Annotated in this window: 56 protein-coding genes and 1 pseudogene (2 of these 57 running past the window's edge); 19 read left to right on the forward strand and 38 right to left on the reverse strand. The window is 51.6% G+C overall.

The window, feature by feature from the left end; genetic code table 11:
- Window positions 1-136 carry the start of a ribonuclease PH gene (gene rph / locus ACL2XO_RS00515; protein WP_132924245.1) on the reverse strand. 581 nt of this gene lie to the left of the window's left edge, so 136 of the gene's 717 nt are visible here — the first part of the coding sequence; the start codon lies at window positions 134-136; its stop codon lies beyond the left edge, outside the window.
- Between the two features lie 127 nt (window positions 137-263).
- On the opposite strand from rph, the gene ACL2XO_RS00520 reads away from it, so the two are divergent.
- Both ACL2XO_RS00520 and ACL2XO_RS00525 read left to right on the forward strand, forming a co-directional pair.
- Window positions 264-1,127, forward strand: a complete 864-nt coding sequence (locus tag ACL2XO_RS00520; protein WP_132924243.1) for a YicC/YloC family endoribonuclease — start codon at window positions 264-266, stop codon at window positions 1,125-1,127.
- A 169-nt stretch (window positions 1,128-1,296) separates the two neighbouring features.
- A pseudogene (locus ACL2XO_RS00525) lies at window positions 1,297-1,518 on the forward strand (type II toxin-antitoxin system Phd/YefM family antitoxin).
- 56 nt (window positions 1,519-1,574) lie between these two features.
- Here ACL2XO_RS00525 and ACL2XO_RS00530 read toward each other — a convergent pair.
- The 3 genes from ACL2XO_RS00530 to ACL2XO_RS00540 form a co-directional block, all read right to left on the reverse strand.
- Window positions 1,575-1,877: a helix-turn-helix domain-containing protein gene (locus ACL2XO_RS00530; RefSeq protein ID WP_132924238.1), complete on the reverse strand. Its 303-nt coding sequence runs from the start codon at window positions 1,875-1,877 to the stop codon at window positions 1,575-1,577.
- Entirely contained in the window at window positions 1,867-2,202 is a 336-nt protein-coding gene (locus ACL2XO_RS00535) for a type II toxin-antitoxin system RelE/ParE family toxin (RefSeq protein ID WP_413741977.1), read from the reverse strand. Before ACL2XO_RS00535 ends, ACL2XO_RS00530 begins: the two co-directional genes overlap by 11 nt.
- A gap of 488 nt (window positions 2,203-2,690) precedes the next feature.
- Window positions 2,691-3,026 (reverse strand): DUF5375 family protein, encoded by a 336-nt coding sequence (locus tag ACL2XO_RS00540; protein WP_413741978.1) that lies wholly within the window; start codon window positions 3,024-3,026, stop codon window positions 2,691-2,693.
- A 645-nt stretch (window positions 3,027-3,671) separates the two neighbouring features.
- Between ACL2XO_RS00540 and ACL2XO_RS00545 the strand changes: the two genes are divergently transcribed.
- From ACL2XO_RS00545 to ACL2XO_RS00565, 5 genes are all read left to right on the forward strand, one after another.
- The gene (locus tag ACL2XO_RS00545) at window positions 3,672-3,950 is read left to right on the forward strand and encodes a hypothetical protein (protein ID WP_413741979.1); all 279 of its coding nucleotides are present in this window, start codon (window positions 3,672-3,674) and stop codon (window positions 3,948-3,950) included.
- Window positions 3,951-4,046: 96 nt separating this feature from the next.
- Window positions 4,047-4,262 (forward strand): DUF1127 domain-containing protein, encoded by a 216-nt coding sequence (locus ACL2XO_RS00550; RefSeq protein ID WP_413726084.1) that lies wholly within the window; start codon window positions 4,047-4,049, stop codon window positions 4,260-4,262.
- A 303-nt stretch (window positions 4,263-4,565) separates the two neighbouring features.
- Window positions 4,566-4,856: a hypothetical protein gene (locus tag ACL2XO_RS00555; RefSeq protein WP_413741980.1), complete on the forward strand. Its 291-nt coding sequence runs from the start codon at window positions 4,566-4,568 to the stop codon at window positions 4,854-4,856.
- Between the two features lie 345 nt (window positions 4,857-5,201).
- Window positions 5,202-5,342: a hypothetical protein gene (locus tag ACL2XO_RS00560; protein WP_413726086.1), complete on the forward strand. Its 141-nt coding sequence runs from the start codon at window positions 5,202-5,204 to the stop codon at window positions 5,340-5,342.
- Window positions 5,343-5,408: 66 nt separating this feature from the next.
- On the forward strand, window positions 5,409-6,617 hold the full coding sequence (locus ACL2XO_RS00565) for a winged helix-turn-helix domain-containing protein (protein ID WP_413743013.1): 1,209 nt from the start codon (window positions 5,409-5,411) through the stop codon (window positions 6,615-6,617).
- A gap of 344 nt (window positions 6,618-6,961) precedes the next feature.
- Here ACL2XO_RS00565 and ACL2XO_RS00570 read toward each other — a convergent pair whose 3' ends face one another.
- On the reverse strand, window positions 6,962-8,335 hold the full coding sequence (locus tag ACL2XO_RS00570) for an MFS transporter (protein ID WP_413741981.1): 1,374 nt from the start codon (window positions 8,333-8,335) through the stop codon (window positions 6,962-6,964).
- A 108-nt stretch (window positions 8,336-8,443) separates the two neighbouring features.
- Here ACL2XO_RS00570 and ACL2XO_RS00575 point away from each other — a divergent pair, with 108 nt between their 5' ends.
- Window positions 8,444-9,313: a LysR family transcriptional regulator gene (locus ACL2XO_RS00575; RefSeq protein WP_203524303.1), complete on the forward strand. Its 870-nt coding sequence runs from the start codon at window positions 8,444-8,446 to the stop codon at window positions 9,311-9,313.
- A gap of 353 nt (window positions 9,314-9,666) precedes the next feature.
- On the opposite strand, the gene ACL2XO_RS00580 is transcribed toward ACL2XO_RS00575, so the two are convergent.
- The gene (locus ACL2XO_RS00580) at window positions 9,667-9,825 is read right to left on the reverse strand and encodes a hypothetical protein (RefSeq protein WP_165934199.1); all 159 of its coding nucleotides are present in this window, start codon (window positions 9,823-9,825) and stop codon (window positions 9,667-9,669) included.
- 516 nt (window positions 9,826-10,341) lie between these two features.
- Here ACL2XO_RS00580 and ACL2XO_RS00585 point away from each other — a divergent pair.
- Window positions 10,342-11,997: a UbiD family decarboxylase gene (locus ACL2XO_RS00585; RefSeq protein ID WP_413741982.1), complete on the forward strand. Its 1,656-nt coding sequence runs from the start codon at window positions 10,342-10,344 to the stop codon at window positions 11,995-11,997.
- 120 nt (window positions 11,998-12,117) lie between these two features.
- Here the strand turns inward: ACL2XO_RS00585 and ACL2XO_RS00590 are convergent, their stop codons facing one another.
- From ACL2XO_RS00590 to nanA, 12 genes are all read right to left on the reverse strand, one after another.
- Entirely contained in the window at window positions 12,118-12,663 is a 546-nt protein-coding gene (locus ACL2XO_RS00590; RefSeq protein ID WP_413741983.1) for a hypothetical protein, read from the reverse strand.
- A gap of 16 nt (window positions 12,664-12,679) precedes the next feature.
- Window positions 12,680-14,488, reverse strand: coding sequence for a hypothetical protein (locus ACL2XO_RS00595; protein WP_413741984.1), 1,809 nt, complete (start codon window positions 14,486-14,488; stop codon window positions 12,680-12,682).
- A 437-nt stretch (window positions 14,489-14,925) separates the two neighbouring features.
- Entirely contained in the window at window positions 14,926-15,795 is an 870-nt protein-coding gene (locus ACL2XO_RS00600) for a MurR/RpiR family transcriptional regulator (RefSeq protein ID WP_413726092.1), read from the reverse strand.
- Between the two features lie 216 nt (window positions 15,796-16,011).
- A complete protein-coding gene (locus ACL2XO_RS00605) occupies window positions 16,012-17,496 on the reverse strand; it encodes a gluconokinase (protein ID WP_413741985.1) in 1,485 nt (494 codons plus the stop codon).
- A 9-nt stretch (window positions 17,497-17,505) separates the two neighbouring features.
- Window positions 17,506-18,816: an MFS transporter gene (locus ACL2XO_RS00610; RefSeq protein ID WP_413741986.1), complete on the reverse strand. Its 1,311-nt coding sequence runs from the start codon at window positions 18,814-18,816 to the stop codon at window positions 17,506-17,508.
- Window positions 18,817-18,899: 83 nt separating this feature from the next.
- The gene (locus tag ACL2XO_RS00615; protein WP_413741987.1) at window positions 18,900-19,442 is read right to left on the reverse strand and encodes an SIS domain-containing protein; all 543 of its coding nucleotides are present in this window, start codon (window positions 19,440-19,442) and stop codon (window positions 18,900-18,902) included.
- On the reverse strand, window positions 19,442-20,347 hold the full coding sequence (gnd, locus tag ACL2XO_RS00620; RefSeq protein WP_413741988.1) for a phosphogluconate dehydrogenase (NAD(+)-dependent, decarboxylating): 906 nt from the start codon (window positions 20,345-20,347) through the stop codon (window positions 19,442-19,444). Before gnd ends, ACL2XO_RS00615 begins: the two co-directional genes overlap by 1 nt.
- 288 nt (window positions 20,348-20,635) lie before the next feature.
- Entirely contained in the window at window positions 20,636-21,583 is a 948-nt protein-coding gene (locus tag ACL2XO_RS00625) for a Gfo/Idh/MocA family protein (RefSeq protein WP_413726097.1), read from the reverse strand.
- A gap of 357 nt (window positions 21,584-21,940) precedes the next feature.
- Window positions 21,941-23,095, reverse strand: a complete 1,155-nt coding sequence (locus tag ACL2XO_RS00630) for a Fic family protein (protein WP_413741989.1) — start codon at window positions 23,093-23,095, stop codon at window positions 21,941-21,943.
- Window positions 23,096-23,295: 200 nt separating this feature from the next.
- Window positions 23,296-24,054, reverse strand: a complete 759-nt coding sequence (locus ACL2XO_RS00635; protein ID WP_413741990.1) for a transcriptional regulator NanR — start codon at window positions 24,052-24,054, stop codon at window positions 23,296-23,298.
- A 110-nt stretch (window positions 24,055-24,164) separates the two neighbouring features.
- A complete protein-coding gene (locus ACL2XO_RS00640; RefSeq protein WP_413741991.1) occupies window positions 24,165-25,727 on the reverse strand; it encodes an MFS transporter in 1,563 nt (520 codons plus the stop codon).
- A 114-nt stretch (window positions 25,728-25,841) separates the two neighbouring features.
- Window positions 25,842-26,747 carry an N-acetylneuraminate lyase gene (gene nanA / locus ACL2XO_RS00645; RefSeq protein ID WP_413743014.1) on the reverse strand — a complete coding sequence of 302 codons (906 nt, stop codon included), beginning with the start codon at window positions 26,745-26,747 and terminating at the stop codon, window positions 25,842-25,844.
- A gap of 517 nt (window positions 26,748-27,264) precedes the next feature.
- Between nanA and ACL2XO_RS00650 the strand changes: the two genes are divergently transcribed.
- A complete protein-coding gene (locus ACL2XO_RS00650) occupies window positions 27,265-27,678 on the forward strand; it encodes a hypothetical protein (RefSeq protein ID WP_413741992.1) in 414 nt (137 codons plus the stop codon).
- 6 nt (window positions 27,679-27,684) lie between these two features.
- Here ACL2XO_RS00650 and ACL2XO_RS00655 read toward each other — a convergent pair whose 3' ends face one another.
- Window positions 27,685-30,159, reverse strand: coding sequence for a glycoside hydrolase family 19 protein (locus tag ACL2XO_RS00655; RefSeq protein WP_413741993.1), 2,475 nt, complete (start codon window positions 30,157-30,159; stop codon window positions 27,685-27,687).
- A 666-nt stretch (window positions 30,160-30,825) separates the two neighbouring features.
- On the opposite strand from ACL2XO_RS00655, the gene ACL2XO_RS00660 reads away from it, so the two are divergent.
- A complete protein-coding gene (locus ACL2XO_RS00660) occupies window positions 30,826-32,121 on the forward strand; it encodes an MFS transporter (RefSeq protein ID WP_413726102.1) in 1,296 nt (431 codons plus the stop codon).
- Between the two features lie 75 nt (window positions 32,122-32,196).
- Here ACL2XO_RS00660 and ACL2XO_RS00665 read toward each other — a convergent pair whose 3' ends face one another.
- The 4 genes from ACL2XO_RS00665 to ACL2XO_RS00680 all read right to left on the reverse strand — a co-directional run bounded on the left by ACL2XO_RS00665 (window position 32,197) and on the right by ACL2XO_RS00680 (window position 35,126).
- The gene (locus ACL2XO_RS00665; RefSeq protein ID WP_413741994.1) at window positions 32,197-33,792 is read right to left on the reverse strand and encodes a methyl-accepting chemotaxis protein; all 1,596 of its coding nucleotides are present in this window, start codon (window positions 33,790-33,792) and stop codon (window positions 32,197-32,199) included.
- Window positions 33,793-33,904: 112 nt separating this feature from the next.
- Window positions 33,905-34,432 (reverse strand): DUF4865 family protein, encoded by a 528-nt coding sequence (locus tag ACL2XO_RS00670; RefSeq protein ID WP_413726104.1) that lies wholly within the window; start codon window positions 34,430-34,432, stop codon window positions 33,905-33,907.
- Window positions 34,429-34,818, reverse strand: a complete 390-nt coding sequence (locus tag ACL2XO_RS00675) for a tautomerase family protein (RefSeq protein ID WP_132924214.1) — start codon at window positions 34,816-34,818, stop codon at window positions 34,429-34,431. Before ACL2XO_RS00675 ends, ACL2XO_RS00670 begins: the two co-directional genes overlap by 4 nt.
- Window positions 34,818-35,126, reverse strand: coding sequence for a carboxymuconolactone decarboxylase family protein (locus tag ACL2XO_RS00680; protein ID WP_132924213.1), 309 nt, complete (start codon window positions 35,124-35,126; stop codon window positions 34,818-34,820). The genes ACL2XO_RS00675 and ACL2XO_RS00680 overlap by 1 nt, the downstream gene beginning before the upstream one ends.
- Before the next feature lie 146 nt (window positions 35,127-35,272).
- Here ACL2XO_RS00680 and ACL2XO_RS00685 point away from each other — a divergent pair, with 146 nt between their 5' ends.
- Entirely contained in the window at window positions 35,273-36,124 is an 852-nt protein-coding gene (locus ACL2XO_RS00685; protein ID WP_413741995.1) for a LysR substrate-binding domain-containing protein, read from the forward strand.
- Between the two features lie 112 nt (window positions 36,125-36,236).
- On the opposite strand, the gene ACL2XO_RS00690 is transcribed toward ACL2XO_RS00685, so the two are convergent.
- The 4 genes from ACL2XO_RS00690 to ACL2XO_RS00705 all read right to left on the reverse strand — a co-directional run bounded on the left by ACL2XO_RS00690 (window position 36,237) and on the right by ACL2XO_RS00705 (window position 40,253).
- A complete protein-coding gene (locus ACL2XO_RS00690) occupies window positions 36,237-37,424 on the reverse strand; it encodes an alpha/beta hydrolase (protein ID WP_413726108.1) in 1,188 nt (395 codons plus the stop codon).
- Between the two features lie 289 nt (window positions 37,425-37,713).
- The gene (locus ACL2XO_RS00695) at window positions 37,714-38,625 is read right to left on the reverse strand and encodes a LysR family transcriptional regulator (RefSeq protein ID WP_132924210.1); all 912 of its coding nucleotides are present in this window, start codon (window positions 38,623-38,625) and stop codon (window positions 37,714-37,716) included.
- Between the two features lie 117 nt (window positions 38,626-38,742).
- On the reverse strand, window positions 38,743-39,471 hold the full coding sequence (locus ACL2XO_RS00700) for an ABC transporter ATP-binding protein (protein WP_413741996.1): 729 nt from the start codon (window positions 39,469-39,471) through the stop codon (window positions 38,743-38,745).
- A 2-nt stretch (window positions 39,472-39,473) separates the two neighbouring features.
- Entirely contained in the window at window positions 39,474-40,253 is a 780-nt protein-coding gene (locus ACL2XO_RS00705; protein ID WP_413726110.1) for an ABC transporter permease, read from the reverse strand.
- A 527-nt stretch (window positions 40,254-40,780) separates the two neighbouring features.
- Here ACL2XO_RS00705 and ACL2XO_RS00710 point away from each other — a divergent pair.
- Genes ACL2XO_RS00710 through ACL2XO_RS00720 form a run of 3 tightly spaced genes read left to right on the forward strand, consistent with a single transcriptional unit; the run spans window position 40,781 to window position 43,693 of the window.
- Window positions 40,781-41,677 (forward strand): glycosyltransferase family 2 protein, encoded by an 897-nt coding sequence (locus ACL2XO_RS00710; RefSeq protein ID WP_413741997.1) that lies wholly within the window; start codon window positions 40,781-40,783, stop codon window positions 41,675-41,677.
- 4 nt (window positions 41,678-41,681) lie between these two features.
- Window positions 41,682-42,758 (forward strand): dTDP-glucose 4,6-dehydratase, encoded by a 1,077-nt coding sequence (rfbB, locus tag ACL2XO_RS00715; RefSeq protein WP_413726112.1) that lies wholly within the window; start codon window positions 41,682-41,684, stop codon window positions 42,756-42,758.
- Entirely contained in the window at window positions 42,755-43,693 is a 939-nt protein-coding gene (locus ACL2XO_RS00720) for a rhamnosyltransferase (protein WP_413726113.1), read from the forward strand. The genes rfbB and ACL2XO_RS00720 overlap by 4 nt, the downstream gene beginning before the upstream one ends.
- 93 nt (window positions 43,694-43,786) lie before the next feature.
- Here the strand turns inward: ACL2XO_RS00720 and ACL2XO_RS00725 are convergent, their stop codons facing one another.
- From ACL2XO_RS00725 to ACL2XO_RS00760, 8 genes are all read right to left on the reverse strand, one after another.
- Window positions 43,787-45,103: a glycosyltransferase family 4 protein gene (locus ACL2XO_RS00725; RefSeq protein ID WP_413726114.1), complete on the reverse strand. Its 1,317-nt coding sequence runs from the start codon at window positions 45,101-45,103 to the stop codon at window positions 43,787-43,789.
- A gap of 10 nt (window positions 45,104-45,113) precedes the next feature.
- On the reverse strand, window positions 45,114-45,983 hold the full coding sequence (locus ACL2XO_RS00730; RefSeq protein ID WP_413726115.1) for an SDR family oxidoreductase: 870 nt from the start codon (window positions 45,981-45,983) through the stop codon (window positions 45,114-45,116).
- A gap of 2 nt (window positions 45,984-45,985) precedes the next feature.
- The gene (gene rfbC / locus ACL2XO_RS00735; RefSeq protein WP_132924202.1) at window positions 45,986-46,540 is read right to left on the reverse strand and encodes a dTDP-4-dehydrorhamnose 3,5-epimerase; all 555 of its coding nucleotides are present in this window, start codon (window positions 46,538-46,540) and stop codon (window positions 45,986-45,988) included.
- Window positions 46,537-47,418, reverse strand: coding sequence for a glucose-1-phosphate thymidylyltransferase RfbA (gene rfbA, locus ACL2XO_RS00740; protein ID WP_132924201.1), 882 nt, complete (start codon window positions 47,416-47,418; stop codon window positions 46,537-46,539). Before rfbA ends, rfbC begins: the two co-directional genes overlap by 4 nt.
- A 498-nt stretch (window positions 47,419-47,916) precedes the next feature.
- Window positions 47,917-48,576, reverse strand: a complete 660-nt coding sequence (locus ACL2XO_RS00745) for a GntR family transcriptional regulator (protein WP_413741998.1) — start codon at window positions 48,574-48,576, stop codon at window positions 47,917-47,919.
- A 518-nt stretch (window positions 48,577-49,094) separates the two neighbouring features.
- Window positions 49,095-50,063, reverse strand: a complete 969-nt coding sequence (locus tag ACL2XO_RS00750; protein WP_413726118.1) for a homocysteine S-methyltransferase family protein — start codon at window positions 50,061-50,063, stop codon at window positions 49,095-49,097.
- Window positions 50,064-50,078: 15 nt separating this feature from the next.
- Complete coding sequence (locus ACL2XO_RS00755; protein ID WP_413741999.1) at window positions 50,079-50,957, reverse strand: amino acid ABC transporter permease; 879 nt, start codon at window positions 50,955-50,957, stop codon at window positions 50,079-50,081.
- Window positions 50,957-51,781, reverse strand: a complete 825-nt coding sequence (locus ACL2XO_RS00760) for a transporter substrate-binding domain-containing protein (protein ID WP_413726120.1) — start codon at window positions 51,779-51,781, stop codon at window positions 50,957-50,959. The genes ACL2XO_RS00755 and ACL2XO_RS00760 overlap by 1 nt, the downstream gene beginning before the upstream one ends.
- Before the next feature lie 191 nt (window positions 51,782-51,972).
- Here ACL2XO_RS00760 and ACL2XO_RS00765 point away from each other — a divergent pair, with 191 nt between their 5' ends.
- Window positions 51,973-52,653, forward strand: coding sequence for a hypothetical protein (locus ACL2XO_RS00765; RefSeq protein WP_413726121.1), 681 nt, complete (start codon window positions 51,973-51,975; stop codon window positions 52,651-52,653).
- An 82-nt stretch (window positions 52,654-52,735) separates the two neighbouring features.
- Here ACL2XO_RS00765 and ACL2XO_RS00770 read toward each other — a convergent pair whose 3' ends face one another.
- Window positions 52,736-53,329 carry an RES domain-containing protein gene (locus tag ACL2XO_RS00770; RefSeq protein ID WP_165934197.1) on the reverse strand — a complete coding sequence of 198 codons (594 nt, stop codon included), beginning with the start codon at window positions 53,327-53,329 and terminating at the stop codon, window positions 52,736-52,738.
- A 368-nt stretch (window positions 53,330-53,697) separates the two neighbouring features.
- Between ACL2XO_RS00770 and ACL2XO_RS00775 the strand changes: the two genes are divergently transcribed.
- Entirely contained in the window at window positions 53,698-53,847 is a 150-nt protein-coding gene (locus ACL2XO_RS00775) for a hypothetical protein (RefSeq protein ID WP_413742000.1), read from the forward strand.
- Window positions 53,848-53,862: 15 nt separating this feature from the next.
- Complete coding sequence (locus ACL2XO_RS00780) at window positions 53,863-54,741, forward strand: uroporphyrinogen decarboxylase family protein (protein ID WP_413742001.1); 879 nt, start codon at window positions 53,863-53,865, stop codon at window positions 54,739-54,741.
- On the opposite strand, the gene ACL2XO_RS00785 is transcribed toward ACL2XO_RS00780, so the two are convergent.
- Together ACL2XO_RS00785 and ACL2XO_RS00790 are read right to left on the reverse strand one after the other, a co-directional pair.
- Window positions 54,742-55,182, reverse strand: coding sequence for a DUF2000 domain-containing protein (locus ACL2XO_RS00785; protein ID WP_413742002.1), 441 nt, complete (start codon window positions 55,180-55,182; stop codon window positions 54,742-54,744).
- Window positions 55,183-55,228: 46 nt separating this feature from the next.
- A complete protein-coding gene (locus ACL2XO_RS00790; protein WP_413742003.1) occupies window positions 55,229-56,068 on the reverse strand; it encodes an AraC family ligand binding domain-containing protein in 840 nt (279 codons plus the stop codon).
- 696 nt (window positions 56,069-56,764) lie between these two features.
- On the opposite strand from ACL2XO_RS00790, the gene ACL2XO_RS00795 reads away from it, so the two are divergent.
- On the forward strand, window positions 56,765-57,256 hold the beginning of the coding sequence (locus tag ACL2XO_RS00795; RefSeq protein WP_413726125.1) for a type III polyketide synthase. It continues 579 nt past the right edge of the window; only the first 492 of its 1,071 coding nucleotides appear in the window; it begins with the start codon at window positions 56,765-56,767; its stop codon lies off the right edge, out of view.

Below are 57,256 nucleotides of genomic sequence, written 5' to 3' on the forward strand. Positions count from 1 at the left end.
CTTCTTCCACCGTGGCAGTGCAAAGCACCCGGGTATCACCGAATTCTATCAGCACCGAACCCTCGGCATGTTTGGTGAAATGGCGGGTAATGGTGACGGGGCGCACTTGCTGTACTTCTCTGCCTGCTGGACGCATTGTGTCTCTCCGGACGGGTTAATCATGTATTGGCTGCGCATTATACGGTCTTCGTCGCCTTATGCCTATCATGCTCGTCCATGCGACGCTATAATCCCCCCATCTTTTTTAATGGACGGGTATGTTTATGATCCGCAGTATGACCGCTTTCGCCCGACGTGAGATCAAGGGTAACTGGGGCAATGCCACCTGGGAGCTACGCTCTGTCAATCAACGCTATCTGGAAACCTATATCCGGTTGCCGGAGCAATTTCGCGGGCTGGAGCCGGCCATTCGTGAACGCACCCGCAATCGCCTGACCCGCGGCAAGATTGAATGCAATTTGCGCTTTGAGGCCAATCCCCATATGCAAAGCGCGTTGATCTTAAACGAGGCATTGGCGAAACAGCTGGTGGAAGCCGCTCAATGGGTCAAGATGCAAAGCGACGAGGGTGAAATCGACCCGGTGGAAATCTTGCGCTGGCCCGGCGTGATGGCGGCGGAAGAGCAGGATCTGGACGCCATCAGCGCGGAACTGCTGGCGGCCCTGGACCAGACCCTGGATGATTTTATCCTGGTACGGGAAACCGAAGGCGCGGCAATGAAGCTGATGATCGAGCAGCGCCTGGCGAACGTCAGCGCCGAAGTCGCCAAGGTGCGCCAGCAAATGCCGGATATCCTGGTGTGGCAGCGGGAACGCCTGCTGGCCAAAATGGAAGACGCCAAGGTCCAGTTGGAGAACAACCGCCTTGAGCAGGAACTGGTGCTGCTGGCCCAGCGCATCGATGTCGCCGAGGAGCTGGATCGCCTGGAGGCCCACGTAAAAGAAACCTACAACATCCTCAATAAGAAAGAAGCCGTCGGCCGCCGCCTGGATTTCATGATGCAGGAGTTCAACCGGGAATCGAACACGCTGGGGTCGAAGTCCATCAATGCCAGCGTAACGACCTCGGCCATTGAGCTGAAGGTGCTGATTGAGCAGATGCGGGAGCAGATACAGAATATCGAATAAGGCCAAGCCGTTGCTGCGACAACTTCGCTTTCAGTCTGGCTTCCTTTAAACGAAATGGCAGAATGATAAGCCCGGCGCAGTGGATAGCTCTGCTGTGTTTTTCATGCCGATGAATGAAAAGAGAACAAACGATGTGTACACTTAATATGTACAACTTAGGAGAAACGATATGCTGACCTATACCTCGACTCAAGCCAGAGCTAATATCTCCGTAGTGCTGGATGTCGCTGTCAACGGCGAACCGGTTGAAATCACTCGTCGGGATGGCAGCGTTGCCGTGGTGATCAGCAAAGCGGAATTCGAGGCTTATCAGAATGCCTAACGGGATGCTGAGTTTGATATCATCATGCAACGGCACGGCCACACAATAGCGGCACTGACCGATCGATGAACTGGGTAGCTAACAAGATTGTGATCTTAGCTTAAACCAATCCCTGCAACGCAGATTCATGTTAAATGATTTAATTGAAAAACAAAAGAACCACCCAAGGCCGCTGCGTACTTATTCAGCGTTGAGAAATTCGGCGATACCAAACCATTTTCAATTCGGCTGATATTCTGCTTTTTTATCCCGGTCTTTAAGGCGATATCTTGCTGTGTAAGGTGCATAGCTTTGCGGGCTGTCTTGAGCTGAGCGGCGAGCGCTTTTCTGACTTGGATGTCGTTATAAGCTTCCTGTACATCCGGGTTTTTCAAGGCAATGGCTTTAACTTCAGCAAATGGGACGAGATCGAAGTCTTCATTTGTCATTTTTAAGCATCCTCTTCAACATATTCATGCGTTCTTTTGCCAGTTCCAATGCCGCTTTTGGTGTTTTTTGACTCTTCTTTTGTAGGATATGCACGACATAAATTTGCCGGTCAGCCTCAAAAAAGAAAAAGCCCCTGGCGATACCCTCTTGCGCGTTCGCACGCAGTTCTTTCAAGCCGTTGCCTATATCTCTAACTTTTGGTTCTTTTAAAGAGACTCCTGCCTCACCTAATTCTTCCATCAAATCAAGCATCGCCGCATACAGGCCGGCAGGCAGCTTGACTAACTCTTTTTGCGCCGCCCGGATAAGGCTAATGGTGAACATGAGTACATCCTTGTAATCAATTATGATTACTTTAGCATTCTCCTCTAAAGTAATCAAATATGAATTTTAAGTTACAATTCACTGATAATAAAGTAATTATTAACAGTTGTAGTTGCTTGTAATTTTGTAATAAAGAGTGGTTTCACGTATAGGGTATGGTTAGTGTTTCTCCGTTTTCAACGTTCCTCAAAACCTCCCAAGATATTTAACATCCATTTGTACGTAGTGCCGACTAATTTGATAAGGAATCAATTTACCGAATTTACGACGATTTGGCCTATTCTAGGCAAATCAAAGTGTGAAAGCGCGACTACAATGCCGAGAATATCCGGGATATCCGGCTATTAAAACAATGATTGTCCCACTCGGAGACCTAATCAAGGAGCTCGAACAGAATCCATCCTTGAGCTCCTCGGTATTTTACCGACTGCAAAGCATCAACATTGAAAATGATTAATACGCATATGCTCGGCCAGCAAGGCCCTGGCTTAATGCAGCACCTTGCTTTCAGGAATATCATCAATCCTGCTATTCACAATCAATTCCATGGCTTCGATGCCCCATTCCGTCAGCTGTGGCGGTTCGGTAAGGAAATCAGGGTCAACCAAATCACGTAAAAATTCACAGGCGTATTCCGGGCCATGTTCCAAACCATATTTAATTATATGATCGGCTTCAACTTGCCAAGCGATCTTGATTTCAAGCGCATCCAACGCCAATGGCTGGCCCATCCCTTTGGATAAGCAGAAATTTTGGTAAGCCAGTGCGGCAACGCGACGATACAGGGCAATACGAAGTTCGGTGGTGAGAATGGCGGTATTCATAATACAATCTCCATGGAGTAACATTAAGATTGCGCTGGCGCGCGTTCGCCATGGAGCTCATCGGGCTGCAAATCCCGGCTGCCGGCTCTTCGGCAGCAAGAGAATCATATTAAATTACGAATAATAAGAGAAGCGTTCTCAGTATAAAAATGGTTTTGTTGAACAAATATTTATTGTATAAACAAATTACTCGTTAAATTAACACTTCATGAATCTTATAAATAATTTTTATTATTGTTAGGGCCGATATCTAGTACTGAATTCATACTGAAGTAACTGGAATCCCGTCGGCAGGTTCTCTACAGCTCATACAGCAGCTGTACTTTCTCATCTGTTCACACCTTCTTTTTGTTCATGAGTCATGAACGTGTTAATTCAATGAACAAACGAACCTTTATAAAAAAGCCCAAAAAAATCTTTTACATTTGGCTTCCTTGCCTTTTGAATGAGCAAGCAAATAGGAAAAAGAGACGAGACAATTGACATAGTTCGCTACCGAACTATGCGCCTCGATGGAACCGATAGCCACGCCTCTTTCCCATCCCTGGTCGGGGGTGTTGAACGGAACCCTGGCGCGAAGCCTGGGCTTCCGGCCCGAAGTGCCAACGACATGGCAAGGTGAACCACCATAGAGAGGATCGATAAATGGCTGTTAACCAGGAAAACGTTTCAAAACCTTATACTGTAGAACGAGTGCAATCCGGTTTTCGTATTGAAAAACGTCTTCTAAAAGTACTTAAGGGTCTGGCTGAATATCACGATATAAGCTTGGGAAATCTTGTCGAAGGTATCGTACTACATGCCTTTGAAGGTAAGTGCGCATTCGGTGACCAAAGCCTTGCTCGTATAGGCGAGCTAAAGAAAATCTATGGCCTTGATTTGACTGCTGATGTATCCCACCAATTGGTGGAAATTGAAAAATAATCTGGCTGAAACGTCAAATTATAGTGCCATTCTTATATTGTGGACCAATGGCGATACACAAGTATCGCCTGGTTTAATATTAAAAGAATATGTAAAATGCATAATAAAAAAAGACGTCAGAATAAAAATTTTATTTTTTCTAGATTAAATATTTCTACTTCTAGGCCCAGGCTAATATTTGTTTTATATTCGAAATTTTGTATTTTCTTATACAAAAAGAAACTGCGTCGCAAAGCACGTATCGAACTGCTCAGAATGAATGATCGACAATTGCGTGACATTGGTTTAACTCGGGATGATCTACCCCGATAGCAATCCCGATTACCATCCCGCAATTTGTCCCCGCCATAGAATCTACCAAGCAACGGACGCTCGTCGCGTCGCAACCAAGGCGTGTGGCGGCAACTCGATTTTTTGCCGGGAAGATACGTGGCGGGGGTGAGGCCAATGCCATGCCATGAGCCACGCCGATTTGGCAATGGTTGGACCCGGACTTGTAAAAACCGGCAATACCGTGCTCATATTGACTTTTCACGGATTTAAGCTATTCCTTAAGAGGTGAGTAAAATAATTTTAACCCCCCCGCAAATTTTCTATAAAAAATAAGGTCAGGCAATGAAATACATTATCTCCATACTGGCTGTAACCGTTCTGTTTTCTGCCTCTACATTTGCGGCAAAGCAGACTACCCGTGAAGAGTCCGCTAATTACACCAAAATAGGCGATGTGTCTCTTACGCAGACGGGCACCCCTTCCATCGGTCATAAAAAACTGGCAAAAGAAGCAAATAAAAAATGTTGGGCATCGGGCAACGTAAAAGCACGTGATTGCTTCTATCTTATTGTCGATAGATCAGGTCACGAGTCGGATCATAAAACCGTTAATGCCGAAGTCTTCAAAAAATAAAGTATTAAAGCCTCGTATTTAATATTTTAAATCGTAAGCATGTGTATCTGATTAAATCTGATCTTAACGTTATATGTTTTTACAGGTGTCTGTCTGGTTAAATCTGGCTTAAATTTTCTAGGCCAGATGCGCCTGCAGTTTAGTAATGTTTCATCTACGACCGGGCACGGCATAATTTTAGCAGATGCTTCCGTTCATTCACTTTCAGTACCTTCGACAGTCAGTAAATTTGCCCAATCGTACTGCTGCTATCAAAACAATCGACTGCCGGTGCTTGCCGGTTCCAAACGACCCACACCTTGATAAAAATTCCTCTTGTACATGATGCAAGCTAATGTATTAAATATGAAACGCTACGGTGCCTTTGCCGCAACCGCCGCTCCGCTCAATGTTGAAGCGTTTTACAAACGACGATCCCGCATTGATACCAAGACAGCGCTTTTCGGAGAAAAAAATGGCTTTAGCTTATCCAATCTACCTATGTGATAACCGATCCGCCAACCTGCGCGCACTTATCTCCATTGTTACGGGAGAGCCATTCTGAAGGCGGAAATCTCCGTTGCGGAAGCACGTCGCGTCGCGCTTACGGCCCAGGGCTTTAACGGGCTGCATCGCCTGGAGGCTGTCGGCGCGGCTCAGCTGCGCAAGGGCGTTGAAAAGCTCGGTCTGCTTCAGATCGACAGCGTGAATATTCTAGTGCGCGCGCACTATATGCCGCTCTACTCACGCCTGGGCTCTTACGAACCGGCGCTCCTCGACGCGCTGTCGGCAGCCAGACCCAAGCGCTTCTTCGAATATTGGGGACATGAGGCGTCCATGCTGCCCATTGACTGTCAACCACTGCTGCGCTGGCGTATGAACCGCGCGCTTCGCGGCCAGGGCGTGTGGCGGCAACTCGAGCCCTTTGCCGGGGAGAAGCGGGGCGAGGCCGATGCCCTGCTTGCCCGCATTGAGGCAGAGGGTCCGCTGGCCGCATCCGATATAGCGGGCAGCCGAGCCGCAAAGGGCATGTGGGTATGGAGCGCCGCCAAGCATGCGCTGGAATGGCTGTTCTGGGCCGGGCTGGTTGCCTCAACCCACCGCAGGGGCAGCTTTGAGCGGGTCTACGATCTGCCCGAGCGGGTGTTGCCACGGGCTATCCTGCAACTCCCCACGCCAAGCGGCGTTGATGCCCGGCGGGCGCTTATCGAACGCTCCGGGCGCGCCTTGGGCATCGCGACGGTGGATGACCTGCGTGACTACTATCGCATCCCCGCGCCGGACGCAAGGTTGCCCATCGAACAGTTGGTGGAAGAGGGAACCCTCATCCCGGTGCGGGTGCGTGGCTGGCAGCAGCAGGCCTATTTACACAAAGAGGCCCGCGCCGGTCGCAAGCTTGAGGGCGCGGCACTTCTGTCGCCCTTCGACCCGCTTATATGGCACCGTCCGCGCACCGAGAGGGTATTCGGATTCCGCTATCGTCTTGAAATCTACACGCCCGCCCATAAGCGCGAGCACGGTTATTACGTACTGCCTTTCCTGCTGGATGGCGCGCTCGTCGCCCGCGTGGACCTGAAGGCGGAACGCAAAACCGGCACACTGCTTGTCCTGCGGGCACATCTCGAGCCCGGTGCGCCGCAGTGTACGGTGGAACGACTTATGGGAGAACTTCGCCTGATGGCGTCCTGGCTAGGACTGTCGAACCTGACCATTTTGCCGGCAGCGGCTGTCCATCCTCTATGTTGCGAGCAAGTCTGTTTTGGCAATATTAGAAACAGTTAAGGAACCATTTAGTCTCAGGATGGCACTCTACAGCCTCATTCTTTTGCTGTGTGCCATGGATGGGCAAGTGAGATCGGTCGGGCTGTCAGGTCCGACCTTTTTTTCAACCCGCCGGGTCTGTTTGCGATGTCATGCCCTTTCGAGTGACGAGCAGAAGTTGCGCGTGTAGATAACGCCATAAACCGACTGCATAGCCAACATTTCAAGGGATATCAGTTAATGGCCGTCAATACCAAATACGAAACATAGTGATGTTCGTTATGTTCCATTAGCTGTAACAATCTCGGATGGACAAAAAGCTGTTCTTTCCCAACCGCCATCTTGTTCGTTCATGTACGGATTTTTCATTTTTCAGGTAGCCATCGCCAGACCACCAGCGCCAGCAGGAGATGAACCAGCGCTGAAACCAGCATCAGCATCGCCAAAGGCGAGACGAGAAGCGAAAATACCAGGCCGGTCAGGGCGATACCCATCAGCGACCCCAGCTGACGCAGCGTGGTGTGTACCGCAGAGGCGGAAGCCACCATCGCTAAAGGCGCTCGGTGCAAGACGGTGGATGTCATCGGCGGCACGACAAAGGCGGCGCCTCCGGCCAAGAGTGCCATAGCGATAATCACCAAGGGGGTGATGTGATCTGCTAAAAACAGCATGCCAAGATAGCCGCAGGCGCTTAGCGCTAATCCAGTGATCATCTGGTTTTTGCCCCCCCAATGCGCCATCAACCGACCGGAGAGTATATTGCCGGCCATCAGGCAAAGCGCCAACGGCAGCAGCGCCATACCCGTACGCAAAGGGGACAGGTGCAAATGGTGCTGCAATTCCAGGCTCATGGCATAGATGCCGCCGAAGTAACATACGTTAATCATCATGCCGGTGAGATTGGCGATGGTAAACCCGGCATCCTGAAACAGGGACTGCGGGACCAGCGGCGAAACGGCGCGTCGTTCCACCATGATAAAGCCTGCCGCGCCCGCCAGGGAAATCCCTGCGGCAAGTTGGATCAAGCTGCTGGCCCATCCCAGCGCAGGCAGTTCTATCAGCAGATAACTCAACGCGGTCAGCGTCGTTATACCGAGCACTTGTCCCGCCATATCAAAATCCCGCTCGCGGCCGCCGTGAACTCGGGGCAACAGACGAAACGCCGCCAGCAGGCCGCACAGACCGATGGGAATATTGATCAAAAAAACGCTGCGCCAGCCGAAAAAATTGACCAGAAAACCCCCCAATATTGGTCCCGCCGCGGCGGCAAGGGAAACGACGGCGCCAAACAGGCCAATATTCCGTTGCCGGAGCGCATTGTCTGGCCAGATAAGAGGCATAAGCGCAAAGGATGCGGGAATAAATAACGCCGCGCCCATGCCCTGGATCAGCCTCAGCATAATCAATTGGCCGATTGAATGGGCCAGACCACACCCCAATGACGCGCCGATAAACAGCAGCAGGCCAAGCATCCATATACGACGGGCGCCGTGGCGATCGGCCAGCGCACCGGCGGACAGCATCAGGCCGGTCAGCGTCAGGTTGTAAGCGTCCACTGCCCAGGTAATGCCCGCTACCGTCGTTCGCAGCTCAGACTGTATGCTGGCGATAGCGATATTAATCACATTAACATCCAGAATCGCCATAAACATGCCGGCGCAGAGCACCAGCAAAACGGCAAATTGCCTCCTTTGGGCGGGAGTTTCGCCGCCGTTAGCTATAACTCTCGCTTCGGTCATGGTTTATTCCTTCTGTTTCCTTGTCTGCCATGAGTGTAAAGAGGAATCAGCGGGCTTAAAATGCAGCAAGAATAAGGTCAGGTGCGGCAAAAATGCAGCGGAGGAGAAATGAACTGGGATAATACGCGTTATTTATTGGCTATCGCCCGCACAGGCAGCCTGCGTGCGGCGGCGGCCAGCCTCGGCGTCGATCAGGCCACCGTTGCCCGTCGCCTGCGCACGCTGGAGCAGGAATTAAACATCGGCCTGTTTACCCGCCATCCCGAGGGTTATAGCCTGACGGCCGCCGGTAGGTTATTGGTGCCGGAAGCGGAAAAGATGGAAGCCGCCGCGGCGGCAATGGGGCGCAAAACCATCGGTTTGGACACAACCTTAGCCGGCACGGTGCATATTGCCTCAACGGAAACGCTGGCGCGCTGTTTTTTACTGCCGGCACTGCGGGAATTGCGCCAGTCGTCTCCCGGTATTACCGTAACGCTCTCCACCGCACCCGCGCTGTTGGATATTAAACGCGGCGAAGCCGACCTGGCGGTGCGCAGCGCGCGTCCGACGGACGGCAGCTTGATTATCCGCCGGCTGGCCACCGTACGGATGGGGTTGTACGCCTCGGCGGAGTATGTTTCCAGGCACGGCCTGCCGGTAGCCGGTAGCGCCTTTGCGGGACATGAGCTGGTCATGTTTCCCCGTGACGTGCTGCCCCAGTATTGGCAGGAATTGTGTGGCGAACCCTTGACCAACGGCAATATCGTTATGGAAACCGCCTCGCAATTGCTGATGATTGAAGCGGTCAGGCAAGGAATGGGGATCAGTATGATGGCGCAAGAAATAGTGGAAAGATGCTGCCCCGAACTGGTCAACGTGATGCCGTCCCGCAGCGACTCCGCCGATATCTGGCTGGTGGTCAATCCTGATGTCTGGTCTGCGGGGCGCGTCCGTGTGGTAATAGAGGCGATTAAGGACGCTTTTGGCTCGCGGTAAGTGAACGTGAATGAGATTGTATAATGGCAAGGCAAGTATAAAGGGTTCCCTAGCGGCTCCCGACGTTGTCGAATCCGCCATGCCCGCGTCAGAATTTGCCGCGTCTCGTTTGACATCGGTTCCCGGCTTGGATTTGAATTATTCCACCATGATCACCATACCTTTACCCGCCCATATTAAAAGGTAGGCTTGGAATTAGGTTTAAGACTGATGGCGGGTATGGAACACCAAGATACTAATACAGGAAAAGGCTAAGCGTATAAGGGGTAAAACGGCCGGCCATAAAAAACGGGCTGATTAAGATAAATCTAATCAGCCGCTGGAATGCCGTACCAGGCTTGGTCTATAAGTCATTATTTCTTGGTGCTGCCTTTTCCTTTTGACTTATCGCCCTTTTTATCATCACTTTTGTCCTTACCGGATGCCTTTGCTTTTTCCGCCGGCTTCTCTTTTGCAGGCGCCTTTTCCTTTGTTGGAGCAAACGTTCTCTTACCTTCTTGATATATAGTCATTTTAACTCCAATATAATACGTAAAAGTTAGGGTAAGGTATAAATTAAAATGCTTTTAGCATATAATCAACACTATGCATTTTATTCGCACTTACTTAAATAAGTTTAGTCATAGAGTGAGCTTATACAAATTTATTTTGCGATCTATTTAACACTATGCAGCATTGACGGATTTATTTTCTCGATTAACGTCACAGGTTTCCGTGCCTGACATTTTCTGGGCGAGTTTGCCGTCAATGACTTCGTCAATATAGGAAATAGGTAATGGTTCATTGCTAACCCGTGGGGAAACGGGTTTGGCAAAGGCCTGAACTTAGGTACCAGGTGCTGAAAGATTTTCCGACAAAGGCCATTGCCACGCTAAATCGCGATAATGACATCGGCTTACAAATCAGCGGGAACGGTATATTGCGTTCAGGAAAATTCCATTGCAGCATGGAGACTCGGCATTACGCTGGCGACGCTATTGCCACCGGGTCTTAGAGCCGTGCCCTTTCCCCTAAAAGAGCATTTCGATATGAATGGCGCAGAATCAGTAAGCAAGACGGTGAGCCTTGATTTCCAGAGTCACCTTGCGGAGCTTGAGGCACAGGGCCTGCTTGTTCGCATCGATCGTCCCATCAATAAAGATACCGAACTGCATCCTTTGGTCCGTTGCCAGTTTATCGGCGGGATCGCCGAGGACGATCGCCGGGCTTTTCTTTTTACCAATGTCGTCGATTCCGCCGGCCGCCGCTACGATATGCCTGTGGCGGTAGGCGCCTTTGCCGCGTCGCCGCGTATTTATGGACTGGGCATTGGCCGGACTCTGGAAGATATCGGCGCCGACTGGCTAAATGCCATCAAAAATCCCATCACGCCGGTTACGGTCACTGCGCCGCCTTGCCAGGAAATCATCATCACGGGTGACGAGCTCAAGCGTCCCGGCGGCGGGCTGGCAGCGCTGCCGGTACCGGTTTCAACGCCGGGCTTCGACGCCGCGCCGTATCTCACCGCAACCCTGTGCATTACCGCCGATCCTGATAGCGGGGTGCGCAATATCGGCACCTATCGGGCCGCTTTGAAAAGCACCAATCGGTTGGGGGTGCGGATGTCGTCACGCATCGGCGGCGCCGGCGGCTATCTACACTGGTGCAAATACCGCGATCGGGGAGAACGGATGCCCTGCGCCATTGTTATCGGCGCCGCTCCGGTGGTGATGTATACCGGCCCGGAAAAGCTGGCTATTGATCAGGATGAACTGTCGGTGGCCGGCGCCCTGGCCGGTACGGCAATAAGGACCGCACGGGGTGTGACGGTGGACCTTGAAGTCCCCGCCGACGCTGAGATTGTCATTGAAGGGCTAATCGATACCAGCCTGCTTGAACCGGAAGGACCGTTTGGCGAGAGCAACGGCTATGTCGCCCTGGAGGATTTCAATATGTCCATGGAAGTGACCGCCATCACGCACCGGCGGGCGCCCGTTTTTGCCTCTATGATAAGCCAGGTGTCCCCCAGCGAATCCAGCGTTATCAAAAAGCTGGCCCTGGAACCTCTGTTCCTGAACCACCTGCGCGAGCATCTGTCCCTGAAAAGCGCTTTGCGGGTGGTGATGCATGAGCCGCTGAGCAATCTGCGGCCGATCATCTTTGTCCAATTTGCCAATAACACGCCAAAAAGCGAAATCTGGCGGGGCCTGCAGGGCACAGCCGCCCGGCAGGCCGACAGCGGCAAAATGGTTATCGCCGTGAGCGAGGATATCGAACCGGAACATACGGACGCGGTAATGTGGTCTCTGGCCTATCGCTGTAATCCCATTGAAGACGTGCATATCGAGCCCTACCGTTCCGGCGGGCATTCGCCCAAATCGGGACCGGCCCACGCCGATTCCACCCTGCTTATCGATGCGACGCTTAAATATCCCATGGCGCCCCTCGCGCTGCCGGGGCGGGAATATATGGAACGGGCGCAGACGCTGTGGCGGGAACTCGGTCTGCCCGCCCTCACCCCGCGTTCACCCTGGTATGGGTATTCCATGGGAGACTGGAATGATATCTGGCAAGATTTCGCCCGCAATGCCGTCGCGGGAGAGTGGTCGAAAAACGGCGAGAATACCTGGCAACGGAGGCGTGGCGGACTGACGCCGGAAACACCGGCGCGTTTGGTGGAGACCGAAAAGAAGCCCAATAAATAGATTCAGCCTTTAACCCGTGCATCAACCGGCGCACGGGGGATACTTGCAGACATCGACAACCGGCACAGAAGAGCGGGTTAAGACTTCCGCTGCTTCAAAGCTATATTTCTCAGCTATTGGCTAACGACATAGTAAACGCCCACCGTGATCAGGATAACAGCGTTCTACCGGCTGACGGTCAGGATTGATTACCGCCATAGTCCCTCGCCCGTTATGCGTGCTGAACTGGAAATCATTGGTATTGATGTTGATATTGCCAATAGTATCGCGACGGTCGCCGGAGACGGTAATACTGAAAGAGCCGATATGCTGTAATTCGGCACTGGAGATATCGCCGGTAAAACGGTGTATTCCGTTAAATACCGAGGTGCTTGTTACCAGGACCGACAACGGCGGGCCAAAAGGATAAGCCTGGAGAATAAATTTACTGCCGGAATGAAGTTGGCCCAGTACGTTATCATTTATCGTCATGGGGTATTCGTTGGGATGCTGCGGCAGAACCCGTAAATAGCGAAATATAAATGACTCGGTTTTTACCGCCACCGCGGCGCCCTGACTGTCTTGGATAGCGGCGGGGGTTAACAGGGCTGCGTGGGTCTCCTCGTAACCCATCGCCATCGACGCGGTAATCAGCAACAAATAAGACATGCTAAAGAGTCTTTTCATGATGTTCACCTTACGGTTAGCGAAATGCGGCCACGATGGGAGAATTGGTATTCATCATTCTCACGGCATCCACTGAATCGATTGCTCCCATGGGAATACCCATCTGCGCGGTATAGCGTTGGGGAGTAGAGTAGAAAGGAATGGCATTACCGGCCATAATGGTGCGCGTAATCTGATCGCCTCGCGCCCATAGAGGCGTCGGCCGCTCATCACCGTGGTGAATGCCCATATTATGGCCGAATTCATGGCGCGTACCGGTCGTCGCGCAATCGACCGTCTCTGCGGCTACCATGGTTGAGGCGTTGGGTACGGTATTCACATAGGCTAACCCGCAATCCAGCGGGAGACCGATAGTGATATAGTTCACCGCGTCGGCGCTTACCGCATTACGCAATCCCTGAACTTCAGGGTTTACTACCAATTGCGGTAAAATACTGCTAAGCGAGGTCCAGCCCTCCGGCTGGGCCAACTCGTTTAACCCCACCAGCCGTACGCGGAAATTGGCGCCAGAGTTTTCCAGCCCATCATTAATGAGGCCAAATGCCTCAATATTCCTGGCCTCAATGGCCGCCTGTCCGAGACTACTCCTGGCTAAATCGCTATAGATCATCAACAAATCAACAGTGATGGTTTCCTTTTGCCATAGGCCGTTTTCCCCAACCCTAAACGAGACGACTTCTCCCGGCAGTGCCGAATAGGCGAGGCCGGAAAAGAGAACAGAGGTCGCTTGAGCCGCGTTGTTATTGATGATGACCCGGGCGCCCGGCAATTGGCCTTCGCGCAGGGTTATCTGTGGACGAAAATTGCCGGGACTCAATTCTATGCGGGTGCGCGGTGCCCGTAAGGTAGGGACCACTCCGCTTGGCAAATTTAATGCCGTATAAACGCGAATGGGGCTGGAAATCAGCTGCCAGCGCCTACCGGCCGGATTTTCCGTAATATAAAAAAAATGATACTCATTACCATTGGCTAATTCCATGGGACCGGAATAATGAGTATTGGCATTACTGATCGTTGCCGCAGAGGTGGCGGTTGATCGAATAATAATTTCATCGCGGTTATTGGCGGTTTGCGGTAACTGGATAGAAGAAATAAAATGCTGATTACTAAAGTTCACTTCAGTCAAAGGCACAATAGGCGGCGGCATTTGAGCAATGTCGGCATTGGTATCCAGCCTTTGCACCGGCGGCTGGGTTATTACCCAGCGTTGCAAATCCGTTCGGTATTGCAGACCGTAATTATCCGACACACGGATATTGGTCGTGCTGGCAAAGAGCAAATAGTCAGGTAAAAGCCGGGAACTGTTGGTTGCCCTTGAGCTTATTAATAATAAATTCTGCGGCGTGGCCTGCGATGGCAATCTTATTTCCGCCGCCCAGTTGCCATCATAGATCTCATAAATAGTAATACGCGCAGTGAGATTAGGAATATTTGGCCCCACCGAATTCGGTGACATCGATGTTACCTGGGCACCGGAAGGAATCCAACGCTGCTGGCCGGCATCAAAAGTGAACGTAAAAGTATCGCCATCAATTATTTCCATTTCCGGTCCGAGACCAACAGGCCGGGCATCGAGAAAAGAATTATACGAGGCGTGAGAAATAAGAGTAACCGAGCTATTGGCATTCGGCTGTAACGGCAAAGCGATATTCCTAACCCAATTGCCATTGGCCGTCGTAAAATTGATATGGCTGTATCCCGAGGGGAGCTGCCCGCTACCGCCGTTGGTATTGGGCGTAAGGTCAATACTGAAGGAGGCAGCGCTATAGAATGCAATTAATATGGTTAACATGAAAAACAGTTTTTTGAGATAAATGGTATTCATCTTTCACCTCTGACGTGGCCGCACTCATTATATAATTGATTGGGATAGGTGTTATTTAACTCGTGACGCTGAACGCGAGTATAAAAAAATCTACTCGGCGCAATGGATTTTCGTTACTCAAACACTCTATTTTGTTTTAAAAAAATCTTTATCAGCCAGCCAATTTATTGATAATGAATTACATTTTGTGGGCAATTATCATGAACTCGCTGATGAAATAAATTTATTCCATGCTTTTATCAAAAATTTATGATGCAGCCCAGGATCATTAAAACGCAGACGTCTTATTTTCAATATACTGGCCTTCAACTTATTTATAGTGTGCGCTATCACATCTTGCTTTTTTTGCCGATGCATAACGTGATAGATACAAAAATTATTAATAATAAGATATGCGCTTGGATGTTATCTAACAAACCCGCCTTCTTGACGCGCAATCAGCTGATCCTGCGCTTTATCGCTTGGCTGTCCGCCTTATGCACCAGGGGCGATACACGTTCAAAGTGCGAATAGCCGATAATGGTATAAAGGATATCGGTAATCATCAGTTGGGAGAGTCGGCCGGTCATGGAATCACTGGAAAAAACCGTGGTTTTCGCCGAGTAGGTCAATGTCAGGTCGGCAATTCTTGCCAGGGGTGAAAAGGGATCGTGGGTCATGGCCATCGTCCTGGCTCCGGCCTGTGCGGCGCTGCTGATGGCCGCCACCACCGGTTCGCTTCTGCCGGTATGGCTGATACCCATGGCGAGATCGCCGCTCTTTAACCCCGCCGATGAAATCATCATCAGATCGTTATCGGAATAACATGCCACCGGCAACCCCAGCTTGAGGAATTTATGGCGTATATCGATGCAGACCGTGGCGCTTCCTCCGATACCGTAAATATCAATCCTGCCGGCCTGGGCAATAGACTGCGCCGCCGCCAGCAACGCGTCGATATTCAACATTTTTTGGGTATCGGTCATGGACTGAGTGGTGGCCGCCACCAGCTTATCCCGTATCACCCCGACCTCGTCGCTGACGTTTAACGCCTCCCCCGACGCCGGCGGCGGAATCAACACCAGGTCCTTGGCAAGCCACACGCGTAGCTGTGAAAAGCCGCTGTAACCGCTGTTTTGCGCCAGCCGGGTCACCGTAGCGACGCTGACCTCAGCCGCCGCGGCCAATTCCGAAATAGTGCAATGAATGGCGCTGTCGGCGTGGGATAGGATGTAATCCGCCAGTTTTCTCTCGGTGGGCGTCAATGAGGAACGGACAGTTTCCAAACGAAGACGAACTTTTTCCAAAGGCACCAGAATGTCACTCATAAAGGACCGCTCGTGTTGTGCTCATGTTATTGAGACAGGGTTAGGAAGACTCGCGCAACCTTGTAGAAGTCAGTATAGAAAAGGATAAGTGAAATTAATGCGATCGGTTTATTAAGGGTACAATCGCCTTCGCAGCAGTACCGGCATTAGACGTTTTTTGGCAGAGGCAAGGGTATTTCACTATAATCCGCACTAGGTTTATGGATAATGAAAGCCTTAGCGCAACTCCTCCAGCCGTTGTTTTAACATCTCTATCATATGATTATCAAAATCCGCCTGCCGTTCAAGGGCGATTTTATATCTCTCATGGGCCCCTGAATTGGGATAAACCGTCCGGTTAACCGGAAATTCAATCTCTCCGCCCTGGCCCTGTTTTTCCAACACCAGCAGCGCCGCCCCGCGCAGCGATCCCTCTTCAATGTCTGAGACGTCAAGGGATTCCCCAAGGCAATCGGCGACAATCTGCGGCCAGACAGAGGAACGCAAAAAGCCGGCGCCGGTGGCGATAATCCGCCGTTTTCCTGGCCATGCCCGATCCAGCCGGTTTTTCAGGAAGGCAAAACGTAAACCGACGCTTTCCAGCATCGCGCGATAAATCTCCACCGACGTGGTGGCCGCCGTGATACCGCTAATGGCTGCGGTGCGCCCTTCCGACCACTGCGGGCTGCGGGAACCCAAAAAATAGGGCAGCACGCACAGGCCATGGTCATCCGGCGCCAAAGCCGCCACCCGATCATCAATATCCGCTGCGGATTCCTTATCCAGCAGCTGTCGCGCCCAGGCAGCGGCGTTTCCCCCTTCCGACAAGGCCATACCGCCGGCGAAGCGTTTGTCATCAACGCGATAACACCACAGTCCCGCATCAGGCACAGACACACTGTCGGCTTGCCACACCATACGCATGGATCCGCTGGTGCCCAGCATCAATACCAGTGAATCAAGGCTGTTTGCCCCTGCGCCGATATTGGAACAGGCGCCGTCACCCCATGCCGGATACCAAGGGATGGCAGCCAGCCTGGGCCAGCGCTCGCCCCATGGGGCAACCAATCCCCGCAGCGGTTCATCGGAGATGGGCGGCAACTGCTCCGGCTTGATGCGGGCGATACCGATAGCCTCACGTGACCATTGTTTTTGATTGAGATCGCACAGCCCGCTGCCTGAGGCCATGGAAACAGACGTGCCGATGCGGCCGAAGAGGCGAAGAAACAGCAGGTCGGCGGCGGATAACCAATAACGGGTCTGGGCGAACGCCGTTGCATGCTGTGCCGCCAGCCAGCGCAGACGCGCCGGCCAATAGCTGGAGTGCACCGGACATCCCGTCAAGGCATGGAGACGGCGGCCGATGCCGGAGTATTTCAACGCGGCGGCTTCATGGGCCGATCGGCCGTCCGCCCAGGTGATAATGGGAAAGGTAGCGGCTTGCCGATCGTTTATTCCCGTCAGGCTATGCCAGAACGTACTGATACCCACTCCGGTAATATTCAGCCGGTCCGGCGTAATGGACATCAGCTCATCCAACGCGCCGAACAGATCGTTAAACAGGGTATCGGCATCCAGGGTCGCCTTGCCCATGGCGTCGGTGTCCAGACTGTACCCGCGGCGGATACATTCCCCGCTCTGGCGGCCATAACCGTCAAACAGGGCTGCACGGAGCGAGGACGAACCTATGTCGATAGCCAATACATAAGTGGAATGCGTCATGCTAACCTCTTACTGCTTTACCGGCGGCCGGAAAGAGGCCAGCATCACCGCGCCAATCACGAAGGAAGCGCACAGAAACAGCAAACCGGCCCGCGGCGTCCCGGTCCAGTCCACCAGCATACCGACTATCCATGGGCCGAAGAAACCGCCCAAATTGCCCACCGAGTTGATGGCGGCAAGGCCGACGGCGGCGGACAGACCTGATAAAAAGGCCGTCGGGATGGTCCACCACACCGCGATATAGCCATAGGCGGCCACGGATATCAGGCACAGCCAGAGCATGGACAGCCAGGTGTTGGTGGTTATGGACAAAAGAAACATACCCACGGCCCCGATAAGAATTACCGTAACCACATGCCATTTCCGCTCCATGGTCTTATCCGAATGCCAACCGTTGATAAGCATGGCTATCCCCCCCACGACGGTTGGGATCACCACCAGGAAACCAATAACGGTGTTGGAAAAGTGCGCCTGAAAGCCCTTGATAAGGGTCGGCATCCAGAACGTGATGCCATAAATTGCCATGACAATCCATACATAGGTAACGGCTAAATAAAGAATATGTTTATCGCCCAGAATTTTCCACCAATGCACCTGCGGTGGCGTAGAATTCGCGGCTTCGATTTCCAGTTCATCTTTAACCCAGGACTTTTCCTCGGAGGAAAGCCATTTAACGTCTTGCGGGGAGTCATTAAGTACAAAAAATGTGGCGATGCCGAGCAGTATGGCGGGAACAGCTTCCAGTAAAATCATCCAGCGCCAGCCGGAGAAACCCAGCCAATGGATATTATCCATAATGATCCCGCTTAACGGCGCGCCCAGGCAATTACAAACGATTTGCGCCAGGAAAAATGTGGCCATGGCGCCGGCGCGGTGACGGCGCGGGAACCAATAGGTCAGATAAAAGGCGATGCCGGGGAAAAAACCGGCTTCCGCCGCACCCAGCAGGAAACGCAATATATATAAATGATATATTCCCGTGGCGAAAGCGGTTAAAAACGCCACGAGGCCCCAGGAGATTAATATACGGGCTATCCACTTTCTTGCACCGAATTTATGTAGAGCAACATTACTCGGCACTTCAAATATAAAATAGCCAATAAAAAAAATACTGGCCACCATACCGAACTGGCTGCCGGTTATTTTAAGCTCGCCATTCATTTGCAGCGCGGCATAGCTGATATTGGTGCGATCCAAATAGGCGATGGCATACAATATAAGTAAAAAAGGGATAAGCCTCCAGCGCATTTTTTTCAGAGTGGATTCTTCGATCTGCGTCATAGCTTGCAGGTTATTTTTTTGGGATATGATCTGGCTCAAGATATCCTCCTGATATTGTTTTTTTGCAGACAGCTCCCTGAATTACATTCAGGGGTAGGGTTGGTAAAACATTCAATTATTATTTATTGCAAATTGGCATGCCGTTTATCGAGGTCAGCATCCTGCTGGCCGCGCAAATGTTGAATACGCCATGCAATGGCGTCACCGGCTATCAATAGAGATTGCTCGAATAAAGAACCTGCATGTTGTTCGGTTGCCACCAGGGTACGGGACGGTATTTGAATATGAATATCCGCATCCACCTCTGGCGCCGGGGCTGAACTGATTAACACCACTTTCGCCCCAGCCTTGCGGGCCGCCGCTATATGGGAAAGCGTTACGGTGGTTTTCGCCGATGAGGAGACCGCCACTAATAATTCATTTTTTCCGATGGCGGGCGTGTTGCTCTCTCCGGCGACATATACCTGAATGCCGATATGCATCAGGCGTATGGCGATGGCTTTTACCATCAGGCCCGAGCGCCCCTGCCCGCTAAAAAAAACTCTGGGTGTTTGATGAATACTATCCGCCAGCCGATTCAGCCGTTCGCCATCCAGAGCATTTCTGATTTGGTCGAGTTCTGAAATAACGGTCAAAATTCTTTCCTTCGCATCATAGGCGGCCATTATTTTTCCTCACTCTTTTTAACCGCATGACCGCCAATAACCCCGCGCAGGGCGGCAATGCTTTTGATCGTCGGGGAATCATCCTGCTGCGAACGAAACCTTGCCTGCAGCGCGGCGCTGATGGTGGGCGTAGGAACCCGCAGCCGGATGGCTTCTTCAACCGTCCAGCGCCCCATGCCGGAATCGGCGGCGTACCCTTTCACCCCCTTAAGGGAAACATCCGGCGTTAATGCTTCGATGAGTTTTTCCAACAGATGGGAACGTATCGAGCAGCCGTTTTGCCACGCCTCCATGGTGGCCAAGACATCGACCTCAATGTCCGAGGCCGCCAAAAGCTCATACCCTTCACCATAAGCCTGCATCAAGGCATACTCGACGCCGTTATGGACCGCTTTGGTGAAATGGCCCGCGGCGCTGTTGCCGACCCGGGCCCAAGCGCCTTTTGCGGCCAGCGCCTCAAACAGCGGCGAAAGATTGGCGAATACCTGTTCGTTGGCCCCCACCAGTAAACCGCAGCCTTCCCTTGCGCCCTGCGTCCCGCCGCTGACGCCGGCATCAACAAAAATAATGCCTTTCTCGCCCAAGCTGCGGCCGCGGCGAAGGGTATCCCTAAAATCGGAATTACCGCCGTCAACGACAATATCCCCTTCGCCGAGAAGCGGCTTCAGCGTGGAGATAACCTGCTCGGTGGCGTTGCCCGGCGGCGTCATTACCCATAAAATACGGGGAAGCGGCAACAGACCGATGGCTTCTTCAATACTGGGACAGACGGTAATGTTATGGTTTTTCGCTTCTTCCAGCGCCACAGGATCCTTATCCACCGCCACCACCTCATGACCGGCGTTGTGCAAACGCCGCACCATGGCCCCGCCCATTTTGCCCAAACCAATAAAACCGAGTTTCATAACCCATCCCTTTTTCATTACCCTCAAGATTATTTTGACGTTACTCTGATGTTGCCTTTAAAGTAAAGAAGTAAATAAATTTCAGCATTGTTTACATTTCTGTAAATAAATATCAAAAAGGCAATCCTCAGGATTGCCAATATTAAATTGAGATCAATGTCTCATTATTCAGGATTGATTTTTAGAGCAATAAAATGAAATTAAAATAAAAGGTGATGGCGGGGATATATATTTCACTTGTTGTTTACAGAGTCATGGCAACCGCATGCACACATGACTCACTCTTTATCAGCCTTGCATATCTTTTCTGATCATATCCATGACTTTCAAATTCATGATACTTTCGTCCAGGGATAACAGCGGCGCGGAAGGGTCAAGCACGGCATCGGAAAAGTGAGTGATTTCCGCCTTGTAACGGTCCGATTCCGCTACCGGAATGGCACGCACGCCCTCGGCCTGGTGCAGATAGACTTCGCCCGCGTCATCCAGAAAGGTATTATCGATCCGCAGCATTCCCTTGGTGCCGATGATTTCCGCATAAATCCGGGAAAAAGCGTTAAATCCGCAATGTATATTGGCAATCAAGCCATCATCATACTGCAACAAGGCCGATAGATTGGTATCCACGCCCTGCTCCGTTTCCACCAGGGCCTTACAGCGCAGCGGCAGCCGTCCGGTCACCATGCCGACAAAATTGACCGGGTAACAACCGACATCATAAAGCGCGCCGCCGCCCAGTTCCGGCTTGGCTTTGATGGTATTCGGCCGGTCCAGCAGGAAGCGGAACGAGGCATTGATATGGCGCAGGTCGCCCAAGGCTCCGCTGTCCAGTATCTCCTTCACCACCTGCATGCGATCGGTATAGCGGTACATAAACGCTTCCATCAAAATACGCTGTTGCGCTTGGGCCGCCTGGTGCATCTCTTGCGCTTCGGCGGCGGTGAGCCCCAGGGGTTTTTCACACAGCACATGCTTGCCTGCCTTCAGCGCCTTAATCACCCAATCTTTATGCAAAGAATTCGGCAACGGAATATACACTGCCTGGATGTCATCATCGGCCAAGAGAGCCTCATAACTGTCATAAGTCCGTTCCCATTCTTTGGCGGGCAATTCCCCGGCGTTGCGCGAGGCTACCCCGAGCAGACGGGCATTAGACGCCCTGCCTATGGCCGGGATAACGGAAAGTCTTGCTATACGGGCATAGCCTAGCACACCCCAATTTACGATATCAGACATCTGATTTCCCTCACATGCTAAATGATATTTTATTGATAAATAATGAATTAAAAAATTATTCCGAACACCGCTTCTGCAGGCCGGCGCGACAGCGCCCATGATAGTTCAAACATATGACTAATGGTGTGACAGCTTTTACAGATTTATTGTACCAATAAAAATATTTATCATATAGGTGGAGGCTTTTAGGGAGCGCCGTCGCCTTTTACAACGCTGCGAGGTGCTGATACTGGCTATAACCGGCTACACGCTGCCAACGTGGTGTTCGGACTGGTAAATTAATAAGCAAGCCTCCAATCTGACTTCACCTCACGAAGGAGATCCAAAGGCCCATCCATCACGGCCAGGGGACAGTAATCAATCTTTATTGAGAATCTCCAGATATTTCAAATAGGCATAGACACGATGCCGTTTATGACCCGTAATCTCGGCGATTAAATGCTGTTCCTTTTCCAAAACGGTTAATACCTTACCTGTTGTGGCGGCGGTCAACCCTGTTCGCTCAACCAGCTTGCTGATGCTGGCGATAGGGTACTCGAAGAACGCATCCAAAATCAGTTTAGCCGACCCCGACAAACGGCCGAGTCCGGATAATAAAGCCTTATGCTCAATATGCAGTAGATTAAGCTCTTTGGTCATTTCAACAGCCTGAGTCGCTGTAGCGGCAACAGCATCGACAAAAAACAATAACCATGCCTCCCAATCACCGGTCATTCTTGTCTGCTGCAAACGCTCATAATAGATATGGCGGTGCTTTTTGAAAAACACAGATAAATAGAGCAACGGCTGCTGCAAGACCTTAGCTTCCACCAGAATTAACGGTATCAGCAAACGGCCCAAACGGCCATTACCATCCATAAAGGGATGTATGGTTTCAAATTGAGCATGGACCAAAGCGGCTTTGACCAAAGGATCGGTTGCCTCGGGCTGATCATTGATAAATTTTTCCAACTCGCTCCAACATTCGCCCAAAGCATGGCCCGGCGGAGGAACAAAAGCGGCCTCATCGGCCCTATGGCCGCCAATCCAAACTTGATGTTGCCTGAATTCGCCTGGGCCGCGGCTGATGCCTCGTCCGGAGGTCATGAGGGCCCGATGCATCTCTACGAGCAAACGAAATGTAATCGGATAGCCCTCATTGATACGCTGGACGCCCAGATAAAGTGCATTCACATAACAAGATACCTCCTGCACATCATCCATGGGTACGCCTGGAGAGCCTTTCATCTCAAACAGCATCAGGTCGTTTAAGGAAGATTGAGTCCCTTCAATTTGCGAGGACATAACGGCTTCTTTACGCACATAACTATAGAGAAAAAGCTTGGTATCAGGCAACAACATGCCGATAGCGTCCAGGCGGCCCAGTGCGCGATTGGCATCATTGATCCTTTTTTGCAATTTGCTATCGATTTGCAACGCCGGCGAGGGCGGCAGCGCATGGGGAATAAATGCTTGACAGCTGATGCTGCCCGCTATGCTGGGAACATAACGGCCGGTTAGTCCGCGTTGCATAGGGTCTCCTGGACGAAGTTAAAATTAGATTCTCCCTTATTTTAACTTAAGCCTTAACTTAAAATAATAGCATTCGTTATTTTAACTTGGTCCTTAACTTAAAATAAGATGATGTCTTATTTTAGTTTCACTCATGAATTATAACTTTGGAAATTAAATGCCGATTTGACGCGGTCACCGTAAACCGCAAGGTTATGCTCTCAGGTTCTAGCGTAATAGGCGGCCAATACGCTGCTTAAATGATCTTGCAGCGCTTTTTCCGCGCCGTCCGCATCGTGGCGACGGATGGCTTCGTAAAGCGTTACGTGCTGCTCATAGCTGCGGCTATTATGCCGAATAATCTTTTCCGGCTCGGTCAGTCCCACCCGCATGGCGATAAGCCAGTCCAGCAGCGCGTGATGGATGGTCAAAAAAAGCGGATTGCCGGGAATGGAGGCCAGCACGCGGTGAAACGCCACATCGGTGCGCACAAACAGCATATTATCCGCCAGTGCCCGGCTGTTGGCCTCCAGCGCCTGCTTTAGTTTGCTTATCTGCGCGTCGGTGGCGTGAACCGCGGCATGGCGTACCAGGCTGGACTCGAAAAACATACGCAACTGCTCGAAATGCTTGATGCCGCCCGGCTGGGTAAGGAAGTCCTTGGCCATACCGGAGAGTTCGCTTATCACGGTATCGGCGGACGGACGGCTCACCCTAGCCCGCTCGCCATTGCTAATCTGCACCAGGCCCTTGCGCTTAAGGGCCGCCAGCGCTTCGCGCACAGATGGCCGGCCCACATGGAAAAAATCCATCAGTTCCCGTTCGGAGGGCAATTGATCGCCTTCGACAAATTCGCCGCGACGAATCATGAACTCCAGTTCTTCCTCAACCATATCCGAAAGCTTCTTGCGCTTTACCGGACGGCTTTGCATAAAGGGAACCTGGTTGTCAGCGGTGGATTGCTTATTCAGACTTGTCATGGGCCTTTCCATTGAACGGATACCAGGGTCAAGGATAACCTATTATACCATCGCGCTACCACCAGGGACCGGCCGCATTTATTCAAATGCGTTGCGCTCGGATTCCTGCCTCAGGATCGTTTTTCCGACGCGCCCGCCAGCGGCTGTGCATTTTGCTGCAAAGCCGCGCTGTTCGCCCTGTGCCGCCGGCGTTGTTCTTTTTCATGCCTGCGCCATTCGTCCCGGGGCATGGCGCCGCTGAACGGCAATCCGTCCACCGTGTCGAATTTAAGCAGCGCCTGTGGACGCAGCCAGCGCTGCAACCGGGACGGCATATCAAAGCCGATAAGCAGCAGCGTCACGAAGGTCAGGCCGAATGACAACGAAGCCAGCGCCGTACCCAGATCCAGCCGCTGGGAAATAGCCGCTCCGAGCACCGGCGCCAGGGCGCCGCCCAGCGCGCCCACGTTGTAGGTGAATCCTAGCCCCGCAGCCCGCTGATGAGTATCGAAGTAGCCGCCCACCAGTTTGGGCAGCAGGCCGGAGATCCCCTGCCCCAGCATTTGCTGGAAAAATAGCAGCGCACCCAGAGCCACCAGATTGGATGAGGTCATGGCGAATACCGGGATGATAAGCAGTTGCGACAAAAACAGGCTATACACATAGGCTTTGCGCGTGCCGAGCCAGTCGCCGATAAAGCCGGCCAGGCAGCACCCCACCGCGGCGCCGAAGCCGCTGAAAAACAGAATATGGGCCACCAGGGTGGGATTGAGGCCCAGCTCGGTTTTAAGATAGGTGGGCAGCAGCGCCTGAATAGGCCAGGAGTAAAGAAAGGCGCTGAACACCACCAGCATCAGCATCACCCCGGTAGGCCAGCGATCGCCGCTGCTTTGCACCATAAAACTGATGAAGACGGCGGCGCAGGCGATGCCAAGAAACGCCGCCACCGCCGCCGGGCCGGCATGACCGGAGAAACAAAGATACAGCATGGCGATAACCGCCGCCGTGGCGATGGCATTCCAAACCCGATGCCTGCCGCGGTAAAGGATATCAATCATCGTCTGTTTATGCCCATGCTGGGTTTTCTGCGCTTGCCATTCCACCGTTTCCGGAATGCTGCGGCGTAGCCAGAGAGCGAAAATAATCGGGACGATACCGATGAAGAACAGCATCCGCCAGCCCCAGATGGGTATGATCACGCTGTAAATCTGCGCCGCAGCCACCGCGCCGATGGCAAAGCCGGAGATGAGAAAGCCGCTGGCCTTATTACGCAAGTGCTGCGGCCAAATTTCGATGACATAGGTCGAGCTGGCGCCATATTCCCCCGCCATGCCCATGCCGATGATCACCCGTGCGACGAAGAGAAAGGTATAGCCGGGCGCCAGTCCGCACGCCAGCGTCCCCAGTGAAAACAGCAGGATGCTGGTGACCATGGCCATACGACGGCCGTATTTATCCCCCAGCGCCCCCAGTATCAGCCCGCCGAACCAGCGGGAAATAAACGCGGCGCTGATAAGAGTAGCGGCCTGCACCGTAGTTAAACCGAAATCCTGTTTGACTTCGGTGAGTACTAGGGCCATCAGGACAAAATCAAAACCATCCAGGGCATAGCCGATCCAGGCCGCGGCGAAGGCCTTCCATTGCGGTAGCGATAGCTGACGATACCAGGGTAGGGTCACAGAGGGTTGACGCATGATAATCTCCTACACTTTGCAGTGCATGTTTATCAGGCCCGGCCGCAACGGAACCGGGAGTCGGCACATAAGGTAAAATAAACCGGTCCCGCTCGCGCGGGCCGGCAGTTTTTTCTAGTTTTTATGGTGTTGAAATTCCGCCTGCAACTCCCTTGCGATACGTTTCAATTCAGGCAGATGATTTTCTTGCACCGGTGAAAAAGGCTTGCGGCACGCGGCGCAGCGAATAACGCCCCATTCCTGGAGGATGGTTTTCAGGCCGCCGAACACGCCCGTTTTTACCAGAACGTCGATCACCTGGTTGCATGAGGACTGTATCCGACGCGCCAGGTCGATATCCCTGTTTGCCAAAGCACGCAGGATGCCTTGGTAGCGCCAGCCCATGACGTTATAGGTACTGCCGATGCCGCCCTGGGCGCCCGCCATCTGGCCGGACAGGAAAATTTCGTCATATCCGTTGTAAAGAATTTTATCGGGATAGGCCCGATGGATCTGTTCAAGCTGATAAAAGTCGCCGGAAGTATGTTTGAGAGCGGCCACGTTCGGCAGCGACAACAGTTCGCCGAGCTCTTCCATCCCGAGCTTCACGCCGCTCATTGCCGGGATATTGTAGATAATCATCGGCTTGCCCTGGGCGGCGGCGATAATGTCACTGTAATGAGCACGCAGTTCGGGAAAAGTGAATGGATAATAAAACGGTGTCACCGCTGACACCGCGTCATAACCATACTCCGCCGCCGCTTCCGCCAGGGCGCAGCTTTCGGCGGTGCTGATGCCGCCTATATGGGCCACCAGCGCCAGCTTGCCTTTTGCTTCTTCTGCCACGATGCGCAGTACCCCCCGCCGCTCGGCGCTGTTTTGCAGCAGCGCCTCAGCGGTGGAACCGCCCACATAAAGCCCATCAACGCCTTGTTGTATGTTATGGCGCACCAGGCTGCGCAGGCTTGCCTCATCAATGCGGAATTGTTCATCGTAGGGGGTCAGCAGTGCGGTAATAACGCCGGTTAATGCAGTTTTCATCATTCCTCCGGAGAGTTCTTTGATTGGAATAACTATATACCTTGATACCTTTTATACCAGTTTAAGAAAAGCAATCTCTAGAGTGAATACGCGTTTTGTGATGAGGATCCTGGTTCTGCCATCATCGCCGCTTATCGGTCAGATACGCGATAATGATAAAGGAATGCCATATCGATCGGTAACGATCGCTATCACTGGGAAATGAGCTAGACAGTTGGCTAAGCATTTAAATTATCATATGTGGTATATAGCTTTATTAAGTATTTACCCGAAGAAGCCCGGTGCTTTTTTGCTAATGAATTTTAGAGCGTGAAGGTAAAAAGATGAAGCTTTACAAATAGATTTATACAGGATATACCTTGAAGTTTGATGCAAACAAAGGCTACAATTCATTAAAAGTTGCAAAGCGGACAATAAATAGACCTGTTGAGAGAAACGAATAGATTGTGAAAAAACCCAGCAAATTATTTATCGTTGCATAGATAAAAAACAACAATTAAAAGCACTAGAACATTATATGAAACCAATCATTTTTAGCATACTAATGATCATCACCTCAAATTCTTTTGCATATGGTAATATACTTTTCTTTTGCACAACCGATGAGGACGACACTATATCCGTGCAAGAATATGAAAATAAACTTAGGATTAAAATAAATAGCTTAATATTTTTTTCCGACGAAAACATAGATTTAATAAAAGAAAGATATTTAAAGAGCATAAAAAAGGTACCTGAATATAATGTCATTACATTTCATGTAAAAGAGGTTGAATATAATCTAGGCTCATTTAAAACAACAGTGAACCAGGCCGAACCGAGCAGTAAGCTGTTTACTTTTTCGACTAAAATGCTACCCATAAAAGAGCTCTATTGTTCATTCGGTGAAGATAATAATAATTTTGAAATCTGGAAAAAGAACGGAAGTTAGATTGTTTTAGTAGCTTAGTTTTAATATCCTATTTTTTATAATGACTATTTTCTCTGCAGTACCCGATTTTTCATATAATGACAGTGCACGCTTATAAGCCTTAAGAGCTTCACCTTTGTCCTTCTTTGTTCCTACAATTTCATTTTTATTTGGATCGTGATATCCCCCCCACAAGTACGCATAGACCCGATTGTTATAAATTGCACTGCTCTCAAAATTGAATGCTCCGTCGGCCATTAAAGCATTCATATGTTGCGCCCGAAGTACTTCCACAGCCTTGTTAAAGTATTGGATTCTATCCTTGTAGCCGTTAAAACCTCCATTAACACGCGCTGTTACCATGTTGAAATCATCAGCTTTTGCGTAATTATTGATATTTTTATTATCGTATTTCATATAAAACCAAAAGGCAGAAGTAACACAATGAGGAGAAGAAAGCAATTTATCCCTACAAGCATCATCAGAAGTAAAATCTTTACCGACTGAAATGCCATATGCCTGGTAGGCGCTTTGAAAAGTTAATTGAATTAACCCCCTCCCATACCATGGAGCATAACTTTTTTTCTCACCATGTATCTCTTTAGTGAGTCTCAGTCCACCACTTTCATGACAGACCTGGGCCAGAAAATGTGCTTTTTCCCGGCAAGTGTCCATTCCATATTGTTTGAATCCGTCATTAAAGGCTTGAACATAAGTTTCCAGAATGCCTTTATTGGCTTCAGGTGCCATTGCACACAGCTCTTCAAGAGTGATATCCCTGTTACAGGCACAAGTATTGGCATCACTCTTAGATATCGCCTCCAAAAACGTCACCGGATGCAAATGCCACAGCGCCTCGCTGCTGCGTATCTCCGGCACGTCCTTCATCCATACCAGCGCATCTATAAACTGCCGGTTGTAAAGCGCCAGGGCCGGCTGATGTTTGCCCTGCTCATCCAGCGCCGCCCGCCACAGCGCCGACATTCCGTCATGCAGCCATTCGCTGTGGTGCTTGACAATAAGACGCTGAACCTGCTTGAGAATATGTGATTGCCGGTTGTGCAGAAACTGCCACAGTCTTTTACTGAATTTTTCCCCATCGCTTTCGAACTCCATCTCCTTGAGCAGCCGCTGGTAGCCCTCGATGTAGGTTAACGAATACATATCGCGGGTGTTCTGTTGCGCCAGCTCGGCGAGCCGCTGAAATCCCTGCCGCAGCCAGCCCTCTCGGGGCGTTTGTCGCACGGTCCGCGGCGGCTCATCCTGCTCCAGCAGGATAAATCCGCGCTTTGCCAGGTCAAACTGATTGACTACGGTCACGTCGCTCTCGGCCAGCCAGGACCTCTCCGCCGGAATCTCATACCACGCGTTATCCCCGGACTTCTGCCAGCGGGTTTTGCTTCGTGGAGTGAAGCGTTCTTCGCCGGTAAGTACCGGGTCGTCGCCGATGACGGACGCCACAAAGGTATTATCCCGCTCCCGGTGGAAATAGCGCGGCTTGCCACGGGGGGAATGAATAAAGGGCTCCCCGGCGGTAACCCCGGCCCGGTTGGCCACAAAATCCGGCAGCCGGCTGTCCTGGCTGAACACCTCAAGATGGCAGAAATGATGCGGGGCGCTGTGGGGCGATTCCAGATAGCCGAGGTGGCCGATAATCTCGCCGGCGCTGACCGGCAGCACGTTGTCGCCGGCCAGGGCGACCACCTCGTTGAATACGCCTTTTTTCCGGGCCGCTTTCATCCAGCGGGGAAGCGCGCCGGCGCCGCCCCGGCGTTTAAGATACTTCTCCTGCCCCGATATCCAGCCGCTCTCTCCCACCGCCAGCCCGGCGGATACCCCTTCGGGCACGGACATGACCCGCACGTACACAAACGGCACGGCCCGGCGGTCCAGCAGAAAGGTCGCCTCCTCCAGGATTTCCACCGTGCTGAGCCGAGGCAACTGCGTGTAGGTATCCCGCGGGGCCGGGTAACGGTTTTGCACATCGTAACAGGTCCGCGCCTGCGCCCCGTCGCCGCCGGGCAGTCCCTGCCGCACCCAGCCCGGCGCGGGATTGTCCCGGCGGACCTTAAGCGCCGTGGCGGCCACCTCGCCGATGACGGTGTCGCTCGCGCCGTACACCGACAGCGGCGCCAACTGCATCCACAGGGTATAAAAATCCAGCCCATGCGCCGGTCTGGCCTTATCGGGCACGCAGGTGGATTTCACCAGAATAAACGTCGTGCTGAATTTCAGGGCGCGTTTGTTGTGGACGGCGGCGCGGTAATCGTCGTTGAGCCGGTAGGCCACGATATGGCCGTCGGTCATGCTTTTCAGGCCGTGACCGGCCGGGCCGTCGGGACGGTAAATTGCCCCGGGGACGAAGCTGTCGAAAAGATGGAGGCCGCCGTGCCAATGGCCCTGCGATTTGAGCAGCCAAAAGGCATCGCCCTGGGTGCCCTGCAGGGCCGACATAAATTCGCTTGCCGATGAATACCCATCCGTGGGCAAAACCATTTTCATCCGTGATCCCTTGTTATATTTCAGGATTCCATTCCCTATGGCAGCATTGATCGCTTTGGAGCGATTTGCAGCCACTACGCCAACGCTGCTTGTCCATAAATTCAGAACGCGATACAACACGTTGAGTTTATTGATAAAAGCGTGGTGAGACAGCGACTTTTAGCATGGGTAGCGGGGGTGTTTCTTGCAAAAATCGCTCTTAACGGGCGGTCGCAGAGAAATATGCGATCCATGTAACATAAAAAGAATAATGATGTTAACAATGTGTTTTTATCATGAAATATTGTCGACAATATTCAATATTCAATCGCACTGCGTAAGGGAGAGTTCACCAGCGGCACAGGAACTGAGCTCTCGCAGAGAAACGCCCGAGCGGTGTAGAGACTTAAGCAATGCGTTTTTTTGTCATTTTCCGGCTGTACTCGTAAGGAACCGGGACGGTGAATGGCATGTTGCGGCGGCTTCTCCGGCGGTTATCCCACCATGGGAATAGACGCTCGGGGCGCCCCTTATCAGGCATCGTGGTCGGGGCGAACACCGACACGGAGGCCTTTACATGCGAGCCGATGGGGGATTGAACAGCCTCTTACCGGCAATGATTACCTGCAAAGCTTGTCGGCGGACGGTTGCCGCCAGGCTGCTACCCGTTTGACGGAGAGTATGACAATGAAATTGATAATGTTCCGGGGAGCGACGGGCAGAGTCTTTATGTTGATTTGCCTGATGTATTTTATTGAATATATAGATCGGGTGAATATCTCTATCGCTGCGCCGCTGCTCAAAACCGAGATGCATCTGTCCAACACGCAGTTGGGGCTTGTCCTTTCCGCTTTTGGTTACTGTTACGCTATTTTCCAGATCATCAACGGCTACATGGGCGATAAAATCGGTCCGCGTCGCATGTTGGCTCTGTCAGGCCTTTTTTGGGCGGCGGGAACGCTGGCCACCGGGCTGTCCGGCGGCCTTATTGCGCTGTTCTTCAGCCGCATGCTGGTAGGGTTGGGTGAAGCGGGAACCATTCCCAACGCCACGCGGGCTATGGGAAACTGGGTGCCGGTGGCGCGCCGCGGATTTGCGCAAGGCTTTACCCATTCGTCGGCACGCGCAGCGGCGGCGATAACGCCGCCTATCATGGTGGCGTTGATTCCGTTGATCGGCTGGCGCGGCGCCTTTGTGGTGCTGGGATGTGCCAGCCTGATATGGGTGGCGCTGTGGTGCTTCTATTTCCGTAACGATCCACGTAAACATCCGAAGGTCACGGAGGATGAGATTGCCCTGTTACCCCCCTATTCAGGACCGGCTCATCGCACACCGGTTCCCTGGCTGGCGCTGACCCGGCGTATCCTGCCGGTAACGCTGGTGTTTTTCTGCCATGCCTGGACATTGTGGCTTTATCTCAGCTGGCTGCCGAGCTTTTTTGTCGGCGAGTACGGCATCAATTTGAAAACATCCGCGCTATTTACCTCGGGCGTGTTTATCGCCGGCGTTCTGGGCAATACCGCCGGCGGGCTGTTAACCGATGCGTGGTTTCAGCGGACCAAGAATATCAATGCGGCGCGACGTAATATCATTATTTTCGCCTTTTTGGGTTCCCTGGCGTTTATGTCCTGCGTCCTGTTCATTCATCAGCAGAATGTGATTGCGCTGTGTCTGGCCGCATCGCTGTTTTTCCTGGAGCTGGCGGAGGGGCCTATCTGGGCGGTGCCGCTGGATGTGGCCCCCGCCTATGCCGGGGTGGCCAGCGGCTTTGTCAGCACCTCGGCGGGGATAGCGGGCGTTGTCTCTCCGCTGGCGTTTGGTTATATCAGCGATGTTACCGGCAGCTACCGGCTGCCGTTCATTATGTCCATTGCGCTGTTGTTATGCGGCGTGGTGCTTTCATTCTGGATCCGGCCGGACCGGCCGCTGCAACGTCTGGAAAAGCTTCCCCCGCAGATGAAATCCGCACGGGTTCATCAATAATTACGATAGGGCGGGATTTCCCCGCCAAAAGCTTGTCCCGGATTCGCCATGCCTTAACGGCATGGCTACTCTCTATCAATAGCCGGAGGTCTCCGCTACCGGGGCTTTGGGCGCATCGATCAAATGCTGCCTGAACACGGTAACAGCCTGAAGGAGTTTTATGGTGCGATCCCGCAGACCATCGGTCACGGAGGTGGTCTCTCCCACCAATAGAGCATTTTGCTGCATGGCCTCATCGAGCTGGGCAACGGCAATATTCACTTGACCGATGCCTTCCGATTGTTCGGTGGTGGCCAGGCTGATTTCACTGATCATTGACGATACGCGGGTTACCTGGTTCACAATATCATGCATGACTTCACCAGCGTTATTCGCCAGTTGGCTGCCGGTGGCGATTTTTTCCACACTGTCATTAATCAAGTCTTTGATTTCTTTGGCGGCATTGGCGCTGCGCTGCGCCAATGACCGCACTTCGCCGGCGACTACCGCGAATCCCCGTCCTGTTTCACCGGCACGCGCCGCTTCAACGGCGGCATTCAGCGCCAGGATATTGGTTTGGAAGGCAATGCCGTCGATGACCGAAATGATCTCGCTGATTTTTTTGCTCGAGCTGGTAATGGTGGCCATGGTTTTCACCACCTGTCCCACCACCGCGCCGCCTTTACTCGCGGCTTCACTGGCGGATTTGGCCTGTTTACTGGCGTTATGGGCGGTATCGGCATTATTTTTCACCGTTGCCGTCATCTGTTCCATGGAGGCGGCGGTTTGTTCAAGGCTGGAGGCCGCATCTTCGCTGCGGGAACTCAGTTCGCCATTGCCCCTGGCTATGCCGTCCCCCGCATGCTGCAAGCCGGATATTTGCTCATTGACATCATCGGTAAATGACCGCAGATTCAATCCCGCCTGATTGATGGCACGCAAAATCATGCCTACTTCATCAACGCGATTTAGAGACATATTACTGTCAAATTGGCCGGCGGCGACGCTAAGCGCCTGTTTCAGCACGCGTTCAAGCGGTCGTGATACCAAAATTTCCATCCAGAGTGAAAGCAATAGGGACATACAAGCGGCCACTGCCACGGTCAGCCCTATTTCTTGCGCAGGAAGCGCCAATAGATATGCGCTTATCAGGCTCAGGGGCACAATCGCCAATGCCCCGCAGCGAATGCGCCATCGCACCGACATGGTTTGCAGACAGGACATCCAGCCAAACAGCCCGCCGCGAAGGGCCAGCCCCTCGTGGAACTTGACGCCGCCGGTTTTACCCGCCGTAAAATTCCGATAAAACCGGTCCGTCTCCTCCACCTCTTTACGCGTTGGTTTGGTGCGAACCGACATATAACCGGTCAACTGGCCGTTGCGAATTATAGGAGTCACATTCGCCCGCACCCAATAATAATCGCCATTCTTGCGACGGTTTTTCACCAGCGCGGTCCATGAGCGGCCGGCCTGTATCGTTTTCCATAAATCGGCAAAGGCTTGGGAGGGCATGTCGGGATGGCGCACGATATTATGAGGCTGCCCCAGAAGTTCATTGGGTTGATAGCCGCTCGCCTGAATAAAGGCAGCATTGGCGTAGGTAATATGGCTCTGCGTATCCGTCACAGACATCAGGGTGGCGTCGTCTGGTAAAATATATTCGTTCTGGGTCACAGGCAGATTGCTACGCATGCTAAAAACCCTGCAATAAGAGGTGGGAAAAATAAAGCGATGGAATCTTATCGGCACCTATTGAACAAACTTTACCTGTTTAGCCTCGCCCTTGTTTAATTTATATCCTGCATCACACAGCGCGTGGTCCGGCGATATAGCCGATACGATAGCGATCCGGGAAGCCGGGTTCCTCCGGCCGGCTTGAGAAACGAGCGCGAAGCACACGCCAACGGCTGCAGTCCCAGGCCGTGAGCTCATTCCCGCCGCCCGGTTGCAACGCCTCCGTCAGAGTAGTGTAGGGTGTAATGATGTGGGTGGAGATCGTTGCGAAGAGGCAACCGTCAATGGCGGTCAGATCGGGCGAGGATATTACCGTCCAACACTCAATGACCGGCCAGCCAAAGTCGTGAATCAGCTTTTCAAAAGCGTCGCTTTGCAAAAAGCCGGTCATTGCCGTGCCGTCCCGCCATACATAGAGCGGCGCGTAGCGATTCTCTTTGCCGTCAGGGGACACTCCACCGCGACGGGCATACAGGTAGGTCTTGAATACCAGACCGGGATAATTATCCAGCCGGGCGCCATTATCATGGATGCGCTGTTCGATGATGGACATATCATAGTCAGCCGGCAGGGTGAAACGATATTGCATGGCAATCATACGCGCTCCGGGGAGTAAAGTTGGCCATTGCCGAAACACCAGTCTTCCGGCGAGTTAAAACGCACCACGATCATCACATCTTCCGGCCGGATGCCGGGGCTTTCTTCCAGTCGCTGCGTCAACAGCCGGTAGAAATTCGCCTTCTGATCGCGGCTTCGCGGGCGTCCGGCGGTGATGTGAAATTGCACCTGCAGTGGTGAACGGATGCCGGTGAGATAATGCGGATCGCTGATAAGGCGCGATTCAGGCAGGCATTCTATGACCTGGAAACGATCGCCGTCCGGCACGTCAAAAGCGTCCACCAGCGTGCGGTGTAGCTGATTCGATAGCTGTGCCAGCCATGTCTCGCTGCGGCCTTCGGCCAAGATAATACGGGTAAAAGGCATCAGGATTCCTCCTCGGGCAAACAGGCCAGCGCAGTGGCGGCGGCCGGCCAACCGGCGTAAAAAGCCAGATGGGTTATCATCTCCACCAGTTCCTGTCGCGTCAGGCCATTCGCTAACCCATAGCGGAAATGCCACGCTAATTGCCGCTCGCGTCCCAAGGCAATCAGCGCCGCCAGCGTTGCCAGGCTGCGATCCCGCGGCGACAGCGGCGAACGTTGCCAGATATCGCCAAACAGTATCTGTTCGCTGAGCTCCGCCAGTTTGGGGGCCACACTGATCATCTGTTGCAATGCCGCGTTTTCTGCCATGGTTAACTCCATCAATTGTTGATGTAGCTATTGTGAAAGCAGGGCTTGATTTATAAAATCAAAACTATCAGCATTGACGATCCCATAAAACAGGACATTTACTGAAACGACCGGTCACACTGGATGGTGAAGCCCTGCGTTCGTTTGTGTCAGGCATCGAGGCAGGAAGCTTCGCCATCGCCGCGCAGCGCTTAAACCGTTCCACTTCCGCCGTCAGCGCACATCTGAAAAAACTCGAACAGCAATGCGGCACTGCATTAGTGGTTAGAACCGGCCGGCATCTGACGCTGACCCCCAGCGGCGAAGTCCTGCTGGGTTTTGCCCGCCGCCTGCTGACGCTCAATGATGAAGCCTATCAAGCGCTGTGCGGCATGACCTTGCAGGGAGAAGTGAGGTTCGGCATGCAGGAAGACTTTGGCGAAACGCTGTTGCCCGCGGTATTGGGAGATTTTTCACGTGCTCATGGGGATGTACAGATTGCCGCACGCATTGGACGCAATCAGGAGTTGAAACAAGCCATTAAGGAGCAGCGATTGGATCTGGCGCTGATTTGGCAGGATGAAGCCCCGCCAATGCCGGGTGAACTGTTGACCGAACTGCCGGTGCGCTGGTTATCTCATCCCCGTTTGGACGCCGCGGCCCTGATTGCCGGCGGGCGGCCATTACCGCTGGTGATGTTTGAGACGCCCTGCCTGTTCCGCAAACGGGCGATAGAAGCGTTGGATCGCGCAGCCATTCCCTGGCGGGTGGTATTCGAAAGCCGCAGCCTCGGAGGCATCTGGGCGGCGGTAACGGCCGGGCTGGGCCTGACGTTACGTACCTTGATGGGCAAACCCGCTGAACTTAACGCCCTTCCCCATCCGTTGCTGCCGGATGCCGGTTCGTTAGGGGTAGCGCTGCTGCAATCGGACATTGCGCTGAGCCCCGCCGCAGAGCGGTTACGGGACATTATCCAACAGGCCCTGCTTGTGCATCACGCCCGCCTGGGCGGCGGATAAGCTCAAGGGGACCTTCCCGGTCCCCTTGGCTACTCTACTATCATCAAAAAATCTAATTATTATTCACAATGGCCGAAGATATCCTCGAAGAACAGCATTCTTGAACGGCTTTTCAATGAATGTTTTTGCTCATCCAGGTATCTACGAACTTGGCGGCTTGCAGGTTATTTTTCTCCAGCATGATGAAATGGCCGTTGCCGTTTATTCCTACGCTCGGCAGGCGAATAAAATCGTTTTTGACCCCCGCTTGCGCCAGGTATTTTGAAGTGCACAGGTCAAAGGGGACATGGTATGACGCCGCGCTGCCCACCATCAGGATAGGGACCTGAGCCAGAGCGGCCAGTTTACGAACCGGCTCTGCCTGCAGCCAGCAGGGGGCAATATCCGGCTTATCTGATTTTGTCTGCTCTACGGGCTTAAGGTCTGAGGTATCGACAAGAGGCGGATCATAGGTTAACTGAGTCTGCGTCAGGCCATAAGGCCGGGCTATTTTGTTGCCGTATTTGAACCACCCGGGCGCACCGGTATCCTTGATATTGTAAAAAGGCGGTCCGCTGGACTCGATGGCGATCACCCCTTTGACGCTCTTCGGGCGATCGTTCGCGATACCCCAGCCGATGGGGCCGGATTGTGAGTGGGTCAGCAGGATGACCGGTCCTATCTTATCAATCAGCGCATCGGCGGCGGCCCGGTTGAGCGTCTCGTTTTGCTGAAGATTGGTCATGTCCTCCATCTGCGAAGCGTAGAATTGATCGAAGGTCGCATCACCCGGCTTGCCCTCTCCCGGCCACTGGGTATGTTCCTTGGCTTGGGGATAAAGGGCCGTATCCTGCTGGCGGGAAAACCATTGGATGGAGTAGCTGGTATCGGGCTTGCGGGTCGGTCCGTAAGCATCGGGGAAATAGCCGGAACGTCCGCGCCCCACTTGATCCACCACGTATACCGCATAACCGCGGCTCAAGAAATAGGTTGCCCAGCCCTCGCGGCCGTCGGGCGTTTCATAATAGCCTTCACCCGTTTGCCCGCCGCCGTGAATCATTAACAACGGATAGGGGTGCGTTTGTTTAGCGGGAATCTGGTATTGCACATACATTTGCCCCGACATGCGCTGCCCCTTGCTTGTCGGCGTATATTTACCGACGACAAAAAAATTACCCTGGCTGGCAATGGAGATCGGCCCCCCTTCGATAGGCGCTGAATGGATGGCTTTCGCGGGTTCTTGCGCTGACGTGCTGGTGAGCGTTGCTCCATAAAAAACGGCGGTTATGCAGAGACATCCTAAAATATCCGGACCTTTCATCGTCGCTTACCTTCTTGTTGAGTAGGTTATTTTCACTACCGCTACCCCGGCTACTATTTCGACATCGACGGCTTAACCTGAAAAGTAGTCAATAATTTCCACATAGCAGAAAATATTTATTTACTACAGACATCACTGCGAGATATAAGAGATATTGAAGTCAGCGTCAAGAACAGCCGCCGTTTTACTATCGACAATGTGATGCAGGAATCTTTTTCGCTGGTTTTACGACCACGCGGATATATCAGCCATTGCCGGGAAGGGAGTAAAGCAGAGCAACGCCAACGGTTTATCGGGCTAAGGGCAAGCGGAGAACGTCGGCAAGATGATCGAGGATGACCCGCGTTTTGGGCGGCATACGGTGGCCAACGGGAATCAAGGCATGCACCGGCGCACCCTCGACGTCGGCTGCAGGCAGAACGTGATGCAGCGCCCCGGAGAGAACATAGGGTTGGGCAACCCTGTTGAACAGCTGGGCAATGCCCAGGCCGTTGATGGCGGCATCAACCATCGCCCCGCCATCGGACAGAATCATCGCGGGATCAGGGGAAAGGTCCATTGTTTGACCACCGTCCCATAGGGTCCATGGGCGCAGGCGGCCAGAGATGGTGCGAAACATGATGGCTTGCTGGTTGCACAACTGCTTCACTGACATGATGGGGTCGCGCTCTGCCAAATAAGCGGCTGACGCATACAATCCGAGACGGAGATCGCAAAGCTTGCGCACGGTCATCTCGCCCTCGGCGGGAAGATGCCCGATGCGAACCACGATATCCCATCCTTCCCCCACGGCGTCCACATGGCGATCGTCCAGGGTGAACTCCAGGGTAATTTTCGGGTAGCGTTTTTGGATGACGGTAAAGGTGGGTAATAACAGCCTGCCCAGACCCACCGGAACATTCAGACGCACCCGCCCGGCGGGATCTTCATGGCGCGCCGCCAGCAATACTTCCGCCTCGCTTAACCCTTCCAGCGCGGTCCGCGCCGCTTGCAGATAGATTTCCCCATCTTCCGTCAGACGGACTACCCGGGTAGTGCGCTGGAACAGACTGGTGCCGAGCCGGCGCTCCAGACGCTGCACCGCCTTGCCGACGTTTGATTTACTGGTGCCCAGCTGTTCGGCCGCGCGGGTAAAGCTGGCGTTCTGCGCCACCACGATGAACGTGGCGATATCCAGCATGGCGGGTGGAGATTGGACCATGGTTCTATCCAAAGCGACATTACGCGGTCAGTACGGTGGAATGTCGCCAGAGTGTAGATCAACGAGAGACTGTACGTCACGCCCCTCTTGCTTAAGCCATCCCTGCCGAAGCACTTTTCAACCGGCTCCGATATGCCTGATATCGTCTTCCTCGATAGTGCCATGATCCAGTCGGAAAACGCGGTTGCATAACCGTCTGATTAAATTATGATCGTGGGACGCAAATACAAATATATCCGTCCCGGCAATCCAATCGTGCATCCGCGTCTCCGCCTTTTTCTGGAAGGAAGCGTCGCCGGTAGCGAACATTTCGTCAATCAGCAGGATTTCCGGCCTGACGGATGTCGCTACCGAGAACATTAGCCGCATTGTCATGCCTGAAGAATAGGTCCGCACCGGCAGGACCAGGAAATCGCCTAACTCGCTGAAATCTTCGATATCGGGTATTTTTGCCTTGGCCGCCGAAACGGAATGCCCCATCAGCAACAGCATGCGCATGATATTTTCGTAACCCGAGAGTTCAGGGTCCATACCGGCGCCCAGTTCAAAAACCGTGGAGACCGACCCTGTCCGGATGATGCTTCCCGAGGTGGCGCCGTATATCCCGGCCATGGTACGCAATAAGGTACTTTTGCCGGCGCCGTTATGCCCGATCAGTCCGACGGCGTCCCCGTTGCCTAAAGCAAAACTGACATGATCCAGGGCAGTGACGGTCACGATGGCGTTGCCGCTGCTGCCAATGCATCCTCCTGAGCCGATCCTGACCAATTGATTGCGCAACGATTGCGAATGGGCGTTATAAATGGGATAGGTCACCGTGACATCATCAAAAACAAGGGCCGCCATGGTTATATCCAAAATGCCAGACGGGGAGCATGGCGGTTGAAAAACAGCAGCGTCGCCGTCCAGCCCCCTATGGCCATGATAATTACCGTTTGGTAAACAAAACCGGCGGGGACAGTGCCAAATATCGGATCGCGCACCAACGTGACAAAATAGGTAAAGGGATTCAGCCAGATAATGGCCTGGCTGACACCCCCATGACCGGCCTTGTAAATGACGGGGGTCAGGAAGAACACAATGGGCATCAGGGATTGCACTATCTGCTCCACATCACGAAAGCGGGCACCGATAAGGCCAAGCAATACCGAGATCCATAACAGATTAAGCACCACCAGGCCGAAACCGATGACGCTCAATAAATTTACCCAGCTCAATGATTGAGGATAAACCATCAAAACACCTACCAGCACCAGTAGATTATGGCCAAGAGAAATACATTGACGGGCAATCAGCTGAATGGGGTGGATAAAAAAAGGCAACTGCAAGTTGCGGATAATCTGCGACTGACGAACAAAAACGCCGGTACTCTCGGTGACGGTCCCGGAGATAAATTGCCACAGCAGCAATCCCACGGTTAACGAAGGAATAAACTGGCTGCGATCCTGATGCAGCAGCTGGCTCCAGACCAGGCCCAGGCCCACGACGCCAATCGCCGCTCCCAGCGTCAGCCAGAGCGGCCCGAGCATGCTTCTCTTGTACCGCGCTTTGGTATCGCTATAGGCCAAATGAGAAACGAGCGGCAGATGGCGAACGCTTTTTATTAAATCATTTATTGCAAAATACATTGCCGCAGCTAATCCTACATGAGATATCTATTTCCAGTCATAGTTATAGTCTGGCATGAATCATGAAATGCATTGCTTTTCCATGGCGGAAAGAAAATAAATTCAAAACGGTTCCCTTCCGGAGAGAGTGTAACGCCAGTTTAATAAAAAACACCAGGGTTTACTTTGGGCAGGATGTTATTTACTTTTTGCCTATTAACCTGGAAAAGCCTCTTAGACATCTGCTTCACTTCTGGAAGATACAAAATAACTAAATTACTGTTAATAACATATTTAACACATAAAGTAGAAATAACGTATTAATGCCCTCGCAACCCCGACTTCTTGAACTAACATAACCAACTGATATATTCCCTTCATCGTACATGACGATATTTCCATCTAAGCGCTTTGTTTCATCATTATTCCACCTTCGATTATAACTTTATGGATCAATGACTCAAACATACTCAAAGAAATATCAAACAGGAGCATTGATGGATATGGTGTACCAGCAAGATCGATTAACACTTAAGGTTGCCATTTTGATGGGTACTTATAATGCCCAACGATTTTTGGCAAGGCAATTGGATTCCATCGCGGCGCAAAGCTGGCAGGAGTGGTCGATCTGGATCTCCGATGATGGTTCCCGCGATGAGAGTTTGTCCATCATCTCTGCCTTCCAGCAAAAATGGGGGGCGAAACGGCTGGTGCTGTTGGCGGGTCCGCAAAGAGGATTTGCCGAAAACTTTATGTCCCTGGTATGCAATCCGGCCATCAAAGCGGATTATTATGCCTATGCCGATCAGGACGATATATGGGAGGCGGATAAGCTCAGCCGCGCCCTTGATATTTTGCGCAAAAATGGGCAAGGGTTACCCGCCATGTATTGTTCGAGGACAAGATTAATCGACGAGTTCGACCGTGAGCTGGGCTTATCTCCCTTATTTACCAAGCAGCCGAGCTTTGCCAATGCCTTAACGCAAAGTCTTGGCGGCGGAAATACCATGATATTTAATCAGTCGGCCCGGGAGCTTCTGCTTGAGGCCGGGCGAGTGACCGTTATTTCCCATGATTGGTGGACCTATATGGTTGTCACCGGCTGCGGCGGCTGCGCTATTTATGATGAATATCCATCGGTGCGTTACCGTCAGCATTCGAATAATTTAGTGGGTACCAATACAGGCTGGCGCAATAACATGACACGGATTCGCCGGCTATGGCGGGGTGAATTCAGAAAATGGATTGATTGTAATGTATTAGCCTTACAGCATATCAGCAAACATTTGAATCGGGAAAATGCCCGACTATTACACCAATTTATGGTGGCCCGCGGCATTTGGCTATTGCCGAGGCTGGTGGTCCTCAAGCAGACAGGTATTTACCGGCAAACGTGGCTTGGAAATCTGGGTTTGATATTTGCCGCTATTTTTAAAAAGGTTTGAAGATATGAGCATAATGGTAACCGGCGGCGCCGGGTTTATCGGCAGTAATTTTGTACTGGATTGGTTAGCGTTATCGAATGAGCCGGTGATTAACCTGGATAAGCTGACCTATGCTGGAAATAGAGGAAATCTGGCGACGCTGATTCACGATCCCCGCCATACCTTGGTTCAAGGGGATATCGGTGACGCATTGCTATTGGCCAGCCTGCTGGAAAAATTCCGGCCGCGCTGCGTAATCCATTTCGCGGCGGAAAGCCATGTCGATCGATCCATTTTAAATCCCGGCGATTTTATTCAAACCAATGTGGTAGGCACTTTTCATTTGCTGGAGGCGGTGCGGAAATACTGGATGTCCGGCGGCGACGCCTTGAAAGCCGGCTTTCGCTTTTTACATGTCTCAACGGATGAAGTCTATGGCTCCCTGGACAACGTAGCGCCGGCTTTTCGCGAAACGGACAGATACGAGCCCAACAGCCCCTATTCCGCCAGCAAGGCCGCAAGCGATCATCTGGTGCGCAGCTATTTCCATACCTACGGCCTGCCGGTGATAACCACCCACTGTTCCAACAATTATGGTCCGTACCAATTCCCGGAAAAATTGATTCCGCTGATTATCCATAACGCATTAACGGGCAAAACCCTGCCCCTGTATGGCGACGGCCGGCAGGTAAGAGACTGGTTATATGTGAAGGATCACTGCGCCGCCCTTCGCTGCGTACTGGCGGCCGGCGAAGTGGGGCAAACCTATAATATCGGCGGTTGGAATGAAAAAACCAATATCGAGGTCGTGCAGACTTTGTGCCTGATCCTGGATCGGTTATGCCCTCCGGCCAGGGGGAAATCCTATGCCGGGCAAATCGCCCATATACAAGATAGACCGGGGCACGATCGCCGGTATGCGCTGAATGCCTCCAAGCTTGAAAACCGATTGGGCTGGAAACCGGTGGAAACCTTCGAGACGGGAATGGATAAAACGGTGCGCTGGTATCTGGAGCACCGGTCCTGGGTGGAGAATGTCACCAGCGGTAGCTATCTGCGCTGGGTTGAAAAACAGTATCAGGGAAAAGAGGCTTTGCCATGACCGCGGCATCGTACCGTATTTGTGCGGTTATCGTCACCTATGAGCCTGATTTACCGCTATTTGCCGACGTAATAGCCGCCATAAGCGGACAGGTGCAGGAAGTCATCATCGTCGATAACGGGTCTGCGGCATGTTGCCGCGCCGCGCTGGGTGAAATCGTCCGGGTTTCAGCGCATCGGCATCTTCTCCTGCATGAAGATAACCAAGGCATCGCCGCCGGCCAAAATCGCGGTATTACCCTGTCCCGGGCGTGGGGATGTACCCATACGCTGCTGCTAGATCAAGACAGCATCCCCGCCGCCGATATGGTTCGGCAATTATTGATGGTGGAGTCCGGTCTGCTGGCGCGCGGCATCAAGGTGGGAGCCGTTGGCGCCACGGCGGTCGACCGGCGGACTTCCACCCGGGCCGGGTTCGTGCGCAAACGGGGGATGCTGATTCACCGCTGCACTCCCCCTCCGCGGGAAGAGCATATCGAGACCGATTTTCTCATTTCATCCGGAACCCTGATCCGCACCGCCGTTTTCAAAGATACCGGCCTGTTGAACGACGGCTATTTTATCGATCATGTCGATACGGAATGGTGCTTTCGGGCGACCCATAAGGGCTATCGTCTTTTTGGTTCGAAGAAAGCGCTGTTAAGCCATTGCCTCGGCGAGACCGTCATCAAAATATGGTTTGCCCGCTGGCGCGAGGTCCCGCAGCATAACCCGCTGAGAAATTATTATACGTTCAGAAATACCATCAGGATGATTTACCATACCCCCATGAGCGCCTCCTGGCGTCTCGCCCATTGCTACCGCCTGGCGATGTTCTTTACCTTTTGCCTCATCGCCGGCAAGCCGAGGTTATTGCGTCTGAAAATGATGCTCCTCGGTTTGGCCCACGGCGTTAAAGGCGTGCAGGGCATCTTTACCCCTGACAGAAGAACATGATCCGCACGGCAGGGCCGCTTGCTGACAAAGCGCCAGGCCCGGACAGGCCGGGCCTTTATGTCAACATCCCCCGGCACCGATCCGTTCAACCGGTCAGGATACCGGCTCCTCCCTAGGGGTCATTACCGCTGAATCCAGATTTTCCATTACGTACCGGTAGATGCCGTCCATTTGCTGCTCCCATGATAACGGCGCCATGGTGGCGAGGCCGCCGTCGGCCAGCCGCTGTCGCAGCGAACGGTCATGATAAAGCGCGCTGAACGCCTCCAGCATCGCCTGTGGTACGGGATCCGCCAGGCAGGCATTTATCCCGTGCCGGCAGTGCCACTCCACATGCGGGCCGTTGTTGCAAATGACCGGCACCCCGGAAGCCATTAACTCAACGGGCAAATAGGAAAGATTGGTCCCGGAAAAGGCCATGCCGATATCACAGGTACGGTAAAGATCGCCGGTCTCCTTAAGCGTCAAATTGCCCATCAGCGTCGCCGGAAAGGGGGGTCGGGCCTGTAAATCCAGCCCCGCGATCACAATTTCAACGTCAGGAAACCGTTCAGCGATTTTTTTCAGCGCGGCCATTCCCAAATCAAAGCAGCGGCGCTCCGTAGAGGGCCGGCCGTAAAAAAACAGCCGCGACACCTTCTCGCGTACGCGGTAGTCCTTCACGCGCGGAGGGTGGAAAATTTGGCGATCCGCGGCAAAAAGAAAGTTCCGCGCCCGGCCGCCATGGGATTCATAGCACTGTTTCAGCCAACCGCCGCCGGTAATACCGATAAAACCAAAACCGTAGGTGGCGTTTGCCTGCATGGATGTCGTGCCGTAAGCGTAAAAAAGGCTCTCGTAATCCTGCATAAAATAAAATTTTTTATTGGTAAACTCGAAGGCCCTTACGTCATAGGCGGACTGCCAGGTGGTGGCGATGGCGGCGGTGCAGGAAGGCAATAAAGCCGGATCGATCATAACCTCTAACTGGCAATCCGGCAGCGCCGACATAAGCTCCTCTTGCAAATGTTTTACCGAGTGATGCCGGCGATTATCATGGATAAAAATAATATTCCGAGTGTCAAACCTGGCGAAATGATTGGCAAAACGAAATAAGGTATAATGACCTCCGCCCCAAACATTCGTCCAATCCGGCACAAACCAGATGAATGTCGGCCGCGGGTCTTTATTGGCAACCGGAACCACGGTACCGCCGTATTCAGTCCAGGGCTTATAATCAAGCACCGTGCCATAAGTCATTTCCGGATCCAGGTTTGTCATACCGGGCCAGACGCAGTGATGGCCGGCATTGACCTTTTGGTGTAATAACACAAAGAAACGGGGAAACTGCTTGAATAAGGCGAAAATAACGGCGTTACCCCAGCCAAATTCCTTGGCGTATTGCATAAAAAGTTTGATTTTATCATTCATGATTATGTTATTAGCCTTGGAAAGTAGCAATATATCTTGCGAGATCATCTTTCCAGTAACCGGGATTAATCGACTCGTCCAATGTGGATAAATAAAGGGATTTAATACCTTCAGAAAAAGGCCGAGGGGCCGACAGTGGGAACATGGAAGACTGAACGGGAACAATATCCCCCCGATAGTTCAAAAGATCGCCAATGGCGCGCGCGATATCGAAGCGGCTGATGGTTCCATTGCTGGCGAAATGAAAGGTGCCGGTTTGGCGCTGATTAATTGCCCACAGGATAAATTCGCTTAACTGAACGGCGTAGGTAATACTCCCCAACCGATCGCTCACCGCTTTCAACTCTGCCGCTCCATTTTTTATTTGCTGAATGATCTTGCCGACAAATTTATGATCTTTCCCCGGCCCGCCGCCTATCATCCAGCCGGCACGAAGAATCAGGTGCCGCTCGGGGCAATTGGCTTTCACCGCTTCTTCGCCGTTTAACTTTGAGCGGCCGTAATAATTTGTGGGAATGGGAATATCCAGTTCGTTATAGCTGATTTTGCCTTCTGCGCCGAAAACGTTTGAAGAAGAAATATACAGTAACCATGCGCCGCAGGCTTCAGCCGCCTTGGCAATTTGTTCCGTTGCCAGATGATTGCATATACCGGCCCGTGCCGGTTCTCTTTCACATAAATCCACATCGGTTTCAGCGGCAAAATGCAAAATGACATTCGGCCTCGCTTCCCTGATAAAGGAATAAATACACTTGGGATTCGACAGATCAAAGCGGTGGCGGTCAGCAACCACTATTTCGCAATGGGTATCACTCAACGCATTGGCAACATAGACACCGAGCATGCCGGTGCCGCCGGTAATGAATATTTTATCAGACATTGTTAAAAAACCTCCGCACCGGCCAAGGAATCCCCGGCCTGATCTTTAAAAGAGATGATGGGGTCAATATCAGTGTGAGCCATATCCTGCCATTTGATATCAATATCCGGATCGTCAAAGCGTATACAGCGATCGTATTGCGGATACCAATAATCGGTCACCATATATTGTAATTTTGCACTATCGGATATCACCAGGAAACCATGGGCGAAACCCTCCGGTATCCAGAGCTGATGAAAATTTTCGTCAGATAATAGCGCCCCTGCCCACTGGCCGAAGGTAGGCGAATTTTTTCGTAGATCAACGGCAACATCAAATACGGTCCCTTTAACCACCCGTACTAATTTCCCCTGCGGTTTACTCACCTGATAATGCAAACCACGTATCACGTTTCTTTTAGAAAATGATTCGTTACTCTGAACGAAATGTATTTCGCGATTGACCGCCTGTTGAAAGGCTTTAAGCTGAAAGCTTTCATAGAAATAACCTCGTTCATCTTTAAAGACTTGAGGTTCAAAAAGTAATACATCAGGAATGGGTAGCTTTGAGGGTTTCATTGGGTATTCTCTTTGAGCAAAAAATGCAGATATTGCCCGTAGCCGTTTTTCATCAATGGCCGGGCCAGCTTCGCGAGTTGTTGATCGTCGATCCATTGTTGTTTATAAGCAATTTCTTCCGGGCATGATACTTTCAGACCCTGCCGGCTTTCCAAAGTGGCAATGAATTGACTGGCATCCAATAAGGATTTATGGGTACCGGCATCCAGCCAGGTATATCCTCGCCCCATGACCTGTACCCTAAGGGCATTTTTTTCTAGATAAAGCCGGTTTAAATCGGTTATCTCAAGTTCGCCCCGTGAAGAGAGTTTCAATGTCCTGGTCAATTCACACACATCTTTATCGTAAAAATAAAGTCCTGTGACGGCGCTGTTTGACTTGGGATCGGCGGGCTTTTCCTCAAGGCTGATAACCCTACCATCCGCGCTCAGCTTCGCGACGCCATAACGCTCAGGATCCTGGACATGATAAACAAAGATGCTGGCGCCGCTCTCACAATAGGTCGCATTTTTCAATAAATGAGGCAGGTCGTTGCCATGAAAGATATTATCCCCAAGAATAAGAGCACAGGGATCGCCATTGAGAAATTCCTCTCCCAGGATAAACGCCTGCGCCACCCCATTGGGGGTCGGCTGTACCTGATAACGCAGCCTTATGCCCCATTGTTCTCCGCTGCCCAGCAATTGTTTGAAACGCGGCGTATCCAGCTCGGTGGAAATGATGAGAATATCTTTAATACCCGCAAGCATAAGTGTGCTTAACGGGTAATATATCATCGGCTTATCAAATACGGGCAGCAGTTGCTTTGAAATGGCCAATGTTGCGGGATGCAAACGGGTACCCGCTCCGCCAGCGAGAATGATGCCTTTCCGTTTCATGTGTATTTTCCTTTGAACTCCCGTATAGGATCTCGGCAAGAGGAAGAATGACAACTTGCGCGACCCAAAGCATATTGGCAAAAATCAATGGCAGGGCAGATTGGCGTATAATGTAATGATAATCATGCAACCAATTAGACATATTAATTTTATAGATAGCGATTAATAACCAATGCCTAATGGCTGATAACGACCAAAGTCGCTTCAATATAGCCTAAAGGGATAATTTTAATACCCACCCTCGGGAAACATATCTTTGCATAATTACACGTAAAGGCGGCTCCTACGCCCTTCTTGCCTAAGGGGTTGTAGTAAGTAGGATTTCAGCGGTATGATCCCACTGCAAGGCAATAATAGGATTAAAACAAATACATATTAGCTCCCGGTCACTAACGCCGTTGGATTAATCTATTAACCACAACACTGCGTCAGGTGCTCCCTGAACGGTCGAATTTTTATATTATTAGAATTATGATCAACCAGACTTGATACGGCTATTTATTCATCTTTACGGCTGGCGATCTGTCTTTTGAAGCCGCGAATAATATGCAATCTGGTTTTTTCGCTATAAAGAACCGGATTTTTCTCCTCGATAGCTGAAATTATTTCGTCATGCTCATCGCACAGAATATCGAGGTCCGGCACTCCCTGTCCTTCGTGAAATAAAAAAAGCTGCGGACCAAAATCGAGTACTGTATACATATCGTTTATCAAGCTATTTCCCGCCGCGTTGACGATGACTTTATGAAACTCAGCATTCATGGAAATAAGATCGCTGTAATTATCATAAACCCCGTCATGACCATGGGTACGAATATCATGATTCAAGCGTTTTAATTCACCCAATTCATCTTGCGTTATTTTTTCGATTACCGCATCCGCAATAGAGGATTCAATGAGCACGCGAGCCTCATGCCACTGATAAATATCATTATTACAGGGCTTTGCGGCCACTCTGAAGCCTTTATTATGCTCTAATATCAATAATTTTTCAGCGGTCAGCCTTACTAAGGCCTCCCTGATAGGAATGCCGCTGATACCGAATTTTACACTTAGGGCGCTGACGATAAGATGCTCTCCCGGTTGCAATTGATTGTATATGATCTCCTTTTTGAGAATATCATAAACTTCATCACTGACGCTTTTATTTTTAAGCATAACCTGTTCTCTTTATTTATTATCATTTAGGATGACACGGATGGTATATAATATATCATTCAAAAATGTTAAAAAATTAAATATTATTTGCATTAGATAATTGTCAAATTGGAGATTGAAAGCCGCTTTAAGCGGTGATTATAACGATAACCATATCATTAAAAAGCATTTGTTTCTATTGCCGACCAGAATTGAGTAATTATCCGAATATCAATTAAGCCCGTGGAAACCATCATCCAATGTAATTAGTTTTTCTACAGAGATAATTATTATTTATACGAAAAAAATTTGATCACCGTTATCCGGCTCCAATGATATTAGCGCCTTTTCATTGGTCAAATTATTCAGCAGGCAGGGCATAAGCGACACCCATGCCTATCCTTTCTATGGAACCCAGGCTATGCGTTGTTGAGACCCGCTATTCCAGCGTTAACCGCTGATGCCGGTTATGTATGCGGCGCCAGGCGGCCGGGCCGAAGGGACAGCGGCTCAGCCTCCTCCCCCCCCTGCCGTGAAGGTCAGAACGTCAGTCGCGCCTTGCGGATGGCGGCAATATGCTCCGGCCCGATACCGCAACAACCGCCCACTATGGTCGCGCCCTGATTAACCCAGCGGCGGACCCATTTCAGATAGTTTTCCGGATCGAGATCGGGCCGTATGCCGGAAATACCCGCATAAGGCTCATCGCTCGGCGGTTCGGGCAAAAAGGCATTGGCATAAACGCCCAGCCCTGCCGCCGGTGTCGGTGAAGCATCTATCACCCGTCGTGCGGCCATGATCGCCTCGCTCATGACCTCCGGCTGGCTGCAGTTAAACAAAACGGCATCGGCTCCCGCCGCAAGCGAAGCCGCCACCGCTTCTCCCACGCCTTCACCCGAGCGGAGCTCCGGCGGGCCGATACGCCCCGCCTCATCCTTCAGGGTATAAGAGATATAAACAGGCAATGAATTGGTTTGCCGGATAAAAGCCAGGTCGGTTAACGCTTCGGCGGTGGAGCTTTGTGTCTCAATCAGCCAAAAGTCAATATGCGGCGCCAGCCCCTGCACCAGCGGGGCAAGAATCTCGGGGGCGCGGGCGGCGATAAATTTATCCGGCCGATAGCTTTCAAACAGCGGCGGCAAGGACCCCGCCACACGGACCGGGGATGCCGAACGTCGGTCAGCGGCTCCGTCCGCCACGGCGCGGGCCAGGCGTCCCGCCCGGTCGGCCAGCGTTTGGGCCTGGGCGTGAAACCGAGCCTCCCCCAGCATATGGGGCACCAGTCCGAAGGTATTGGTGGTAATAATATCCGCTCCGCTGTCGGCGAACGCCTGATAGGCGCGGCTGACATATTCCGGCGCTTCAATAAGCGCCAGCGCCGACCATTCGGGAAGACGGAACGGCGCTCCCAGTCTTTCCAGCAATCGTCCCATGCCGCCATCAAGAATGGTGACGGCCCGCTTCGGGGCATGGCTTTGATTTGTGGGATTTGTGGCGCTAGCGTTCATCAGATACCGTTCCTCTCAACGTTGCGAATGCTGTTGTTCATAACCCTGCCCGAAATGGCGCTCCAGCCGCTGCTGAAAAAGCTCCAGGACAATCGACATAAGCCAATAGACGGCCGCCGCGGTGGCCAGCATTTCCATATAATGATAGGTACTTCGGCCATAGGATTGGGCCAGGAAATTGAGTTCCCACAATCCCATCAGCGACACCAGCGACGAATCTTTAAGCATCGAAATAAAGAGCGATCCCACCGGCGGCAAAATGATGCGCAGCGCCTGCGGCGCCACCACATGGGTCAAAATCACGCCACGGGAGAGGCCGAGCGCCATTGCCGCCTCTTTTTGTCCGTTAGGCACCCCTATCACTCCGCTGCGAATGGTTTCCGCCAGATAGGCGCCGTAATTCAGCGACAGGGCAACTATCCCTGAACTGAACGCCCCCAGGACAATGCCCGCCTGGGGCAGCGCCAGATAGATTATCAATACCTGCACCAACAGCGGCGTGCCGCGGAATAACGAGACGTAAAAAGTAGCGCAGCCGAAAGCGATGGCGCTGGCGGATAACCGTCCGGCGGAGGCTATAATGCCCAGCAGGATGCAAAACAGCATGGAAATCAGGGTGATCACCAGGGTTAACGCCGCTCCCTGGATGAAACCGTCCGGCGAAAGGTGCAATCCGAGCATAAACGGCAATTTTTGCCGGATCAGGCCGGTATCAAGACCCATGCGGGAAAACAGGCAGAGCAGCAGCGTCAATAGCAGCAGCCAGGTAAGACCGGTACGCAACCGGAATCCAAGGCCGCCTTTGGCCACCGACGCCGGGGGAGTTTGCCGTGAGGGCGCCGTCTCATCCTCGCCGTCGTTTTTGTTCGGATGCAAAGAGAATGGCAAAGCCATTACAGCGATGCCCTGGTGATATCTTCGCCAAACCAGTGCTGCGAGATTTTTGCCAAGGTCCCGTCGGCGCGCAAGGCATTGATTGTATCGGCGACCTTTTTATTCCACTCTGCATCGCCTTTATCGGTGGCGACCCAGTTCGGTTCGGCATAGAGTTCGGCGGCAATACGGAAAGAACTGGTTTTGGCGATGCGCGCCTTGGCCGTTGCCAAATCGGAGACCACCGCATCCAGGCGCGTGCCGGCGCCTAACGCCAGGTTCTGAAAGGCCACGGTTTCATCCGTGGGAATGATTTGGACATGATTAAACGGAAAATCAATAGGCTTGGCTCCCGGAATGACTAAGGTTTTATTCAGGTAATTCTCATAGCTGGAACCAATGCCGACCCCCACTTTTTTATTACTCAAATCCGCGGCGCTTTTAATGTTCTTTTCATCTCTGTTCACCACCAGTACCGCCGGGGAGCTGTAATAGGGCGCCGGAAAATCGAGGACTTTGGCCCGCTCGGAATTAGGCGTCATTGAACAGATGCAGACATCCCAGCGCCCGTTCCATTTGCCGCCGACGATGGTTTCCCATCCGGGCGCGGTCAGTTCCAGCGTAACGCCCAGCTTTTGCGCCACCGCTTTCGCCACATCCACATCAAATCCGGCCAATTGGTTATTTTCATCAATAAAACCAAAGGGAGGGTAATCATTAACCAACACATCATGCAGCACTTTTGATTGATTTACCCGGTCAAGGGTTGAACCCGCGCTGGCGGGTTGCGCCCCAAAAAGGAAAATGGCGGCGGCCAGTGTCGATAGTCTTAGAAATGCGGACATTTTTTACCCTGATCTTTCCATAAGAGAAGCCTATGACCACAACTTAGTAAACCAACCAGCGCTTTCAAAATACCAAAGCGGTATATCTTATATAAATCATCTTCAAAGGGGGATTAAGCTGCAACGGGATTTGCTAAGTTTACGATTTCATGTAAACTAATCTTGATAAATCGTAAAGTTTTGGGGTGCCCATGGGAATAGTCGCTAAAAAAACCACTAACCATCAAATTGGCCGTCAGTCCGTTAGCCTTGACCACTCCGAACTGGTCAGGGCGCGTCTAGCCAACCTTGCGGAACACTTTATCGATGTGCTCAGAAATAAAGACGCGGACAATATCCATGCTTTATTAACACTACCGGACGACCAATTCTGGTCCGAAATCAAAGGGCGCGCTAACCATATCGAAATTGTGGAAATGAGTACTCCCGAGAAAATAGAGCATCAAGAATATATTGATAATCGAAATGCTTTTCTTGCTCATCTGGGAAAATACGGCGGGGTCTATAAATCCAGCATGGTAGCTGAAATCCTGGGCATCTCCCGTCCTACCGTCAATAAATACGGCGAGCAAAGCAAGATCATCGTCCTGAACTGGGGAAGCGAAAATCTCTACCCGGTTTTTCAATTTTCCACTGATGAAAATAACGGCGAGAGAGGCCTGCTGAAAGGGTTGCCGGAGATATTAGCCAGCTTGCGAAACGTCAGCAACGTAAGAAAGTGTAATTTTTTCACCCGCGAAATTGATACGCTGGACAAAGCGCTGGATAAGCCCACGACTGCCCTGGAAACATTGCGCAAAGGCGCCACGGAAGAGGAAATACGCCAATTGGTCAGGCTGGCGGGCATCTTCGGCACCCCCGACGCGGCGTAGCGGCGAACAAGGGCCACTACCGATTTTATACAGATACAGTCCTAATACCGACGGGCAGAACTCGCCATAGTCCACAGCGGCATTATCCGGTAATGCGAATGTCCAGGTGGTCTCTCAGCATATCCCTGGCGCTGACGCCTTCATGCTGAAAGTCGGACAGCCGCTTGACGGATTTAGTGGTGATGAGGCCTGCGCCTGACGAGTCCTCGCACCAGAATACCGTGCAGCATTGTCCGGTCATGCATGACAGGTATTCCAATCCATCCACGTGCTTTGACAGTATTGCCGCCAGCATTTGTGTATTACGGTAATTACCCCCCATCAATTCCCCTAGCGGAACATGCAGCAAGGGGGCCAGCGCCGTTAAATCGATAATCGACAGATCCCGTACCGCCGTGACGATTGCCATGCAATTTTTAGTAAAATCTTCCAGATCGATAAAACGTTCCCCTTTGTACATTTCAGCGCAGGCCGTTACCGGCACGGCCGTGACATAAAATGTGCCCTTGCTTCGATCGGGAATAGCGTAACGGGACTCTCTTTTAGGATCTTTATTAAAAAAAACGCCGTTCCCGTCGTAAAAATTATCCTGTAAACGAAAATAGTCAGTTGAAGCGGGGTATGTCTTGACAATTTTACTTCCGGCAACCTTTATTTTTTGAATTATTTGATCCATTCTATATTCAATGTTACCCCATACCTTTAGTAGCATAAAATATTTACTTTAAAGTGATTAGATAGAAACATTTATGCTTCCTTATGGTTTATAGGGCTGACTCCCTAATAGAAAATAATACTCAATTGATAAGATACGGAGCAAGCCTTCGGCAGGGATATTTAGGTAATGTTTATTTGTAAACGATTTTAATTATTATTTACCCATGTTTAAGAGCATGTCGATTATCTAAAATCCAGCTAACAATATAACAATTTTTATCAAGGGAATATTTTTGCAGATTTTTTCCGTTAAACGAAGTATAAATTATCTTTTAATAATAACCATATTAATTGTGTGTATATAAAAGGCCAATGTCGGGTAAAACAATGACTAGCGCAGAGCGTCTGAAGAGTATCTTGCAGGGTAAACCCGTTGATAGAACCCCTATTGCCGGTTGGTTGCATATGCCGTTGGTGGACAGGGTTATCCCGGAATTCGTCGGGGCGACCGTTCAGTTCACCGATGAGAATGAGTAGGATTTTGTCAAGGTCATGTCCAACGGACATTACATGGCCGAGGCCTATGGGGCCGATATCCTGTTTTCCACCGACCCAACGCAATGGTCGGGTACTTTCCGTTCATATCCGGTGAAAAGCCCTCGCGACCTCTTGACGCTACCGGTACTGGATAAAACCAATAGCGCACTGGCGCGGGAAATTTCGGTAACCGCTGCCCTGGTACAACATTATCAGGGAAAAGTACCCATTGTGGCGACGCTGTTCACTCCCCTTACCTGGATTCAGGAAATGAGCAGCTCCACCGATCCACGCCTGACCAGGGAGTTTATGCAACGGCATAAAAAAGCATTGCACAGGGGCCTTGAAGCCCTGCTCTCAACTCAGTTGAATTTTCTTGACGGGTTGCTGGCGGCGGGTATCGACGGTATTTTTCTGGCCTCGCAGTTTATCAGCGGCGAGGTCATCGGCCGGGAAGAATATCATGAATTCTGTCGCCCCTATGACCAGAGGATTCTGGACTATATCAAAGGCAGGACCTGGTTCAATATTCTGCATGTACACGGCAACAAGCGGTTGCTGTTCGATGAGTGCCTTGATTACGATGTGCAGGCATTTAATTGGGAAGACGCACCCTATGGCGTACCGGACACGCAGCGGAGCAGTATAAAAGCCATACGCGGCTTGACCGATAAAATCATCATAGGCGGTATCGATCAGCACCATGATTTTTCCCAGGAGGAGAATAACCGGGATGTCATTAGGGCGCGGCTCCAGCTGCAATATCAGCGCGCAATGCAAGAATCAGGCGGAAATAAGTTTATCTTCGCCCCCGGCTGCGCGCTGCCGCAAGATATACCCCGAGACATTTTCAAGCTGCTAAAAGAGGTAGTGGGACAGTCCTCACGCCCATGACTAGCCGAAGAGTTTGAACTGCGCGGTCAGCTTACGTACGTTTTTTTTACCACCGATAATCGCCATCCCCAGCAGTTGCAGCTGTTCGGTTTTCTGCCCCAGCACCATTGCGGTAAAGTCATCATAGCGGGTAGTCTCCTGCCCCTCAACGGGAAAGATGACCTTATCCACATCCTGGGCCCGGCAGCTTTCCAGCAGTATTTTCAGCTGGTCGGCCGACGCGGCCAGCACCGGTATTCCGATGGGGATCAGTCCTGGATATTCGCAGCGATCGCCGTCGATCAGGGGTTGTCCCACCAGAGCGGGATGGCGTTGTCCCACCGTCAAGGCGATGACCGCGGCGGCATTCACCGCTTTGCCGGCGGGTAAACCGTCATCAAGAATGATGACGCAGCGCTCAGGTTGAAGGGACATCGTTTCGTTTATCGGAATCGAACTCATGATCATTCTCCTGCTGAATCGAATTCCGAGCATAGATCAGATGTTTTTACCGGTCTGGAACGATTGTGCAGATCCGCCGGTAGGCCGCGGGGGTAAGATAATAAGCGCGTTTAAACCAGCGCCCCAGATGGCTTTGATCGGCGAAACCCGTCTGGGCGGCCGCGTCCGCCGGCAAAAAACCCTTAGCCAATAATGCCCGCGCTTTAACCAGCCTCAGCTGCACCAGATAGGCGTGGGGCGGCAGACCGTAACGATGCTGAAATTGACGGGTTAACCGGAACCGGTCCATACCCGCCAACGCGGCCAGTTCCGTTAAACCGATTTCTTCACTTATATTGTCATGCAGATAATCCCGCACCCGCTGAAGAGCCGGATTTTTATTATCCGCCGTGACCCTTTTCTTACGCCAGGGATAGCGGCGGGTTAAGGCTGAAATCAAATGTTGCATCCCATGATCTTTGACGATTTTGAAATCCTGGCGGTGCAGGGCATCGAAAGCCGATAGCGTGGCGGCGGCCAATAGATCATCCTGGAACAGGGTAACCGGGAAGGAGAACTCCGCCCGATCCGGCGCGTTCTCGAAAATCTCCGGCAATTCGCGGCGCAGCAGTTCCGGCGGAATATACAGCATACGATAGGTGAACCCGTCCCGGTCCACCGCATCGCCATCGTGCACCTCCCCCGGCGCCAGGGTAAAAACCTTGCCGGGGGTGCTGCGGTATCTCACCCGGCCGGAATGGAACTGCTGCACCCCCGCTTCGGTGACGCCCACCAGATAGCTGTCGTGCCAGTGCGCGTCATAAGCGTGTCCCTCGAAATGCGCCCGGATGGTTTCTACCTGCGAATCCTTATCCTTTACGATATCCACCCATTGCGTCGTGGTCATGGAAGCTTGCCCGGCCCGTTGATTGAGAAAAAACTATACTAGCAGACACAGTAAGCAAGGCAGTGCTGACAAGCCGTTTTTTTGTTCAAAAATGTAAAGCAACAAACTGCCGTTATGCTAAAAATAAGCATAATGCTTGACAATGTAGCTTGGCATCGTTGCCACTGTCGAGTCCATTAGAAATTAATATAATATTTATTTCGGAAATTGTTTTTATTGATATTGTTTTAATAAAAATTATATAATTTATTTCTACTTTTGGCATGCGAATAAGTTTTACCTATAATAAGTGGTCATTAACCAGGCCTTCTGCCCATCTCAACGCTGCGCAATAAAAGACTGGATATGTGGCAAAAAATAGGCAAATCTAACGATTACGGCTCTTTTAACGGCAAAATAATAGCCGCCCATCCTAATAAACAGCTTTCTCTAAAAAGCAAAATACCTACTTGTCGAAACAGTTAATTTGATATTTATTTCCCCCGTATAGTTACGTTAATGGCGTATTAAAAGCATATGTATGATTATTAACGTTTTGAATAACATAAGTTTTAAAATTTCAACTTTATTTTCATATGCCTTTAGGTGGCGGTTTGACAAATTGATACGGTACTATCACTCTAAATGAGCGTTAGTTATTATTATCAATATTTTATTGAATCAATTTATTATAAATATATTATGGAGCCATAAAAAATGCCTACACTTCACAAGCCAGCGATATATCTGCCGGAGCATATTATCACCCTCGAGGAAACGCTTGATCTTGCGAAAAAGAATTTCAAAGACAATCCCAATTTGGAAAAATCCATCGAGCTGATAACCAATACAGGCGTGAAAAAAAGGCACATCATACAACCAATCGAGCTGGCGACATTGCATCCGGGTTTTGGCTATCGGAATGCCGTATTTGAATATCAATCCAAGCGACTGGTACCTAACGTGATAGAGGAAGCGTTGAGCCATGCCGATATCACCGCCAAGGATGTTTCCGCAATCATTTATGTGTCATGTTCAGGTTTTCTAATGCCGTCGCTGACCGCCTGGCTGGTGAATAAAATGGGATTCCCTTTGCAGACGGTGCAAATCCCTATCGCGCAGCTCGGCTGCGCCGCCGGTGGTTCGGCCATTAATCGCGCCCATGATTTTATACTGGCGCATCCCGGCAGCAATGTGCTTATTGTCAGC

The organism is Sodalis sp. RH15 (assembly GCF_047324255.1).
Classification (GTDB): Bacteria; Pseudomonadota; Gammaproteobacteria; order Enterobacterales; family Enterobacteriaceae; genus Acerihabitans; species Acerihabitans ligni.

Bases quoted from the DNA above. Each gene is read 5' to 3' on its own strand.
- ACL2XO_RS00520 (WP_132924243.1), top strand. From the start codon at position 264: ATGATCCGCAGTATGACCGCTTTCGCCCGACGTGAGATCAAGGGTAAC.
- ACL2XO_RS00530 (WP_132924238.1), bottom strand. From the start codon at position 1,877: ATGACAAATGAAGACTTCGATCTCGTCCCATTTGCTGAAGTTAAAGCC.
- ACL2XO_RS00535 (WP_413741977.1), bottom strand. From the start codon at position 2,202: ATGTTCACCATTAGCCTTATCCGGGCGGCGCAAAAAGAGTTAGTCAAG.
- ACL2XO_RS00540 (WP_413741978.1), bottom strand. From the start codon at position 3,026: ATGAATACCGCCATTCTCACCACCGAACTTCGTATTGCCCTGTATCGT.
- ACL2XO_RS00545 (WP_413741979.1), top strand. From the start codon at position 3,672: ATGGCTGTTAACCAGGAAAACGTTTCAAAACCTTATACTGTAGAACGA.
- ACL2XO_RS00550 (WP_413726084.1), top strand. From the start codon at position 4,047: ATGCATAATAAAAAAAGACGTCAGAATAAAAATTTTATTTTTTCTAGA.
- ACL2XO_RS00555 (WP_413741980.1), top strand. From the start codon at position 4,566: ATGAAATACATTATCTCCATACTGGCTGTAACCGTTCTGTTTTCTGCC.
- ACL2XO_RS00560 (WP_413726086.1), top strand. From the start codon at position 5,202: ATGAAACGCTACGGTGCCTTTGCCGCAACCGCCGCTCCGCTCAATGTT.
- ACL2XO_RS00570 (WP_413741981.1), bottom strand. From the start codon at position 8,335: ATGACCGAAGCGAGAGTTATAGCTAACGGCGGCGAAACTCCCGCCCAA.
- ACL2XO_RS00575 (WP_203524303.1), top strand. From the start codon at position 8,444: ATGAACTGGGATAATACGCGTTATTTATTGGCTATCGCCCGCACAGGC.
- ACL2XO_RS00580 (WP_165934199.1), bottom strand. From the start codon at position 9,825: ATGACTATATATCAAGAAGGTAAGAGAACGTTTGCTCCAACAAAGGAA.
- ACL2XO_RS00585 (WP_413741982.1), top strand. From the start codon at position 10,342: ATGAATGGCGCAGAATCAGTAAGCAAGACGGTGAGCCTTGATTTCCAG.
- ACL2XO_RS00590 (WP_413741983.1), bottom strand. From the start codon at position 12,663: ATGAAAAGACTCTTTAGCATGTCTTATTTGTTGCTGATTACCGCGTCG.
- ACL2XO_RS00595 (WP_413741984.1), bottom strand. From the start codon at position 14,488: ATGAATACCATTTATCTCAAAAAACTGTTTTTCATGTTAACCATATTA.
- ACL2XO_RS00600 (WP_413726092.1), bottom strand. From the start codon at position 15,795: ATGAGTGACATTCTGGTGCCTTTGGAAAAAGTTCGTCTTCGTTTGGAA.
- ACL2XO_RS00605 (WP_413741985.1), bottom strand. From the start codon at position 17,496: ATGACGCATTCCACTTATGTATTGGCTATCGACATAGGTTCGTCCTCG.
- ACL2XO_RS00615 (WP_413741987.1), bottom strand. From the start codon at position 19,442: ATGGCCGCCTATGATGCGAAGGAAAGAATTTTGACCGTTATTTCAGAA.
- gnd (WP_413741988.1), bottom strand. From the start codon at position 20,347: ATGAAACTCGGTTTTATTGGTTTGGGCAAAATGGGCGGGGCCATGGTG.
- ACL2XO_RS00625 (WP_413726097.1), bottom strand. From the start codon at position 21,583: ATGTCTGATATCGTAAATTGGGGTGTGCTAGGCTATGCCCGTATAGCA.
- ACL2XO_RS00630 (WP_413741989.1), bottom strand. From the start codon at position 23,095: ATGCAACGCGGACTAACCGGCCGTTATGTTCCCAGCATAGCGGGCAGC.
- ACL2XO_RS00635 (WP_413741990.1), bottom strand. From the start codon at position 24,054: ATGACAAGTCTGAATAAGCAATCCACCGCTGACAACCAGGTTCCCTTT.
- ACL2XO_RS00640 (WP_413741991.1), bottom strand. From the start codon at position 25,727: ATGCGTCAACCCTCTGTGACCCTACCCTGGTATCGTCAGCTATCGCTA.
- nanA (WP_413743014.1), bottom strand. From the start codon at position 26,747: ATGAAAACTGCATTAACCGGCGTTATTACCGCACTGCTGACCCCCTAC.
- ACL2XO_RS00650 (WP_413741992.1), top strand. From the start codon at position 27,265: ATGAAACCAATCATTTTTAGCATACTAATGATCATCACCTCAAATTCT.
- ACL2XO_RS00655 (WP_413741993.1), bottom strand. From the start codon at position 30,159: ATGAAAATGGTTTTGCCCACGGATGGGTATTCATCGGCAAGCGAATTT.
- ACL2XO_RS00660 (WP_413726102.1), top strand. From the start codon at position 30,826: ATGAAATTGATAATGTTCCGGGGAGCGACGGGCAGAGTCTTTATGTTG.
- ACL2XO_RS00665 (WP_413741994.1), bottom strand. From the start codon at position 33,792: ATGCGTAGCAATCTGCCTGTGACCCAGAACGAATATATTTTACCAGAC.
- ACL2XO_RS00670 (WP_413726104.1), bottom strand. From the start codon at position 34,432: ATGATTGCCATGCAATATCGTTTCACCCTGCCGGCTGACTATGATATG.
- ACL2XO_RS00675 (WP_132924214.1), bottom strand. From the start codon at position 34,818: ATGCCTTTTACCCGTATTATCTTGGCCGAAGGCCGCAGCGAGACATGG.
- ACL2XO_RS00680 (WP_132924213.1), bottom strand. From the start codon at position 35,126: ATGGCAGAAAACGCGGCATTGCAACAGATGATCAGTGTGGCCCCCAAA.
- ACL2XO_RS00690 (WP_413726108.1), bottom strand. From the start codon at position 37,424: ATGAAAGGTCCGGATATTTTAGGATGTCTCTGCATAACCGCCGTTTTT.
- ACL2XO_RS00695 (WP_132924210.1), bottom strand. From the start codon at position 38,625: ATGGTCCAATCTCCACCCGCCATGCTGGATATCGCCACGTTCATCGTG.
- ACL2XO_RS00700 (WP_413741996.1), bottom strand. From the start codon at position 39,471: ATGGCGGCCCTTGTTTTTGATGATGTCACGGTGACCTATCCCATTTAT.
- ACL2XO_RS00705 (WP_413726110.1), bottom strand. From the start codon at position 40,253: ATGTATTTTGCAATAAATGATTTAATAAAAAGCGTTCGCCATCTGCCG.
- ACL2XO_RS00710 (WP_413741997.1), top strand. From the start codon at position 40,781: ATGGGTACTTATAATGCCCAACGATTTTTGGCAAGGCAATTGGATTCC.
- rfbB (WP_413726112.1), top strand. From the start codon at position 41,682: ATGAGCATAATGGTAACCGGCGGCGCCGGGTTTATCGGCAGTAATTTT.
- ACL2XO_RS00720 (WP_413726113.1), top strand. From the start codon at position 42,755: ATGACCGCGGCATCGTACCGTATTTGTGCGGTTATCGTCACCTATGAG.
- ACL2XO_RS00725 (WP_413726114.1), bottom strand. From the start codon at position 45,103: ATGAATGATAAAATCAAACTTTTTATGCAATACGCCAAGGAATTTGGC.
- ACL2XO_RS00730 (WP_413726115.1), bottom strand. From the start codon at position 45,983: ATGTCTGATAAAATATTCATTACCGGCGGCACCGGCATGCTCGGTGTC.
- rfbC (WP_132924202.1), bottom strand. From the start codon at position 46,540: ATGAAACCCTCAAAGCTACCCATTCCTGATGTATTACTTTTTGAACCT.
- rfbA (WP_132924201.1), bottom strand. From the start codon at position 47,418: ATGAAACGGAAAGGCATCATTCTCGCTGGCGGAGCGGGTACCCGTTTG.
- ACL2XO_RS00745 (WP_413741998.1), bottom strand. From the start codon at position 48,576: ATGCTTAAAAATAAAAGCGTCAGTGATGAAGTTTATGATATTCTCAAA.
- ACL2XO_RS00750 (WP_413726118.1), bottom strand. From the start codon at position 50,063: ATGAACGCTAGCGCCACAAATCCCACAAATCAAAGCCATGCCCCGAAG.
- ACL2XO_RS00755 (WP_413741999.1), bottom strand. From the start codon at position 50,957: ATGGCTTTGCCATTCTCTTTGCATCCGAACAAAAACGACGGCGAGGAT.
- ACL2XO_RS00760 (WP_413726120.1), bottom strand. From the start codon at position 51,781: ATGTCCGCATTTCTAAGACTATCGACACTGGCCGCCGCCATTTTCCTT.
- ACL2XO_RS00765 (WP_413726121.1), top strand. From the start codon at position 51,973: ATGGGAATAGTCGCTAAAAAAACCACTAACCATCAAATTGGCCGTCAG.
- ACL2XO_RS00770 (WP_165934197.1), bottom strand. From the start codon at position 53,329: ATGGATCAAATAATTCAAAAAATAAAGGTTGCCGGAAGTAAAATTGTC.
- ACL2XO_RS00775 (WP_413742000.1), top strand. From the start codon at position 53,698: ATGACTAGCGCAGAGCGTCTGAAGAGTATCTTGCAGGGTAAACCCGTT.
- ACL2XO_RS00780 (WP_413742001.1), top strand. From the start codon at position 53,863: ATGTCCAACGGACATTACATGGCCGAGGCCTATGGGGCCGATATCCTG.
- ACL2XO_RS00785 (WP_413742002.1), bottom strand. From the start codon at position 55,182: ATGAGTTCGATTCCGATAAACGAAACGATGTCCCTTCAACCTGAGCGC.
- ACL2XO_RS00790 (WP_413742003.1), bottom strand. From the start codon at position 56,068: ATGACCACGACGCAATGGGTGGATATCGTAAAGGATAAGGATTCGCAG.